At 68.3% G+C, this 57,671-nt stretch carries 38 protein-coding genes, 5 tRNA genes and 3 pseudogenes (1 of these 46 cut by a window edge); 29 read left to right on the top strand and 17 right to left on the bottom strand.

Annotated elements, in window-relative coordinates:
* Positions 1–851 carry the 3' portion of an SAM-dependent methyltransferase gene (locus tag ACRX5W_RS01610; protein ID WP_436786055.1) on the top strand. Its footprint begins 7 nt before the window's first position, so 851 of the gene's 858 nt are visible here — the last part of the coding sequence; the start codon falls outside the window, past its left edge; it ends in the stop codon at positions 849–851.
* Between the two features lie 144 nt (positions 852–995).
* Here the strand turns inward: ACRX5W_RS01610 and ACRX5W_RS01605 are convergent.
* Positions 996–1,063 (bottom strand) — tRNA-Ser (locus tag ACRX5W_RS01605).
* 315 nt (positions 1,064–1,378) lie between these two features.
* On the opposite strand from ACRX5W_RS01605, the gene ACRX5W_RS01600 reads away from it, so the two are divergent.
* From ACRX5W_RS01600 to ACRX5W_RS01585, 4 genes are all read left to right on the top strand, one after another.
* Entirely contained in the window at positions 1,379–1,993 is a 615-nt protein-coding gene (locus tag ACRX5W_RS01600; RefSeq protein ID WP_436786054.1) for a type IV toxin-antitoxin system AbiEi family antitoxin domain-containing protein, read from the top strand.
* The gene (locus ACRX5W_RS01595; RefSeq protein ID WP_436786053.1) at positions 1,993–2,892 is read left to right on the top strand and encodes a nucleotidyl transferase AbiEii/AbiGii toxin family protein; all 900 of its coding nucleotides are present in this window, start codon (positions 1,993–1,995) and stop codon (positions 2,890–2,892) included. The genes ACRX5W_RS01600 and ACRX5W_RS01595 overlap by 1 nt, the downstream gene beginning before the upstream one ends.
* Before the next feature lie 309 nt (positions 2,893–3,201).
* A complete protein-coding gene (locus ACRX5W_RS01590) occupies positions 3,202–6,000 on the top strand; it encodes an SNF2-related protein (protein ID WP_436786747.1) in 2,799 nt (932 codons plus the stop codon).
* 140 nt (positions 6,001–6,140) lie between these two features.
* A complete protein-coding gene (locus ACRX5W_RS01585) occupies positions 6,141–7,316 on the top strand; it encodes an SWIM zinc finger family protein (RefSeq protein ID WP_436786052.1) in 1,176 nt (391 codons plus the stop codon).
* Positions 7,317–7,581: 265 nt separating this feature from the next.
* On the opposite strand, the gene ACRX5W_RS01580 is transcribed toward ACRX5W_RS01585, so the two are convergent.
* From ACRX5W_RS01580 to ACRX5W_RS01570, 3 genes are all read right to left on the bottom strand, one after another.
* A tRNA-Phe gene (locus ACRX5W_RS01580) sits at positions 7,582–7,658 on the bottom strand.
* Between the two features lie 37 nt (positions 7,659–7,695).
* A tRNA-Asp gene (locus ACRX5W_RS01575) sits at positions 7,696–7,770 on the bottom strand.
* Between the two features lie 93 nt (positions 7,771–7,863).
* Positions 7,864–7,936 (bottom strand) — tRNA-Glu (locus ACRX5W_RS01570).
* Positions 7,937–8,072: 136 nt separating this feature from the next.
* Here ACRX5W_RS01570 and ACRX5W_RS01565 point away from each other — a divergent pair.
* From ACRX5W_RS01565 to ACRX5W_RS01545, 5 genes are all read left to right on the top strand, one after another.
* Positions 8,073–8,423, top strand: a complete 351-nt coding sequence (locus ACRX5W_RS01565) for a metallopeptidase family protein (protein WP_436786051.1) — start codon at positions 8,073–8,075, stop codon at positions 8,421–8,423.
* Between the two features lie 84 nt (positions 8,424–8,507).
* Positions 8,508–9,008: a fluoride efflux transporter FluC gene (locus ACRX5W_RS01560; RefSeq protein WP_436786050.1), complete on the top strand. Its 501-nt coding sequence runs from the start codon at positions 8,508–8,510 to the stop codon at positions 9,006–9,008.
* The gene (gene crcB / locus ACRX5W_RS01555) at positions 9,005–9,382 is read left to right on the top strand and encodes a fluoride efflux transporter CrcB (protein WP_436786049.1); all 378 of its coding nucleotides are present in this window, start codon (positions 9,005–9,007) and stop codon (positions 9,380–9,382) included. Before ACRX5W_RS01560 ends, crcB begins: the two co-directional genes overlap by 4 nt.
* Before the next feature lie 181 nt (positions 9,383–9,563).
* Complete coding sequence (locus tag ACRX5W_RS01550; RefSeq protein WP_436786048.1) at positions 9,564–11,186, top strand: hypothetical protein; 1,623 nt, start codon at positions 9,564–9,566, stop codon at positions 11,184–11,186.
* A gap of 294 nt (positions 11,187–11,480) precedes the next feature.
* A complete protein-coding gene (locus tag ACRX5W_RS01545; protein WP_436786047.1) occupies positions 11,481–13,595 on the top strand; it encodes a DEAD/DEAH box helicase in 2,115 nt (704 codons plus the stop codon).
* Positions 13,596–13,725: 130 nt separating this feature from the next.
* On the opposite strand, the gene ACRX5W_RS01540 is transcribed toward ACRX5W_RS01545, so the two are convergent.
* Positions 13,726–14,643, bottom strand: a complete 918-nt coding sequence (locus tag ACRX5W_RS01540; RefSeq protein WP_436786046.1) for a thioesterase family protein — start codon at positions 14,641–14,643, stop codon at positions 13,726–13,728.
* Positions 14,644–14,751: 108 nt separating this feature from the next.
* Between ACRX5W_RS01540 and ACRX5W_RS01535 the strand changes: the two genes are divergently transcribed.
* Entirely contained in the window at positions 14,752–15,402 is a 651-nt protein-coding gene (locus ACRX5W_RS01535) for a winged helix-turn-helix transcriptional regulator (protein WP_436786045.1), read from the top strand.
* Between the two features lie 35 nt (positions 15,403–15,437).
* Here ACRX5W_RS01535 and ACRX5W_RS01530 read toward each other — a convergent pair whose 3' ends face one another.
* Positions 15,438–17,018: a hypothetical protein gene (locus tag ACRX5W_RS01530; protein WP_436786044.1), complete on the bottom strand. Its 1,581-nt coding sequence runs from the start codon at positions 17,016–17,018 to the stop codon at positions 15,438–15,440.
* Positions 17,019–18,115: 1,097 nt separating this feature from the next.
* On the opposite strand from ACRX5W_RS01530, the gene ACRX5W_RS01525 reads away from it, so the two are divergent.
* The 3 genes and pseudogenes from ACRX5W_RS01525 to ACRX5W_RS01515 all read left to right on the top strand — a co-directional run.
* Positions 18,116–18,188, top strand: a tRNA-Lys gene (locus ACRX5W_RS01525).
* 631 nt (positions 18,189–18,819) lie between these two features.
* Entirely contained in the window at positions 18,820–19,482 is a 663-nt protein-coding gene (locus tag ACRX5W_RS01520) for a hypothetical protein (RefSeq protein ID WP_436786043.1), read from the top strand.
* 60 nt (positions 19,483–19,542) lie between these two features.
* Positions 19,543–20,222 (top strand): annotated as a pseudogene (locus ACRX5W_RS01515) (transposase); the annotation flags it as partial.
* A 245-nt stretch (positions 20,223–20,467) separates the two neighbouring features.
* Here the strand turns inward: ACRX5W_RS01515 and ACRX5W_RS01510 are convergent.
* Entirely contained in the window at positions 20,468–26,998 is a 6,531-nt protein-coding gene (locus ACRX5W_RS01510; protein WP_436786042.1) for an RHS repeat-associated core domain-containing protein, read from the bottom strand.
* Positions 26,999–27,565: 567 nt separating this feature from the next.
* On the opposite strand from ACRX5W_RS01510, the gene ACRX5W_RS01505 reads away from it, so the two are divergent.
* Complete coding sequence (locus tag ACRX5W_RS01505) at positions 27,566–31,789, top strand: hypothetical protein (protein ID WP_436786041.1); 4,224 nt, start codon at positions 27,566–27,568, stop codon at positions 31,787–31,789.
* Between the two features lie 448 nt (positions 31,790–32,237).
* On the opposite strand, the gene ACRX5W_RS01500 is transcribed toward ACRX5W_RS01505, so the two are convergent.
* Entirely contained in the window at positions 32,238–32,363 is a 126-nt protein-coding gene (locus ACRX5W_RS01500; protein WP_436786040.1) for a hypothetical protein, read from the bottom strand.
* Between the two features lie 369 nt (positions 32,364–32,732).
* Positions 32,733–33,758, bottom strand: coding sequence for an LAETG motif-containing sortase-dependent surface protein (locus tag ACRX5W_RS01495; RefSeq protein WP_436786039.1), 1,026 nt, complete (start codon positions 33,756–33,758; stop codon positions 32,733–32,735).
* Between the two features lie 1,269 nt (positions 33,759–35,027).
* On the opposite strand from ACRX5W_RS01495, the gene ACRX5W_RS01490 reads away from it, so the two are divergent.
* Entirely contained in the window at positions 35,028–35,309 is a 282-nt protein-coding gene (locus tag ACRX5W_RS01490; protein WP_436786038.1) for a hypothetical protein, read from the top strand.
* A 1,112-nt stretch (positions 35,310–36,421) separates the two neighbouring features.
* Here ACRX5W_RS01490 and ACRX5W_RS01485 read toward each other — a convergent pair.
* Complete coding sequence (locus tag ACRX5W_RS01485; protein WP_436786037.1) at positions 36,422–37,327, bottom strand: glycosyltransferase family 92 protein; 906 nt, start codon at positions 37,325–37,327, stop codon at positions 36,422–36,424.
* A gap of 46 nt (positions 37,328–37,373) precedes the next feature.
* Between ACRX5W_RS01485 and ACRX5W_RS01480 the strand changes: the two genes are divergently transcribed.
* From ACRX5W_RS01480 to ACRX5W_RS01455, 6 genes are all read left to right on the top strand, one after another.
* Positions 37,374–37,700 (top strand): hypothetical protein, encoded by a 327-nt coding sequence (locus tag ACRX5W_RS01480; protein ID WP_436786036.1) that lies wholly within the window; start codon positions 37,374–37,376, stop codon positions 37,698–37,700.
* A 25-nt stretch (positions 37,701–37,725) separates the two neighbouring features.
* Positions 37,726–39,504, top strand: coding sequence for a JmjC domain-containing protein (locus ACRX5W_RS01475; RefSeq protein WP_436786035.1), 1,779 nt, complete (start codon positions 37,726–37,728; stop codon positions 39,502–39,504).
* A gap of 34 nt (positions 39,505–39,538) precedes the next feature.
* Positions 39,539–41,092: a radical SAM protein gene (locus ACRX5W_RS01470; protein ID WP_436786034.1), complete on the top strand. Its 1,554-nt coding sequence runs from the start codon at positions 39,539–39,541 to the stop codon at positions 41,090–41,092.
* On the top strand, positions 41,089–42,276 hold the full coding sequence (locus ACRX5W_RS01465; protein WP_436786033.1) for a JmjC domain-containing protein: 1,188 nt from the start codon (positions 41,089–41,091) through the stop codon (positions 42,274–42,276). Before ACRX5W_RS01470 ends, ACRX5W_RS01465 begins: the two co-directional genes overlap by 4 nt.
* Positions 42,273–44,870, top strand: coding sequence for a YcaO-like family protein (locus tag ACRX5W_RS01460; RefSeq protein ID WP_436786032.1), 2,598 nt, complete (start codon positions 42,273–42,275; stop codon positions 44,868–44,870). Before ACRX5W_RS01465 ends, ACRX5W_RS01460 begins: the two co-directional genes overlap by 4 nt.
* Positions 44,871–44,931: 61 nt before the next feature.
* Positions 44,932–45,642: a phytanoyl-CoA dioxygenase family protein gene (locus ACRX5W_RS01455; protein WP_436786031.1), complete on the top strand. Its 711-nt coding sequence runs from the start codon at positions 44,932–44,934 to the stop codon at positions 45,640–45,642.
* A gap of 850 nt (positions 45,643–46,492) precedes the next feature.
* On the opposite strand, the gene ACRX5W_RS01450 is transcribed toward ACRX5W_RS01455, so the two are convergent.
* Positions 46,493–46,939, bottom strand: coding sequence for a PASTA domain-containing protein (locus tag ACRX5W_RS01450; protein ID WP_436786030.1), 447 nt, complete (start codon positions 46,937–46,939; stop codon positions 46,493–46,495).
* Between the two features lie 672 nt (positions 46,940–47,611).
* Here ACRX5W_RS01450 and ACRX5W_RS01445 point away from each other — a divergent pair.
* The gene (locus ACRX5W_RS01445; protein ID WP_436786029.1) at positions 47,612–48,046 is read left to right on the top strand and encodes a hypothetical protein; all 435 of its coding nucleotides are present in this window, start codon (positions 47,612–47,614) and stop codon (positions 48,044–48,046) included.
* Between the two features lie 209 nt (positions 48,047–48,255).
* Here the strand turns inward: ACRX5W_RS01445 and ACRX5W_RS01440 are convergent, their stop codons facing one another.
* Positions 48,256–48,762, bottom strand: coding sequence for a hypothetical protein (locus ACRX5W_RS01440; RefSeq protein ID WP_436786028.1), 507 nt, complete (start codon positions 48,760–48,762; stop codon positions 48,256–48,258).
* A 139-nt stretch (positions 48,763–48,901) separates the two neighbouring features.
* On the opposite strand from ACRX5W_RS01440, the pseudogene ACRX5W_RS01435 reads away from it, so the two are divergent.
* Positions 48,902–49,288: pseudogene (locus ACRX5W_RS01435) on the top strand (hypothetical protein); the annotation flags it as partial.
* A 340-nt stretch (positions 49,289–49,628) separates the two neighbouring features.
* Here ACRX5W_RS01435 and ACRX5W_RS01430 read toward each other — a convergent pair.
* Positions 49,629–50,786 (bottom strand): hypothetical protein, encoded by a 1,158-nt coding sequence (locus ACRX5W_RS01430; RefSeq protein ID WP_436786027.1) that lies wholly within the window; start codon positions 50,784–50,786, stop codon positions 49,629–49,631.
* A gap of 172 nt (positions 50,787–50,958) precedes the next feature.
* Here ACRX5W_RS01430 and ACRX5W_RS01425 point away from each other — a divergent pair.
* A pseudogene (locus tag ACRX5W_RS01425) lies at positions 50,959–51,216 on the top strand (FAD-dependent oxidoreductase); the annotation flags it as partial.
* Positions 51,213–52,133 (top strand): RNA polymerase sigma-70 factor, encoded by a 921-nt coding sequence (locus tag ACRX5W_RS01420; protein WP_436786026.1) that lies wholly within the window; start codon positions 51,213–51,215, stop codon positions 52,131–52,133. The pseudogene ACRX5W_RS01425 and the gene ACRX5W_RS01420, both read left to right, overlap by 4 nt.
* A gap of 91 nt (positions 52,134–52,224) precedes the next feature.
* Here ACRX5W_RS01420 and ACRX5W_RS01415 read toward each other — a convergent pair whose 3' ends face one another.
* From ACRX5W_RS01415 to ACRX5W_RS01405, 3 genes are read right to left on the bottom strand one after another with little or no spacing between them, the layout of a single operon-like run.
* The gene (locus ACRX5W_RS01415) at positions 52,225–53,016 is read right to left on the bottom strand and encodes an ABC transporter permease (protein WP_436786025.1); all 792 of its coding nucleotides are present in this window, start codon (positions 53,014–53,016) and stop codon (positions 52,225–52,227) included.
* Positions 53,013–54,020, bottom strand: coding sequence for an ATP-binding cassette domain-containing protein (locus ACRX5W_RS01410; protein ID WP_436786024.1), 1,008 nt, complete (start codon positions 54,018–54,020; stop codon positions 53,013–53,015). The genes ACRX5W_RS01415 and ACRX5W_RS01410 overlap by 4 nt, the downstream gene beginning before the upstream one ends.
* 44 nt (positions 54,021–54,064) lie before the next feature.
* Positions 54,065–54,736: a DUF4097 family beta strand repeat-containing protein gene (locus ACRX5W_RS01405; protein ID WP_436786023.1), complete on the bottom strand. Its 672-nt coding sequence runs from the start codon at positions 54,734–54,736 to the stop codon at positions 54,065–54,067.
* 221 nt (positions 54,737–54,957) lie between these two features.
* Here ACRX5W_RS01405 and ACRX5W_RS01400 point away from each other — a divergent pair, with 221 nt between their 5' ends.
* Positions 54,958–55,713 carry a helix-turn-helix domain-containing protein gene (locus ACRX5W_RS01400; RefSeq protein WP_436786022.1) on the top strand — a complete coding sequence of 252 codons (756 nt, stop codon included), beginning with the start codon at positions 54,958–54,960 and terminating at the stop codon, positions 55,711–55,713.
* A gap of 233 nt (positions 55,714–55,946) precedes the next feature.
* Here the strand turns inward: ACRX5W_RS01400 and ACRX5W_RS01395 are convergent, their stop codons facing one another.
* Positions 55,947–56,666, bottom strand: coding sequence for a hypothetical protein (locus ACRX5W_RS01395; RefSeq protein WP_436786021.1), 720 nt, complete (start codon positions 56,664–56,666; stop codon positions 55,947–55,949).
* 138 nt (positions 56,667–56,804) lie between these two features.
* On the opposite strand from ACRX5W_RS01395, the gene ACRX5W_RS01390 reads away from it, so the two are divergent.
* Entirely contained in the window at positions 56,805–57,071 is a 267-nt protein-coding gene (locus ACRX5W_RS01390; protein ID WP_436786020.1) for a DUF2795 domain-containing protein, read from the top strand.
* A 171-nt stretch (positions 57,072–57,242) separates the two neighbouring features.
* A partial coding sequence (locus tag ACRX5W_RS01385; RefSeq protein ID WP_436786019.1) for an STAS domain-containing protein occupies positions 57,243–57,671 on the top strand: 429 nt, incomplete at its 3' end.

Genomic DNA, 57,671 nt, shown 5'->3' with positions numbered 1-57,671 from the left:
GGTCCGCATTCGACCGCACGCCTGAGCAGGACGCCCTCATCGAGGGGTGGACACCGCCCGGGGTCGACGTTTCGCGGGCGCACAGTGCGCGCATGTACGACTACTACCTCGGCGGCAAGACCAATTTCCCCGCCGACCGCGCCGCCGCCGAGAAAGTACTCGCGGCGTTTCCGTCCCTGCGCACCGGCGCGCAGGAGAATCGAGCGTTCCTGCTGCGGCTCGTCCGGCACCTGGCCGGCCTGGGCATCACCCAGTTCCTCGACATCGGCACCGGCATCCCGATCGAAGGCCGCAACACCCACGACGCCGCCCAGGACGTCGCACCCCACTCGCGCGTCGTCTACGTCGACAACGACCCGATCGTGCTCGCCCACGCCCGCGCGCTGCTGACCGGCCATCCGTCGGGCGCCACCGCGTACATCGACGCGGACGTGCACAACCCGGAGTCCATCCTCGACCACCCGGCCCTGGAATCGACGCTCGACCTGAGCCGGCCGGTCGCGGTGCTGCTGCTCGCCGTCCTGCACTTCGTCCCGGACGAGCACAAGCCCACCGAGATCCTGACCCGTCTCACCGACCGCCTGCCGTCCGGCAGCTACCTCGGACTCTCCCACGTCACCGGCGACTTCGACCCGGTGAGCTGGGAGCGCATCGTCGACACCTACCGGCAGTCGGGCATACCCGGCCAGGCCCGGTCACGCGAGGAATTCGCCGCCCTCGTCCCGGCCGGCTGGGAGATCCTCGACCCCGGCGTCGAAATCATCTCCCAGTGGCAGCCCGACAACCCCGACGCGGAACTGCCCGACCCGGCCCTGGTATCCGCATACGGCCTGCTGGCCCGCAAACTCTGAAACACCGCCGCCGGGTCGGCAGTCGCCACGAGGCTCCCGACCCGCGCCGGCGGCGAGATCGCCTCGGAAAAACCCACTCCGCCAACAACAAAGCCCCGCAGTCGACTTCCGTCGACTTCGGGGCTGTCCATACTTCGATCCGAGTGGCCAGGGGCGGGGTCGAACCGCCGACCTTCCGATTTTCAGTCGACCATGATCGCTCCGCCCTGGTCATTTCCTATCTTCCACCGTCCCAGTTTATCCACGTCGCAACCCATTCTCAGACCGCTAGTGCTCCCCCATAAGCCCCTGTTGCATCCCATCCGGGCACACCACGGGCACACCAAGAACCCACTTGCGACTGGAAGCAGGGCGGCAGTATCAACGGCACGCCATGATGGGGACCCGTCCACGCGTTGAGGGGAAGCGGGTGAGGGCATCCCCGGTTCGGGGGCTGCGCTCGGCCAAAACAGCCCCCTGACCTGCGGCGTTCTATCCCGTGTATCAAATCCACCCCATCCAAGGCAGTCAAGGGTAGGATTTGATACATGCCTGCTTCGGAGACGCCGCGGACCGCGTCACTGCTCGGCGGCCTACCGCCCACGTTCACCAGTCGGCGGGGGCGGTCAGCGGGGCTTTCCCCCCGGGATCTCGCCGCCCTGGCCTCGGAAGGACGCATCGAGGAGATCTCGCGCGGTGTCTATCGGCGCGCCGATGCCGCCGAGACCGCCCACCTCGATCTGCTCGCCGTCAGCCTGCGCGCACCGCGCGCCGTCATCTACGGGGAATCCGCCTTGGCCTTGCACGAGCTGATCGACGACATTCCGACGAAGGTCCACATCGCCGTGCCAAGAGGAGCGCATCGCCCCGCCATCGCCTACCCGCCGACCGCTGTCTCGCAACTGGCTCCGGAAACGTTCGACTTGGGTATCGAGGCGTTCGCGGCGGCCCCCGGGGAAACGGTGCGTGTCTACAGCGCCGCCCGCAGTGTTGTGGACGCCATGCGGCACCGCGCGCGAACCGGCGAGACCTTGGCGTTGTCCGCGCTCGGTCGCTACCTGCGCAGCGGAAAGCCTGGGGGCCTGCGCGAACTCCAGGAAATCGCCCGCGCTTTGGGGGCGCTCTCGACCATCCGCCCGGCGGTCGAGGCGGTGCTCGCCTGATGCCTGGACCCACCCGAGACACCACCGCGGGCCGCGTCTACAACGACCTGCGCAACCTGGCCCGCCGTTCAGGCCGGTCCACCGACGAACTCATGGTCGAGTACGTACTCGAACGATTCCTCTTCCGGATGGCCCGGTCCCCGTTGGGCGGTCCGCACTTCGTCCTCAAGGGCGGGCTTCTGCTGGCGCAATTCGGAGCCCGCCGAATGACCAGGGACATCGACATCCTCGGACGCTCCTTCCCCGGTGACGAAGCCGAGATCATCCGCCGTGTCAAAGGCATCTCCGGCACCGAGGTGGACGACGGCGTCGCATTCGACCCCGCCACGCTCAAGAGCGTGCCCATTCGCGAAGACGACGAGTACCACGGGCTGCGGCTGTCGATGACCGCGACGATCGCCCGCGCCCGTCTCAAGCTCCAACTCGACGTCAGCTTCGGGGACCCGGTCACTCCGGAACCACGTGAGATCGTGTATCCCCAGCAGCTGGCCGAGGAAGGCTTCCAGCTCTACGGGTACCCGATCGCCACGGTCATCGCGGAAAAGCTCACGACCGCCGTATCCCTGGGGGACCTCAACACGCGCGACCGCGACTACGCGGACCTCCACCGTCTCATCACCCGGAACACCCTGGACGGCGCCGAATTGACCGACGCGGTCGCCGCCACCGCCGCACACCGGTCGATCCCGCTGAAGTCCTTGTCGGCATCCGTCACCGACCTCGGTCAGCGACGACAAGGCTCCTACACTGCTTGGCGCAGGCGCCAAGGCACCGCAGCGGCCGAGTATCCGGAGCTGTTCACCACAGTCGTGGCCGAAGTCATCGACTTCGCAGACCCACTCCTCACCGGTCATGCCGCGAATCACACGTGGACCCCCGACACCGGCCGGTGGCAGTGACGGCGGTGTCAACCGCTTTCTGGCCGGAGTCGACGTCGACCTCCTCTGCGTTCAAACGATGCGGCCAAAGGCTGCGCGGCCCTGAACTAGGCTGGACGGGCTTCCGCGCGTCTTCGCGGGGCGTGGTCGTCTGTCCTCGTGTATTGAGAGATGTCTGTGGCAACGGTCCACCGAGGTGTCGAAACGGACAATGAGGCGGACACCTCCGACAACGTCCGGCGACCGGAGGCCTTGAGCGCGACGCAGGTCGCCGGGCTCGTCGGCTGTCAGGCGGCGTTCTTGCCGGCCGATCCGCCTCGGGCCGGGCGAATGGCGTTCTGGCGCGCGGACGGTGGTCAGCCGCTGGGGTGCGCGGCGGAGTCGGAGGAGCTGACGGTCGTCCGACCGCATGGGGCCGGGGCGCGTCGCCGGACCGTCCCAGCGGTGGTCGTGCCTGTGGACCGTGCTCTGCCGGTGTTGACCCGCGCGCGCCATGGGGGCGGCAGCGCCGCGTACTGGGGTGCCGCGTCGCTGGTGGCGCTTCAACTCGTCGCACGGGGCCGTCTGCTGCCCGGAGTGTCACCGGACGGCTTCGACGCCTGGCGTGTAGCGCCGCTGGACGGCGAGGACATCCACCGGGTGCGGGAGTTGGCCGGCGCCATGCCGCCGGAAGCCCGTGCCGTTCCCTTGCCGGGCGCCGGTTCGCCGGCTCTCCCGACAGCCGAACCGCTGGTACGCGCATTCCTGGACGCGGTGGCCGACAGCTTGCCACGCACGCCTGCGGCCCCGTACGCGGCCGGTGGTTCCGCGTTCGCCGCCCGCACGCCCCTTCAAATCCCTGAGCAGCGGGGTTGGGCAGCGGGGATCGCCGCCGGCATGGACGCGGGCGTCCGCGTCTCCCTTCGTCTCGAACTGCCCGACGCCGATGGCTACGACGCCGACGACGCGGACTGGCCGGACGACTCCGGGCACACCTTCCGGGCGATCGTCCAGCTGCACAGCCTCGCCGACCCCACCCTCGTGGTGGACGCCGTCGACGTGTGGGCGGAGTCCTCGTCCGTGCCGGACCAGTTCGGGCCCCGCACCCGGATCGACACCTTGCTCGTCCTCCGCCGCGCTCGGCACGTTTGGGCTCCGTTGTCCCGGCTCCTCACCGCGGCGGTCCCGGACGCGGTCGAACTGTCCGACGCGGAAGTCGAGGAGCTGCTCGGCGAAGCCACCGAGCGACTGGCCGCGGCCGGCATTCACGTGCACTGGCCCAAGGAAGTGGTCCGCGAACTCACCGCGACCGGAATCCTGGAACCGCCCGCGCGCAAGAAGACGCAATCCGACGCGAAGTCGCTCCTCTCCTCGGACCAACTCCTCACTTTTCGTTGGCAACTGGCGGTCGGTGGCGAGCCGGTCAGCGAAGCGGAGATGGCCCGCCTTGTCGAGGCCCACCGCCCCCTGGTGCGCCTGCGCGACCAGTGGGTGGTCATCGACCCGCAGCTGATCCGCAAAGTCGAACAGCGCCGGACGCAGCATCTGACCGCCATCGACGCGCTCGGCGCCGCACTTACCGGCACATGGGAAGTGCACGGCGAGTTCGTCCCCGTCGCCGCGAGCGGAGCCCTTGAGGAACTGCGCGCCCGCATCTCGGATCCCGAGGCGGCTCCCGGCCACACGCCGAAAACCCAGCCCGCCGCGCTCGCCGGAGCCCTGCGCGACTACCAACTCCTCGGCGTGAACTGGCTGGACCGGATGACCTCACTCGGTCTCGGCTGCTGCCTGGCCGACGACATGGGCCTCGGCAAGACCATCACTCTGATCTCCCTGCACCTGCGTCGCCAAGAACAGAAGGCGACCACGGCCCCGACCCTCGTGGTCTGCCCCACCTCGCTGCTCGGCAACTGGGAGCGGGAAATCCGCCGCTTCGCCCCGGATACGCCGGTACGGCGCTTCCACGGCCCCGGCCGCACCCTGGACGGACTGGAATCCCACGGCTTCGTCCTCACGACCTACGGCACCCTGCGCCGCGACGCCGCCAATCTCGCCGACGTCGTGTGGGGGCTGCTGGTCGCCGACGAGGCCCAGCACGTCAAGAACCCGTACTCCGCTACGGCGCGTGCGCTGCGGGCCGTGCCGTCGGCCGGACGGGTCGCGCTCACCGGCACCCCGGTCGAGAACAACCTGTCCGAACTGTGGGCGCTGCTCGACTGGACCACGCCCGGCCTCCTCGGCAACCTCACCGCGTTCCGCAACAACTACGCCAAAGCCGTCGAAAGCGCCCAGGACCAGCCCACCGCGGACCGCCTCGCCCGCCTCGTCCGGCCGTTCCTGCTGCGCCGCCGCAAATCCGACCCCGGCATCGCCCCCGAACTCCCGCCCAAGACCGAGACCGACCAACCCGTCGCGCTCACACGTGAACAGGCGTCGCTCTACGAAGCACTGGTACGCGAGTCGCTGGCGAAAATCGCCAGGGCAGACGGCATCACCCGCCGCGGCCTGGTGATGAAGCTGCTCACCGGCCTCAAACAGATCTGCAACCACCCCGCCCAGTACCTCAAGGAATGGGACGACCCCAAGCTCAACGGACGCTCCGGCAAACTCGAACTCCTCACCGAACTCCTGGACACCGTCATCGCCGAGGACGGGTCCGCCCTGGTCTTCACCCAATACGTGGAGATGGCCCGGCTGATCGAACGCCACCTCGCGGACCGCGGCGTGCCCACCCAGTTCCTGCACGGCGGCACCTCGGTCAAGCGGCGCGAGGAAATGGTCGAGCGCTTCCAGAACGGCGAAGCCCCGGTGTTTCTCCTCTCCCTCAAAGCCGCGGGCACCGGACTCAACCTCACCCGGGCCGGACATGTCGTCCACTACGACCGCTGGTGGAACCCCGCCGTGGAAGACCAAGCCACCGACCGGGCCTACCGAATCGGCCAGACCCAGCCGGTACAGGTGCACCGCATGATCGCCGAAGGCACCGTCGAGGACCGGATCGCCCAACTGCTGGGGCAGAAGAAGGACCTCGCCGAAGCCGTACTCGGCTCCGGCGAGGCCGCCTTCACCGAACTGACCGACGCGGACCTGGCCGACCTGGTCACCCTCCGCCGAGACGGCGCGACCACTGGACGCAAGGCGAAACGATGAGCACCACACGCAGAGGCAGCCGCGCTGCCGACGGCCGGCTCCGAACCTTCCCACCGTTCCCACCGAACCAAGGCAGCAGGGGGCCGTTCGCATCATCGTGGTGGGGCAGGGCCTGGGTCTCCGCGCTGGAGCACACCTCCATGGACAACGGACGACTCCAACGCGGGCGCACGTACGCCAGGCGCGGAGACGTCGACGCGATCACCGTCACACCAGGACGTGTCGAAGCCCGCGTGCACGGGAGCCGCCGCACCCCGTACCGCACCCATGTGGCGCTCCCTCAGCTCACCGACACCGAGTGGAACCGGTTCCTGGACACCGTCGCCGCGCAGGCCGGGCACATCGCCGCGCTGTTGGACCGCGACATGCCCACCGAACTGGTCGAGGACGCCGAAGCGGCGAGGGTGCGGCTGCTGCCCGGACCGAGCGATCTGGAGCCATCCTGCTCCTGCCCCGACTGGGGTTACCCCTGCAAGCACGGCGCGGCGCTCTGCTACCAGGTGGCCCGGCTCCTCGACGAGGACCCGTTCGTCCTGCTGCTGATCCGCGGCCGCGGCGAAAGCGAACTACTCGACGAACTCCAACGCCGCAACGCCGCCCACGCGGCTGTGGAACACTCCCCGACGAGCCCGGCCACCTCTCACATCGCGCCGACCGGGCGCACCGCCCGTTCGGTGTTCGAGGCCTACCGCCTCGGCTTGCCGCCGGTCCCCGAGCTGCCGCCCATGCCGGAACGCGCGGGACGCCCTCCCACCCTCGTCGGCATCGAGGCCCCTGGTCCCGCGATCATCCCCGCGGGACTGGAGATATTGGCGTCGGACGCCGCGATGCGCGCCAGGCAACTGCTCGCCCACGCCATCGATGACGCACACCCGGACAGCGCACCCACCCCCGAACTGACGGAATGGCAAGACGCCGTCCGCATGTGCGCCGTCCACCCGGACGTCGAATTGTTCGCACGCGTCGCCGCCGGAACAGGCCGCAGCGCCGAAACCCTCGCGCAGGCGGTCCGCGCTTGGCGCCACGGCGGAGCGACCGGCCTCACGGTCCTCGAAGAACCGTGGGACCCACCACAAAGCGAGATGGAGCGTGCCCGCGCCCAACTCAAGGACGACTGGCCCGCCGAGGCACCTCTCCCCCGACTCCGCACCTGGAGGAACCGCTGGACCGTCGAACGCCACAACGCCCAACTACGCCTCGGCCGCGACCACCTCTGGTACCCCTACCGCAAAACGAACGGCGCCTGGTGGCCCTACAGTGCACCCGAACCCCAAGCTGCCGTGGCCTTGGGTCTGGTGCTCGACATCGATGCCTGACGCACAGTCAGAACCACCGGGCACACCTCGGGCACACCGTACGAACAGTTGTGACCGGACAGCAGGGCAGACCCGCGTATCGCCTGCCGCGCAACGCGAACCCCCAGGCCAATGGGGTCACTTGAGAACGTCGCGAACCCATCAGAAGCAAGCGCAAGCAAGAAGAACCTCGAACCATCCGATTGGAATCGGAAGTTTCGAGGTCAATGACGATCATCCCAAGACTCAGGAAACCGCAGGTCAGAGGCCACTTTCGCGTCTCATATGGTGGCCAGGGGCGGGGTCGAACCGCCGACCTTCCGATTTTCAGTCGGACGCTCGTACCAACTGAGCTACCTGGCCTGGGAGTGGATAAATCCGCCTTGCGGCGGATCTCCAGCGGTCCTGACGGGATTTGAACCCGCGGCCTTCACCTTGACAGGGTGACGAGCACTCCAAACTGCTCCACAGGACCTTGATTGAGTTGTTCGAGCCGGGTTGTTCCTGCCCTGCTCGGTGTTGCTTCACTCTACCGTACTTCACCGTACTGGCCGTACGGCTTGGTGCGTGCCCCCAACGGGATTCGAACCCGTGCTACCGCCTTGAAAGGGCGGCGTCCTAGGCCACTAGACGATGAGGGCTTGGTGGCCGTTCCGGCGTCTGGTTGCCGTCGGGGACGGTCAGAACTATACGGGGTCGTCGGCCCGAACGGCAAAACGGTTTACGGAGGGGCCGTCGGCGGCCCCGGCGGCGGGAGGCGGCCAGCACAATGAGGGGGTGCTGGAGATGTCGCGTGAGGAGTTCGAGGAGCTGGTCGCCGAGGCGCTCGACCGGATCCCGCCGGAGTTGACCGCGCTCATGGACAACGTGGCGATCTTCGTCGAGGACGACCCCGATCCGGCCGGGCCGGAACTGCTCGGGCTGTACGAGGGGATCCCGCTGACCGAGCGCGGCGACTGGTACGCGGGCGTCCTCCCGGACCGCATCACGATCTACCGGAACCCGACACTCCGGATCTGCGAGACGTACGAACATGTCGTCGAAGAGGTCGAGATCACCGTCGTGCACGAGGTGGCCCACCACTTCGGGATCGACGACGAGAGGCTGCACGAGCTCGGCTACGGGTGACCGGGCGAGCATGCCCGCGGTCGGTAGCCTGGGCGCGCCGGCGGGTGCCGTGCCGGCGCTTGTCGGGTCGTCTGGGAGACGCGGATGTCGGAGCGGTCGGATGGCCCCGGCCTCTCGGAAGACGGCCTGGTCGATCCCGATGTCGACTTCCGGCCGGATCCGATGCCCCCGCTGTGGCAGGGGTCCGTCCTCGCGGTCATCTCCGTCGGCGGCGCCCTGGGCGCCTGCGCGCGTCGCGCGGCCGACGTCCTGTGGCCCACGGCGGCCGACGGGTTTCCGTGGGCGACGTTCGGCGTCAACGCCGTGGGCTGTGCGCTGATGGGCGCGTTCATGGTGCTCGCCACCGAGGTTCGCCGGCCACACCGCCTTGTGCGGCCGTTCGTCGGCACCGGAGTCCTCGGCGGCTTCACCACCTTCTCGACCTACGCGGTCGGCGTCCAGCGCCTCACGGAACGAGATCACGTCGGGCTCGCGACGGCCTACCTCGCCGCGACGCCGGTCACGGCCGTCGCGTGCGTATGGGGAGCGACGGTGCTGACGCGGTGGGCGGCCTCGCGCGCGGGCGGGCAAGGGCCGTCGGCATGACGTGGCTCCTGGTCGTCGCGGGCGCGGCCGTGGGTGCGCCGCTTCGGTACGTCACCGACCGGCTGGTGCGAACGGCCCGTCCCGGCATGCTTCTTCCGTGGGGGACGGTGGTCGTCAACGTCATCGGCAGCCTCGTTCTGGGCGTCCTGACGGGGGCCGTTGTCGCGGGCGCGGCGTCGTCCGACGTTCAGTTGCTGCTTGGCACCGGCTTGTGCGGCGCTTTGACGACATATTCCACGTTTTCCTACGAAACGCTCACTCTTGCCGAACAGGGCCACCGTGCACACGCCTTGGCGAACGTCGCGGTGAGCCTCGTGGCCGGCGTCGGCGCGGCCTTCGCCGGGGCGGAAATCGCCCGGGTGTGGTGGGGCTGAACCGCGGCCGGTGGATTTCGGCGCGATTTGCTCGCTCGTATGAGTGACGCGGGGGCCGGACGGGGCTTTCGGCCCGTTTCGGCACCGAAAATGGCTGACAGGGAATCAGGCGCGGGGCAGGGGTGCGAGAACGCGCCTGCACCGCGTGCGGGCAGGGCGCGGCGCTTGGAGGGCGACCACGATGGGCGAAGGCGCTGAGCCGCCGGGCGACTTCGAGGCACCGGCAGGTGCCCGGCCCGGGCGGGCCGAGCCGCCACTGCGCGTCGGCACGTGGACCACTTTCGGCGGGGACGAGCACGAGGATGTCGGGGGTGACTCGGACGCGGTCGAGGCCGGGCCAAAGGACGTGGACGAGGAGGCGTCAGGCGACTCGGAAGTCGAGGCCATCGGCGATGAGTTATCGGATGCGCTGCGAGACGACGAGGAGAACGACGAGGAGGATGTCCCGGAGTTCGCTCCGCAGTACGACCCGGACGATGTCGACCTCGACGACTTTCTCGACGACGCCTCGGGCTTCGGGGCCGCGTACGTCACGGGAGCGGCAGTGCCGCGCGCCCGGAGCGCGGACGTGCTGTCCGACGACGATGACGGCGTCGCGGACGAGGATGACGGCTGCCCCGCGGGGGTCTTCGGCGATGTCGAGGCAGTGGCGCAGAACGCCGACCAACCTGTCTTTCCCCCGGTCGGCGAGCCGTTCGAGTCTGTCGGCCAATCCTTGTGGGCACAGCCGCAATTGCTCCCGGGCACGTCGGCGTTTCCGTCCCCCTACCCGGGCTTCGAGGCGTACGCGAACGTCTCCCCCGGCGCCATCGCCGCCATGCCGGTCGCTGCTCCGGAGGCCGCGCAACTCCCCTCGGAATCCACGGAGTCCCGACGAGGACGCCGTGCGGCGGACGACCGGGAGACCGGGGACGCGGGTCGCCTCGATCCGTCGGACGCCCCCGAACCCCGGCGCGCCCGCGGGCCGTTCGAGACGGCCTTCCTCCTCGGCGCCCCGGCTCTCGTGCTCGTCGCGCTGGTGCTCTATTTCGGTTGGGCGCGCAGCGCGGCGATCGCCGATTACCTGGGGTTCGACGAAGAAGTGCTCGGCTTCAGTGCGCAGGAGTATCTGGTCCGCGGCATCGACACCCTCGACCGTCCGATGCTGGCGGTCTTCGCGGCGCTGCTCGCGGTACGCATGGCCCACCCCCGCCTGGTCGTCCGCCTGCGTCGTCGGCGGCGTGCGGCCGTCCGCCTGTCGTGGGTCTTGCGGTGCGCCTGGTTCGCGGTGCCCGCGGCGGCTTGGGCGATGGCCTTCGGGTGGCCGGGCGGGGCCGACCGGTGGCCTGTGCTGCTGCCGGGGGCGCTGACTGTCGGCGTGCTGGTGTCGGCGTACGGCGTGCTGATCTCGCGTCAGTTGGGCGCGCATCGGCGCGAGACGGGAATGGGCGTGCGGCCGTGGTCGTTGTCGGTCGTGTTGACCGCGTCGACGGTCGTGCTCTCCCTGTTCTGGACGCTCGGTTCCTACGCCGAGGCGGAGGGACGCGCGACCGCACGGCGCATGGTGGAGGAGCTTCCGACGCGAACCGCCGTCGTCGTCCACTCGGCGCGGGATCTTCGTATCGCCGCCGGGCAGGGCGTGACGGTCGAGTCTCCCGACGGTCCGGACTCGGCGTACAAGTACCGGTACGCGGGACTGCGGCTGCTGCGGCGTGACGACGGGCAGTTGTATTTGCTTCCGGACCGGTGGTCGTGGAATCGTCCGCGACTTGTCGTGATCCGCGAGGACGCGGGCGTGCGGGTGGACTACACGCGCATGCGCTGAACCTCACGTCGGTCGGTCCACGGGCCGTTTCGGGTTGCGAAACACCAGGTCACAGGGGGTTCGGTAGCGTCCCGGCGGTGCCGTAAGCCATTCGGGGCAGCAATGTCCTGTAGGCTGATAGATCGACTCGTGTTCATCTCAGGGCGTCGGCTTGAAAGCGCGGCGCCTCACAGGCTCGTTCAGGTGCTCAGCAGAAGGTCGCAAATTGTGGCCGGTTCCGGGCTGCGGACCTCCGACGTGCCGTCTTTCGGAAGGTTCTGCATGCCCCCGTTGTTCCAAGACTCTGTCACGCCCATGCCCATGGACGCCGACAACGACACCGACGTCACGGTCGCCGCAGCGGCCGACGTCGAAGACACCGAAAACGCCGAGGACACCGTCGAGACCGCGGTCGCGCAGGCCGCCGACGACACCGCGGACACCGTGTCGGCCGACGACGCCGAAACCACCGCGGAAGACGCGGCAGACGTCGACGACGCGGACGACACGGAGGTCACCGCGGCCTCCGAAGACGACGCCGACGTTGCCGAATCCGAGGACGCCACGCCCGCCGGGCCGACGTTCGGGGAGCTCGGCGTTCCGGAGGCGCTGGTCGAGGCGCTGGAGCGCCGCGGCGTGCGCCACGCCTTCCCGATCCAGGCGGCGACCCTCCCCGACGCCCTGAGCGGCCGCGACATCCTGGGCCGGGGGCGTACCGGCTCCGGCAAGACCCTCGGCTTCGGCCTCCCGACGATCACCCGGCTGCGTGGCCAGAAGGCGCGTGCGAAGCGCCCGCTGGCGCTCGTGCTCGTGCCGACCCGCGAGCTGGCGATGCAGGTGCACGACGCGCTTGAACCGTACGGCCGGGTCCTCGACCTGCGCATGAAGGTGGTCTGCGGCGGCATGTCGATGCCCCGTCAGATCATGGCGCTGGAACGCGGTGTCGAACTGCTCGTGGCCACGCCCGGTCGCCTCCAGGACCTCGTCGACCGCGGCGCGTGCTCGCTCGACTCGGTGAAGATCGCGGTGCTCGACGAGGCCGACCAGATGGCCGACATGGGCTTTCTGCCGGAGGTCTCCGCACTGCTCGACCTGGTGCCGAGCGGCGGCCAGCGCATGCTGTTCTCCGCGACGCTGGACAACGGCGTCGACGCGATCGTCAAGCGCTACCTGACCGACCCCGTCACGCACTCGGTCGACCCGCACGCGTCGTCGATCACGACGATGGAGCACCACGTCTTCACGGTGCAGCCGAAGGACAAGGTCTATGTCACGGCGGCGATCGCGGCCCGCCGCGGGCGCACGATGGTGTTCGTGCGGACCAAGTTCGGCGCCGACCGCGTGGCCGCCCAGCTCCGCGAGGCGGGGGTGCGTGCCGAGGCGCTGCACGGCGGTATGACGCAGGGCGCGCGGACGCGCACGCTGGCCGAGTTCAAGGAAGGCCAGACGCCCGTCCTGGTCGCCACCGACGTCGCCGCGCGCGGCATCCACGTCGACGGCATCGACCTCGTGCTGCATGTCGACCCGGCCGCCGACCCGAAGGACTACCTGCACCGCGCGGGTCGCACCGCGCGGGCCGGCGAGGCGGGCACGGTTGTCACGCTCGCGCTGCCGCACCAGCGGCGCACCGTCGACCGGCTCATGGAAGCCGCCGGGGTCGCGCCCGAGCGGCTGCGGGTGACGGGCAGCAGCGACCCGGAGATGCGCCGCATCACGGGCGCGCGCACGTTGTCCGAGGTCAAGGCCCAGTCCGTCGCGGACGCGGCGGTCGCGGCCGAGGAGGAAGCAGAGCGCCTCGCCGCCCGCATCGTCGAACTCAAGGCCAAGGCCGCCGAGTTGCGGCGCAAGGCGGCGGAGCTTGCCGAGGCGGCGCAGCGGCAGGAGGCAGCGGACGGGGCACGGCCGGCGCGGACGGAGCGTTCGTCCGAGCGCGGGGAGCGGGCTTCGGGGGAGCGGGCTCGCGACGATCGGCCGCGCGGGGATCGGCCGGCGCGGGGAGACCGGCCGTACGGCGACCGAGGGTACGGGGAGCGCTCCTACGACCGGGGCGACCGCGGTGACCGGGGCGACCGGGGGCGGCGGCGCGACGACCGGCCGTCGTACGGGGAGCGGCCCGCGTACGGCGAGCGTTCGTACAACGACCGCCCGCGTCGTGAGAGCGGCTTCCGCGACAGCGGACGGCCTGCCGGCCTCGCGCGCGGCGAACGCCACGACAGCGGCCACCGCGCGCCGCGCACCGACCGTACCGACCGGCCCGCGTATGGCGACCGGCCCTCGTACGGCGACCGTCCGCGCAGCGAACGGCCTTACAGTGACCGGCCGTTCAACGACCGTCCGCGTGGGGAGCGTTCGTACGACCGCGCGCCGCGCCACGACCGGCACGACGGGCCGCGGCGCGAGGGCGACCGCAAGCCGCGCTGGAAGAGCTGACCCGTCGGCCTGAGCTGATGAGGGGCTGTCTCCGGAATGATCCGGAGACAGCCCCTCATGTGCGTATCCGACCGTTTCGCGACCGCAGGACCGCGGAACATCGCGCGTCGGGCGGGGAGAAGCGCGCGGGTCACCGCCCCGCCGTCTCCTCCGCGACCTGACCGTCGGTGCGGCCGGCCGGACCCGACTCCGGCAGCCGTGCGGACGCGAGTTGTGTCGACTGCGCGACCAACCGCCCCCGCGAATCCCAGATTTCGCAGACCTCGTCCATCAGGCCGCCCTCGATGAGGCGGGCGTGGTGACGCACCGTCAGGGGACCGGGCGCCGGCACCGCCCTGACGTAGACGGTCAGTTGCAACGTCGGCATCCAGCCTGACGCGCCCAAGTCCATCGTGACCGGCGGCAGCACGTCCGTGATGAACAACAGCGCCACGGGGTCGGCCGGGTGGTCGTCGGCGAAGCGGACGCGCCCCGCGAACTCGCCGGTGCCGCCGGGGGCGCCGACCGCGAACCCCAGGCCTGCCGGGTCCAGTTCGAGGACGACTTCGTCCATGATCGGCAGCGTCATGCCGCTGACCGGTTCGATGGGCGGGATGCGCATCAGGTGTTCAGGGGCGGGCAGCGGCGCCGGCGGGTTCACCCCCCACCACGGCTCGCTGCCCTCGGCGAGCATGCCGAGCGTGAAACTCGCCTCGATGCATATGCGGCCGTCCTGACGCAGCCGCGCGCGGGCCTGGCTGACCGTGCGCCCGGTGCGCAACAACTCCACCTGCACTTCGGCCGCTCCGGAGTTCGGAGCACCGACATATGTCGCGCTCGCGGTGACCGGGTGCACGTGCGCCGAGCCCGCGGCGGCGGCCTCGGCGAGCGCTGCGCGGGCCATCGCGGCCAGCAGGTAGCCGCCGTTGGGTTTGCCGCCGATGGTCCATACGGGATCGAGGTCGACCGCGTACACGCCGCTTGCGTCGGTGGCGTCCGCCTCCGCTGTCTCGGCCGCAGCGGACTTTGCCGCCGGGGTCACCGCAGTCGCCGCCGCGAAGCCTGCCACAACGATCGCCTCCTTGGCGTTCCACCTGCTCAGTTCGTTAGAGGAACCGACGGTAGCAGGTCTTTGGTTACCAACGAGTAGCCAGTGGTGGCGCACTACTGTTCGGGCATGAAGAGGACTCCGTTCGGCACCTGGCCATGCTCGATCGCCCGCGCGGTCGACCTGCTGGGCGACTGGTGGACACCCCTCGTCCTGCGCGAGGCGGTCTTCGGCAGCCGCCGCTTCGAGGAATTCCAGCGCAACCTGGGGATCGGACGCAATGTGCTCGCCCAACGTCTGAACCGGCTCGTCGACGAAGGGCTGATGGACCGCGTGCCGTATCAGGGACGGCCACTGCGGCACGAGTACATCCTGACCCCCAAGGGCCGCGACTTCTTCCCCGTGCTCACCGCGATCCTCGCGTGGGGCGACACCTGGCTCGCGGACGAAGAAGGAGTCCCGGTCGTCCTCCGCCACCGCACATGCGGACGCGAGACACGCGCAGAGGTGGTGTGCGCCGAATGCGGCGACCCGCTGCGCATGGAGGACGTCGAGACACTCGCCGGCCCGGGGCTGCCGGCACCCTTGGCACGAGCGGCGGTCGCGGCGGGGCGGTTCGGCGTACGCGACCTGCGGGAGCCGCCGTTGTCGGACCTGCCCGAGGAGCCGGACGGCGCGGCCTCGGAAGGGGCAACGTTCCAGTCCGCGGCCTCAAAACGGACTTTCTCGGACCGGACAGCCCCTGAAGATACGGCGGCCCCGGAATTTGACGACCGGTGAGTGCCTGACCGGCCCCTGTGTCGCCGCGTCCCGCATCATCCCGCCGTCCGCACATGCACCAGGATCTGCGCGACCGCCTTGATCAGGTCCGCCGGATCACTCGACGGCACCGCCAGACCGCCCGTCGTCTTCGCGATCTCGGTGAGTGTCGCCATGTCGGCGTTGCCGCCGTACCCGACGGCGAAGATCGGAAGTGGTTTCTGCGGATTCTGCAATTTTTGAAGCTCGGCGAGAAACTGCGCCCTCGGCATGCTGAACGGAGTGTCCTCGTCTTTTCCGTCGGTCAACAGGAAAATTTGGTTGAACGTCCCCGGAGCGTACGACTTCTGCGCGTCCACCACCGCGTCGAGGACAGTCCGATAAAGCGGCGTGCCGGCCCCTTTCTCCGCCTTGAATCCGGTGAGCGTCCGGACGACGACGTCCCGTCTGGCGCTGTCGCCGATCTTCCCGTCGAGGGCCCCTGCGGGCACCTGCTCCACCCAGGGGCCTTTCTGCGTCGGCGACACCGAGAAATGCCGAATTCCGACCTCGGTCGTCCTGCCGAGCAACAACGTGGTGTCGACGGCTGCTTCGCGCATGATGTCGGCTTTGGTCTTGCCGGCGCGCCCGGCGACAGGTTCGTTCATCGACCCCGAGCCGTCGATCAGGAGCAGTACCCGGAACGGCATCGGCTGGTACTCCGCCCACGCCGTCACCATCCTGACGACCTGCGACGGATCGGATCCGCCGCCTGAGGGTCCGGCCACATGCGTCGGGGGCGCGTACCTCACACCGGGCCGCGTGCTCGCCGGCGGCTGCCGGTCCGGTCCGCGGAACCCGGCAGCAGTCACCGTCTTCACCCCATCGGGTGAACGCAGGGCTTCGAGCACCTCATTGGCCCGCGCCGCGGTCGCCTTGTCAGCGGCTGCGGCCCGCGAGAGGACGGCGGGGTAATCGGCCTCGACGAGCGTGCCGGACGGGTACAGCGGCACGTACGGCACAGCCTCCGGCCGAGCCCGGCCATGGGACCACAGCGCCTGCTCGGTCGCCACGAACGCGCCTATCTCGTCGAGCGCCTGGCGCTGATCGGCCACCTCCGTCGACCGCGTCAGCAGAGCCGCCGCGGGGGTCTCGGCATCCGTGACGTTCGAGCGGAACGCGAACGTCTTCATCGCCGCGACCGTCGGATCCGCGTTGGCCTGGGCCATCGCCGCACTCACCGCGACCACACCGAGCAGCCCCTCGGTCGTCCGGGGCGAGCTCACGGTGAAGCGCGGGAGCGTACGGTCGTCGATCCGGCTCAGCAACGTCAGCCAGTCGGGCGGGCGTTCGAACCATTTCTGCGCGACGGCGACCTGCTCGGGAGCGGCCACCACAAGCGGCGTGTAGGCCACGGACGCGCCGGTCAGCGGGTAGGGAGCACGGTCGCCGAGCACCGCGGCAGCCTCCTGGAGGCGCATGGACGAATCGGCTATCCACACGTCGGGCGCGTCCGCGGAGCCGGCCCCCAGCGCCCCCACCAGATCCGCGGCCGACCACGCACGAACCTCGACCGCAGCACACCCGCGCGCCTCGTTGATCCGCCGCGCGGCGTCCGTCGCCACCGGCGCGAACTCCGGTACGGCGGCGACCCGCACGGGCGCCTCCCCGGCACACGCGCCGGCCGCGACCGGACCGCCGGACGCGGTTCGTTGGCCTTCGTCGGCCCGATGGTGAACCAGGACGTACGCCGCCCCGACCGCGCATGCCACCAACAACGCCGCCGCGGCGAACAGTCGCCCCCGCCCCCGCCCCCGTCCTCGCCGGACACCGCGCCGTGAACGCATCGGCAGCGGACGCCCCGAACGCCTACGCCTCCGGTCGACCCGCCCGTCCCGCCTGCGCGAACCACTCGGGCCGCCCGAACCGCCCCGACCACCCGGGCCTCCCAGGCCAGAGGCCCGGTGCTTCTGCGGTACCGCTCCCTGCCGCACCGTCGGCCGATAGTCCGCCTGTGCGTACGCGTCGTACCCCCGCTCCCCAGCTCCCGCGCGTACCCCCGCCCCAGGCGGATTCGCCGACCACGGAACACCTTCAGGCGGCCGATGCGGCAGATCCCGAGAATTCCCCGGACCGACCCTCCGGTGTCCCCTTGAGCCCCCTTGCACGTGACGCCGTTGCCTGCCCGCCATCGACCCTGGTCCCCCGACGTATCCGAAGTCTGAAAGAAGGAATACGACGTGCCAAAGAACATCACCGGAACAATACCGCGATTAAAACAAGATCATTCAAAAAAGTCGCATACTACTGAATGTGACACACCCCCTCTCGCCATACCGACAAATTCCCAGACCATGGCACCACGCCACACCTTTTACCAACTCCTGACAGACCGTCACCTCCACACCCCAAGCCAAATCAAAAATTCCGACATCTCCCCCCATTCACCCGAACATTTCCCCTCCCCCAGCCACCCCCAGCGCACAGAGTCACAACCCCCGCCACCCCCGCCCCGATCCACCCCTCCCCCGCCACCGCTCAACCCCCTCCCCACCCACCGTGTCCGGCGGGGGCGTCGGCGCCGTTCGCGATCAGGGCATCGACCGCATCCCCCAAACGCAGCGGCACCCCCGCCGTCCCGCACCCCGAACGCAACTCCCCCACCCACCGGACCGAATACCCCGAAGCATCCCGCCGACGTTCCGGGTACGCTTCCTCCTGGACACGGTGGCCCCACCACCCACCGCGCCCACCGGGGCCGCTAGCTCAATCGGCAGAGCAGCGGACTTTTAATCCGCGGGTTCAGGGTTCGATCCCCTGGCGGCCCACCCGAGTCAGAGGCGCGAAAGTGCCTCTGACCTGCATTAACGTGCCGTTCGCGGCCGAGTGGCGTCACCTCGTCGCGAGGGCGTGAGGCCGCGCGTGAGGCCATTACTGCACGCGCCACCGCAGCCACGGCCTTTAGCCGGCTCATGGCAGCCCCTGCCACGGCCCCTCGCGGGCAAGCGGGCAGCCAAAATGCCCCATTTGACCCTGATGGTCGCACGCCCTGGAGCAAGAGCGACTCGCGTGCTCTCAGAAATCGATGGAGCAGCGGTTTTCCCGTGCCGGGCTCTGGCGCACGACCACGCGGTCACGGTGTCGGTCGCTAGTCGTACGGCGACAGCTCCCCCGTCACCCGGCGTGTCGAGAGCACGTTGACCGCCCGGTTCGGTGTCAGGCGATCTCGTCGGCGACGAACGAGGGTGTGTGGACAGCGTCTTGTCGAATATCAGCAGGAAAGACCGCATACGGCGCTCTGTATCTGCGGGTCGACCCGCAGCACGCGGTGGCGATCGCCCCGATACCCTTGGCCTGTACGCAATAGATGGGCCTGGCTTCTCGGTTGCAGGCAGGTCCGCGATCAACGTGAACACGAGAGGCTGTCTTCACCGGTACCGCGCGTTTCTGTATCCCTCTGTGTATTTCGCGCAAGAAGAGAAGGCTGGGTTAATGAGGTTTGCGGCGGCGTTGGACGACGCGCAGGATAAGTTTCTTGGTGATATCTGCAGCGCAATGACGGAACTTCTGGGGATCCCGGAAGAAGAAGCCTTTCTGCGAGTTGACAGGTACTTTCGGCCCTACCTCTGGGATTTCAGCAGGCCGATGATGCAATATAACCTCTTCGATACTCATGAGGAGGATTGGGCCAGACGAATCTGTTTCGGTTCAACGGACGGGAATATCCTTCTCCCGCTCCCGGAAGAAGGCGATCCACGCTTTGGCGGTCGGGCCATGGGAGAGGGCTCGCTGGGGATTTGGCTTGCGTTCGACTGGCCCGGAGAAACGGAGTCCGTGTGGGACATTGTGGGTGACGCGCTGGGCGAAGAGGCCCTAGGCAGCGAGAATTACAACTACGCGATCACAAAAGCCGTGCTCGTCGAAGGACGTCAGGTCACGCCCGATACTCTCCGGATGGAGATTCACTGCGAATTGAATAGCCAGACCAGCTGGCAGAATATTTCCGTGGCATTGCGCAAGATTGTATTCCGTCTTGCGGAGGCCGGCGTCGAGAGGGTAGACACCAGTCTCCAGGATTCTTATTCGAGCCCCACGCCGCAACTGCGAGCTTCGTGGACCTGAGTTCTTCTCTTCGCACTGGTCGATCTCTTCGCGGCCAGTAAGCAGTCCTGTCTGCTGATGCGAGTGACCGTGGACGTCGACGCGGTCTTGGTCCTGGCGCACGCCGACAAGCAGGACGCCGCCTCTACCTGGAAGACGATGTTCGGCCACCACGCGCTGGCGCGTTCGTCGACCACAGACCTGGCGGGGCCGGGGAGCCGACCGCGATATGGCTGCGGCCAGGTAACGCGCCGTCGAGCACATAACCGTCGCTCGCCTCGCCCTCGCCCAACTTCCCGCCCGCTACCGCCGCAGCCGTAGCACCCTCGCCCGCACCGATTCCAGCCGTGACACCCACGCGTTCGTCGTCTGGCTCTCCCGACGTGAGCGGTGGCTGTCCTAGTCGGTCGGCATGACCATCACCGACAAGATCTATTCGAGCATGATGGACCCGTCAGCGACGGCGCGTGGGTCGCGGAACGATGCGGGGACGTCCTCGACGGATTGCCTGTCGGGACGCAGCTGATCGTGCGCAATGAACGCCCGTGCCCCGAAGTCCGGTTGCGGATCACCGACGCCGACGGCACGCCTGACCTGCTTCGCCACCAACATTCCCAACACCGCGATCGCCGCCTTGGAGTTGCGACTCCGGGCCTGTGCTGAGGACCGCATCCGTCAAGCGCGCCACTGGCCTGCGCAACCTTCCGTTGCACACCACAGCCCCGAACCAGGTCTGGCTGGCGACCGTCCAACTTGTCGTGCCGGGTGGACGCCGGGTTCCATGATTCTCCGGGCGAGCATCGGCATTCAGGCGAGTAGGCCGAGGGCGAAGCCTGCCACAGCCGTTCAGAGTCGAAACACAATGCCCACAACAACACCGATGGGCCGTCAGCTCACTGACGGCCCATCGCGAAAGATTCAGGCTAACTCGAAGTCTGTTCGGTCCTCGTCTGGGCGCGGGGTCGCGCCCAGACGAGGACCGCAGGCAGGTCTACCACACGGTTTTCTAGTACACCCGGTAGTAGCCCACGAACCACTTCATCAACGCGCTTGCCAATCTGCTGGTCAGGACGGCGATTTGGTGACCCCACCAATTTGCCCTGGCACCCGCAGCATATTCTCTCGGGTTTCCGAGCATTGGGCCTTCTATGTAGTCGTTCCCTCCGCCCACCGGTTTATTGGCTCGCCCGCGGTCGACGATTTCGGTCAGCCGAGGATCAGACTCCTTTAGGCTCTCGTGCTTGTACATCTCAAGCTGAGCCTTTGGCACACGGAATGCGAGGACAACGGGCTCTCCACCAGAACGTGCCGCCGCACGTGCTCTGTCTTCGGCCTGCGTTCGGTTTTCGGTGACGTAGAACCCGGGACCGAAGTCCAAGCCACCCTTGGGTGGGTTGCGTTCCTGGTATGTCGGGTCGATGCCGTTCTCGAGGATGCTGTCGAGCCCTGCCGTCGTTGTGCCGTGGTAGAGCCAGACATACCGATCTTTCGGATCTTCGTTCTCCGTGCGCTCTGCCGGCTCAGGACGCTTGACAGGAGCGGGGCGAACATACTTCTTCTTCGGCATCATGGCCGGCGACGGTGCTTTGGCGGCAACGGTTCGCGAGGCATCGACGGCATTATCGGCAAGGCGATACGTCGTTGCGACGTTGCCAGCTATCGGTATTGCGCCCGCTGCGGAGATTGCGGCGTTCTGCCAGTCCCCCTCCGCGGCGTACAGTGCGGCATTGGCGAGGTCAGCTGCCTCACCGACAACCGGCACCATTCCTGCTACGTCGAGGACGACGTGTGCGACAGGCGCTACCTTTTGCACCGCCTTGACAGCCTTCTTCGCCCATTTGGGCATTCCCCAGAGCCCATTGGCATCCGAGAAGTACAGCGGGTTGTTGTAGCCGTATATATACGGGTGGAGCTGGAGCGGATCCCCCGAGTCAATGACCGGGTCGACGGATATGAAGCGTCCGAGTTGGGGGTCGTACTCACGAGCCCCCAGGTGTGTGAGCCCCGTCGTCTGGTCGGTTTCACCACCGACGAAACCCTTGTTGTCCGGCCAGTTGACGGGCGCCGCGCCGCGGGTCTCACCGAACGCTGTCATCTTGCGTCGGTCGACCGGCATGCCCGCGCTGAGCCCGACGGCGACTAGCGAGGTCTCGTCTTGGTCGGTGACCATGACGGTGAGGGTGTTCGTGCCGCCGACCGACCTGACGACGGTGTGGGCACCGTGCTGTGCGTAGTAACGACGAGCGGAAAGCGACCCGTTGCCAGCGCGGGTGACCTCGGTCTCGCCGAGAAAGAGGGTGGTGCCCTGCGGTGTGCGTCGGAGCAGACGGTTGCCGTCCGCGTCGTATACGAAATCGCTGGTCCCGGCCTGCGGGTCTACGACCTGGCGGAGCCGGCCGTTCTCGTCCCAGTCGAGGTTCTGGGTGCCGCCCTGGACCGAGCGGGTCTTCGTATTGCCCGCAGAATCATACGTGAACGCCGCAGTACGCGTCCCAAGCTCGTCCGACGTCGTCACAGACGACAACTGGTGGGTGCTCCCTTGGCCCGGCTGGGCATAGTTGAATGTCCGCAGCGTGTCCTTGGAGGAATTGCCTGCCGGGTCGTGGCGCTTTTCGGTGAGTCGGTTCCCTGTGTCGTCGTAGGTGTACGAGACGTAGTACGGGTCCGGCCCGCCGACAGTTCCACCGGCTCCGGGCACCGGTCCGGTGGCGCACTGGTTGGTCGATGTCCAGTTCTGCGTGAGCATTCGCCGTGCGTCGTAGTTGAAGCACTGGACGTCTTCGATCACCTGGCCTGCGGAAGCTCCCGGGGAACGGTCCTTCAGGTAGGTGATGTTGCCGGATTTGTCATACCCGTAGTGCGTGTCGCCGATCCAGTAGGGCGACGCCTCGACGTGGTTCGACGTCTTCGTGAGCTCACCTGTGGACTCGTCGTAGAAGTTCGTCGTCCACAGACGGTTGGGCGCGCTGCCTGACATGCTGCGCAGGACATTGCCGTATGGGTCGTACGTGATGTCGGACGTGTACCAGTCACGCCCCGATGTGCTGATCGGCAGACCGGCGGAGTTGTACCTGAAGACCACCGTCTCCTGTGGCAGTCCGCCGGCAGCGGGAAGCTTGACCTCCTTGGGAGCCCCCGCAGCCGTGTAGGTGTAGCCGTAGTTGTAGTCACCGGCCAAGCTGCCTTCGGCAGCGGGAATCCTGATCGTGCGCCCGGTGACCCGGTAGGCGAGGTCATAGCCGGTGATTTCTTCGACGTAAGGCGAGCCGTTGGTGTACTGCGTCGCCGCTTTCAGCAAACCCTTCGACGCTTCCGCGTCATACGTCCACTCGCTGAGGAGGGGACCAGCCGCGCTGCCCGTCCGAAGGCTCGTTTGCCGCCCGAGCGCGTCGTACGTCCGCGCCAGCGTCACGCCGCGCGAGTCGGTGGATGTGAGGGTGCGTCCAGCGCTGTCGTAGGTGTAGGTCGAGCGACCCTTGTCGGGATCGGTGGTTGCGATCCGGCGCGCACGGGCGTCGTACTCGTACGTCCAGACGTTGCCGTCGGCGTCGATCATCCGTGATGGGTTGCCCCGGCGGTCGTACTCGTACTTCGTCTCTGTGAACGTCGTGCGACCCGCGTCGGTGTACTGGTCCCGCTTGACGTCCCGACCCAGTGCGTCGGTCCACACCCGCGTCGAGATCGACCCGCCTGGCGGTATATCGATGACGTAGTCGCCGCCGTATCGGCGTTCCGCAGTGGTCCAGAGCTGACCGGCGTGCCAGGTCTGAACCTGCGTGGCCCGGTTGAGGCCGTCGTACCGCGTCTCCGTCCACATCGGAATTTGCGTCAACGACGTGGGCTGGTACGGGATGTCACTCGGTTGCCCGGGAGCGAAGTATTTCGCGTCCTCCCTACGGGGCAGGTTGTTCCCGTTGTACTCGGTGCTCGTGATCACTCGTCCGGGGCCGACGGCCTCGTTCTGAGTCTGGCGTGTGCGCAGAAGCCCGTCGTAAAAGGTCTTGCCGACGCTGTAGGTGCCATCGTCCTTGAGTGCCAGGGAGGTGACGACAGTCATCCTGTCGGCTGTGACGGAATAGCTGTACTCAAGGCTTGGCGATTGGTCGCCCATCGACCGCTCGGGCATCCAGACCTTGACAAGGCGCCCGAGTGGGTCATAGGCCGACGTGGTGTACCGCGCATTCGGGTCGGACTTGGCCAGCGGCAGCCCGCGCCCAACATCGAAGGTGGTGGTCGTCGCATGCCCGAGGGCATTGGACACGACGATCTGGGTCGGCGGGTCGTTTGTCGCTGGGGTGTATGCCGTGGTCGTCGGGTTGCCGTCCGCGTCCACGGACTTCACGACGCGACCGAACGCGTCGTACTCCGTGGTCCCGTCCGGGACTCGTCCGGTCCCGTCCGCGCTGATCGCCTCGGTGCTGGTGGCATCCCCCCGCAGAGGGGCAACGCCGAATGCCTGACCGTCGTAGGCCGTGCGATTGTCCGAGAGCACCAGGTCGGGCGTCGCGGAATCAGCGCTTGCGCAGTCCGTCGCGGTCGACCGAATACGGTCGACCACTCCGACGATGTTGGACGCAGAATTCGTCAGATACGAGGTTACCGTGCAGGTCTCGTCGTTCGGCTTCTGGGCGTCGCCGAGGGCCTCGACGCGTGTCGGTAGTCCAAGCGTCTCGTCGAACTCGATCGTCCGTGATTCGACGGTCCTTGTGCCAGTGCTGACCGTTTCGACCTTACGGGTTCCCGACGTGGCGCTCTTGTACGCCCTGAGATCCGGCGCGTCGACACGGTGCTGCGTCGCGGAAAGACGTGACCAAGGAGTAGTCACCTCACGCGAGACAATCCCCAGCCCGTCTCCGGCGTACACGATCGTTTCGGCGGCTGTGCCCTGGTAGGGCGGCAGGTCGTCCGCGACCACAACGCCTGCCGAATCCTTGACCTGAACGCTACGGGTACCGCTGGGCAGCGGATCACCGTGCATGCCGCGGAAGTAGCGGTTCTCGGTCAGTCCGGCAGTGGTCCCTTCGTTCGCGTTGGTCTTGCCCGTGACGGTTTGGACGCGTGCGTAGCCGCGCCATTCGCTCCAGGTGCGTTCTGTCGGTTTGGCGAACTCATTGTCGTCCTTGGCCCAGGCGGCGCCGTCGAGGTAGCGGTACTCAGTCGTGACGGGCGGTGCCTTGGCAACGAAGTCTTCTTCGGTGATTTTCTCGACGACGTACTTGTTGAACCACTCGATCTTTGGGTCGTCTTCGCTGTCAGGCGCCCAGTAGGCCGGGAAACAACGCGAAGTATTTGCCTCCGGCAGGGGTTTGGTGGCCCCGGGGCTGCACACCGGATCGGGCGTCGAGTAGGTGACGGTGATGCCGCCGCCCGTCTCGGTGAAGATCTTTTCGACACGCAGCCGCACAAACGGCGGGCGGGGGTCACCTAGGCCGGTCTGCCGGTTTGGCATGTTCACGGCGTTGGCGTGGAAGGTGACCGGCGGCAGCGAGGCGATGGCGCCGTCGTCCGCGTGGCCGGTGCGGCGGATCGAGTCCAGCCACGCGGGCGGGTTGGTGTCCACGCGCGAGTCGAGGAAGTTGTGCTTAAGCTCGAACGAGTCGATGGGGCGGTATGTGTTCCCGCCAGAGGCGGTGGCGACCTCGGTCCTGATGGTGGCCAGCCACTTGCGGGTCCAGAACGTCGGCCCGGCCATGTAGCACTTGCCGGTGTCCTTGCACAGCGAGTCGACGGGGACGTCGGGCCAGTGCAGGCCGTCGGTGCTGTGCTTGGTGAACTTCGCGTCCGAGCAATCAAACTCCGGGGTGCGCAGGCAGCGTTCGTCGACGACGAAGGTGACCTTGGCCGGGGCTGGGCGGCTGTAGACAGAGTCGGAACGCAGGCCGTACTCAATGCGGTCCAGCCATCCGCCGCGCACGTACGCCTTCGGCTGGTCGGTCTTGCCGGCCTGGGCGTAGTGGTTCTTCTCCTGCTTCCAGTACAGGGCCATGGCGTTGGCATGGGTGTCCTCGACGTAGTCGAGGTTCCACCGCCAGGCCTGGGTGCAGGCGGAGTTCTCGTAGGCGGCCTGGTGGCAGGGTTCAGTCGCCTGGTTGCCGAACACCGGGACGGTGAACACCGAGTCGGTGGTCGGGTTCCCCGACGCCCAGCCCGGTAGGCGGTTCAGGCCGAAGTGGTACTTGCTGCCGTCCGGGGTGGTGACCAGCCAGTACTCGCCGTTGTCGTCGCCGTTGTCCGCGCCGAACTTCTGCTCGACCCGGGTGCCGTTGTCACTGACGGGTTTCCACACCCCGGTGGTGTTGTCCTTGACTAGCGGCACGGTGGTGCCGTTCAGGGACATGACGGCGTTCTCGCTGCCCCAGCACAGGTCGCCGGTGTCCTTGGTGGTGTTGCTTCCGGTCTTGTCGTCGGCGCAGCTTCGGTAGGTGCGTTCGATGAAGCCGGGGTGGTAGTCCCAGCCGTCGCCGACCCACGAGGCCTGGTTGTTGGTGGTCGAGGTGCGGCCGTCCACCGACTGCGATGAGTAGTCCAGCGAGACGGCTGGTTTCGGACCGGCTGCGACCGGCGGGACGTCGATCGGGTAGGACCAGGAGAAGTTTCCGGATGAACCGCCTGCGGTCCATTTGCCGGTCGGTTGAAGCGAGGTCGCCTTGTAGTCGCCGACGTCGCCGGACTCACCGCCGGTCGCGGCAAGCACGACGGCGCCGGTTGAAGACGCCGCGGCAGTGGCTACCGTCAGGGGCAGCGCAGCCGGCGCCGAGGGAGCGGCGACCGTGGCCGTGATCTCGTTGCCGGTGGCGTTGTTGGCGAAGTCGACTTCGGTGGCGTCCGAACACCCGGCAACGTCAGGGGTGGTCAGGAAGCACTCCGGGAACTGCACGAGCCGCAGGCGTGACCCCCAGCCGGCGCCGTAAAGCTGTTCGAACTGCTCGTACTTAAGGGTCAGATCGACGGGGGTGGCGTCCGGGGACGGTTCCAGCTTCATCAGCACGCCATCGATGCCGACGGCTTCGGTCTCCGCCCGGGTGGGGACGGTAACGGTCCAGGTACCCGAAGCCCCGGTCGTCGTCTGCGTAGCAGTGAACCCCTCTGCTGCGGTGGGGGTTTCGCTCCGCGCGGGCCCGATCCAAAGCGGCAGAGATGCGACCTGTTGCCTGCCGGTGGCAGGCTCGTCGGCTGCGGCGGCTGTGCGCGCCTGGGCAGTGCCGCTGTCGCCGAGGATGATCTGGTCGGTGGCGCCGTCGATCGGGGTGATCCGATCCGGGGCGTACTCGATCTGTGTGCCCGGGGCGACCGGCATCTGGAAGGACTCGGTGCTGTCAGCGCCGGGAACCGGTGTCTCCTGCTGCAGCTCGGGCAGGTCGACGTCGCTGCGCGCCGGATCACCCCGCCCCGCCATCGCCTGTGCCGGCGCGAGTGTCACCACCAGCAGCGCCGCTGTGGACACCGCGAGCATGCGCATCGGTCGGTTGACCTCGCGCGTGCCTCCGTCGACGAAACGCCGCAGGCCGCGCCGACGTACCCCACCCAGATTGAACACGTGGATAAGCCCCCAAAAAACGCGGACACAACGAATGTCCCCGCACCCACCGAGTGGCGCTGATCCTTGCCGGTAAGTCGATTAGAAAGCAATAGCTGGGGCCGGGAAAGGCGCGGATGTGATCTGCGCCATGGAGGGTTACTCGCATGCCCAGCTTGTGGAGGCATCAAATCAGCTTCTTACGTTTTCAAAGATCACCAGGCATCTTCAAAGCAATCAAAAAAGGTCAAGTTGATCACCATCTTTTCCTTTATTTGGGACATATTGACGCCATCGTCTCCTGCTACGCGCGGTAAACACGCAGATCGGCCGCATGGCCACCCGGTGCCGTCGCCCCCCGTCGCGAGCATCATCGCCAATCAAATGTCGACACAGGGATATGCCGGTGCGGTTGTCGTGGGCCATGCTGTCTGCCGCACATCCGCGCCCGGATGCGTCTTGCCGTGTGCAGTTCCGGGCGCTGGTCGGCTGTGCCGTTTTCCGGTTGCCCGGGGCGGCGGGTGGTGGGGTTTTTGGTCGGCGGCGGCTGGTTTTCGGCTGACCGTTCGCGGTTGAAGGGGGCAAAAGGTGTCGGAGTCGGCCGAGCGTTTTCGATGGCTTGGGAAATGGCCGCGCAAGCGGGCCGGGTCCCTGGTCGCGGCGGCGGTCGCCGCCGCGTTGGGAGCCGGGACACTGGTCGTGCTGGTCGACGACGGCGGCCACAAGCGGCCGGCTTCGGCGGGTCCGGTGCCGGTGAACGAGGATGAGGCCCAGCGGCAGGCCCGGGAGAGCGGTCATCCGGTGCGGGTCGAGACGTCGTTGACGCCGACGAGCACGACCACGGCGAATCCGGACGGCAGTTTCACCTGGACCCAGCACGTGTCGCCGATCCGGACCAAGGTGGACGGCATCTGGCGGGACATCGACACCACGCTGGCGCCTGTCGCCGGCGGGTTCGCTCCGAAGGCGACCACGACGAAGCTGGTTTTCAGCGCGGGCGGGACGTCCGTACAGTCCGCCGCCCCGTCCGCGCACCAGGCACCGCGACGGCTCCCGGCCGCGGCCGAGCCCCCGGCACCGGAACCGTCGGTTCCCGCCGCTGCGGCGAGCCCGACGATCCCCGTGGAGACTCCGGCCCCGACCGCGTCGACACCGCAGGCCGCGACGCCGTCCCCCTCCTCCACCGCGTCGTCCGCATCTGAACTCGCGGACGGGCAGGCGGAGTTGCCACCGGGCGCGTTGCTTCGCATGACCGGGTCGGAAGGTAAGTCGTTCACGCTGTTGTGGCCGAACGGGCCGCTGCCGCAGGCGCAGGTGTTCGGGGATCAGGCGCTGTATCCGGAGGTGTTTCCGGGTGTCGACCTGGTGTTGACCGCGCGGGACGGCGGTTTCTCCCAGGTCCTTGTCGTCAAGACGCGCGACGCGGCGGCGAACCCGCAGGTCGCCGAGCTCGCGTACCAACTCAGTTCAGCGGAGCTGTCGTTCGCCCACGACGCGGAGTCCGGTGTCACCCGCGCGGTCGACGCGGCGGGCACCATGGTCGCCGCGTCTCCGACGCCGTTCATGTGGGATTCCTCCGGCCACGCGCCGGGAAGCCACTGGGCCGAGCACCAAGCAGTGCTCGCTGCTGACGCCGCGTCAGCGGCTGCGGCGGCATCAGCATCGGCATCGGCATCGGGCTCCCCCTCGGCGGCTCCCGCGTCCCCGGCACCTACGGCACCGCCGACGTCCGGCACGTTGGCGCTGCCGGGTCTGGGAGGTCCTGAGCCGGGCACCCGGGACGCGGTGGTCGCCGCGCGTCTCGACGGTGACAAGCTGCGGCTGACTCCGGATCAGAGCCTGTTGACCGGCCCGGAGACCGTGTTCCCGGTGTTCGTGGACCCGTCGTTCTTCTCGCACCAGGCCGGGTGGACGCTGGCGTACAAGACGTACCCGACCAAGTCGTTCTGGATGGGTGCGAACTTCAACGGCGGAACGACCACCGCGCGTGTCGGCCACGAGAACGACACCAACGGCACCTCGCAGTCGTTCTTCCGCATGAGCTTCGACCCGAACCTGCTGGCCGGAGCCACGATCTTCTCGTCCACGTTCCGGATCCTGGAGACCCATGCCTGGTCGTGCCAGGCGAAGCCGGTGGACCTGCACCTGACCGGCCCGATCAGTGAAGGCACCACGTGGGCGAACAAGCCCGCCCCCGGTGTCCTGCAGCAGAGCATCAACGCCGCGAAGGGCTACAACGCGTCCTGCCCCGGGGACTACCTCGCGTTCAACACCCTCGACGCGGCCAGCCGCGCGCGTGACGGGCGCTGGGGCGACATCACGTTCGTGCTCAAGGCCGCGAACGAGGCGGACACCTACGCCTGGAAGAAGTTCGCGGTCAACCCCAGCATCGAGATCGTCTACAACCGGCCCCCCTGGCCGTCCGGCGCCATCCGGACCACCCCGGGCGGGGCGTGCCGCACCGATGCGAGTGTGAGCATCGCGAACAACGACGTCGTCATCAGCGCCCACAACGCCGACCCCGACGGCGACCTGCGGGACGTGTTCCTGCGGGTGTGGAACGAGACGACCGGCGCGCGTGTCTACGACGGCTGGGCGCCGCTGATGGGCAACGGATGGTTCGACTTCCGGATCTACCACCACCAGCTGACCAACGGCGTCTACGCGTACAGCATGCGCCCGCACGACTGGTCCGGAGCCTGGGCTCCCGACGTCTGGGCGCCGGGCGGCGAGGAGAACCCGTGCCGGTTCACCATCGACAAGTCCGCCCCGAGCGCCCCCTCGGTGAGCTCCGCCCAGTACCCGGCCGGCAACGACGCCGCATGGCCGGAAGGCGCCGAATACGGCACCCTCGGCACCTTCACCTTCGGCGCCAACGGCACCAGCGACACCATCGAGTACGCCTACAGCTTCGACGTCAACAACTACCAGGGCCGCGTCCGGGCCACGACCCCCGGCGGCACCGCCACGATCAAGCACATCCCCGCGCACGCAGGGCCGGTCAACCTGTACGTCAAGGCCATCGACGACGTCGGCAACACGTCCCGCGAGACGGTCTACAGCTTCTTCGTCGAACCCCGCGACCAGGTCGACGGGCCGATGGACTTCACCGGCGACCAGAAACCCGACCTCGCCCACGTCGACGCGAACGGCAAACTCCGGATCTTCCCGTCCTCCTCGGGCGGACGCCTGAACCAGCCCATCGACGCGACGCGCACCGACGACGGCAGCGGCAACGCGGGTGTGCCCCAGGTCCCCGACGACTACTTCAAGAACGCTTTGACCACCTACCACGGCGACATCTGGGGCGCCGACGGATTCCAGGACATCGTCGCCCGCATGCCCGACGGAAAACTGTGGGTCTACCCCGGCAACGGCCGCGGCGCCATCGACACCGCCGCCCGCATCGAACTCCTCCTGCCCGCAGGCGCACCCGCGCCCAACGCCCTCACCCAGCTCCTCGCGATCGGAGACGCGACCGGAGACGGCAAAGCCGACTTCCTCGCCGTCGCCGGAACCGACCTGTGGGCGTTCGACGGCTACACCGGCGCGACCGTCCTGACCGCACGCAAAATCGCCACCGGCACCATCACGAACCGGACCATCCACGGCGCCGCCGACATCACCGGCGACGGCGGGTTCGACCTGCTCATCCGCGACACAGCCACCGGCAAACTCACCCTGCGCCCCGGCGTCAAAGCCGGCGCCGGAATCGACCTCGCGTCCCTCGGCACCCCCGTACGCGACGTCGAATACGCCGCAAGCGGCTTCCCCACCACCGCCATGCCCCAGCTCACCGCCATCCCCGACGTCACCGCCGACGGCATCCCCGACCTGTGGGCCACCGACAACGCCGGCGTCCGCTGGCTCTACGCCGGCAACCCCACCAACCGAAACAAGATCGGCGCCCGCTCCAACCTCGGCGGCGACTCCATGGACTTCTGCCAGACCTACCCCGGCGCCACCGGCGGCACAAGGCAACTGTGCGGACCCATCCTGACCAAATACCTCGACCTCGGCGGCCCCGCCGTCATCGGCCTCCCCGCCACCGACACCACCGGAACCCCCGACGGAATCGGCAAGTTCGCCCACTTCCGCAACCCCGGCCAGGCCGTCGACAACGCCTCCATCTACTGGACCCCCACCACCGGCGCCCACTACATCAAGGGCGGCATCCGCGACCGGTGGTCCTCCCTCGGCTGGGAAACCAGCCCCCTCGGCTACCCCACCGGCGACGAGATCACCGAAAACGGCGGCTGGTCCACCACCTTCCAATGGGGCGGCCTCTACGCCCGCCAAGGATCAACGCCGTACTACGTCTTCGGCGACATCTACCTCAAGTTCGCCGAACGCGGCGGCCTCTCCTTCTTCGGCTGGCCCACCACCGACGAAACCGCCACCCCCGACGGCGTCGGACGCTACAACCACTTCACCACCGCCATGTCCATCTACTGGTCACCCGCCAGCGGAGCCCACCAGATCGGCGGCTCCATCAAGGACCGCTGGGCACTCCTCGGCTGGGAAGCCTTCCTCGGCTACCCCACCACCGACGAGACCGCCACCCCCGACGGCATAGGCCGCTTCAACCACTTCACCAACAACGCCTCCGTCTACTGGACCCCGACCACCGGCGCGTGGGCCGTCTACGGCTCCATCCGCACCCACTGGGCCCACCTCGGCTGGGAAACCAGCTGGCTCGGCTACCCCACCACCAACGAATTCGACATCCCTGGCGGCAAACGCACCAACTTCCAAGGCGGCTACATCACCTGGACCGCCGCCACCGGAGCCGTCGCGGCCTACCCCTACTAATCCACCACGCCCGCTCGCGGCCGAGACCCCACCCAGCACTACGGGGCCTCGGCTGCGGCGCTTCGCCTCCGACAGATCCCCGGGGCGAGCCGTCGAAGACACGGATGAATACGAGTATGCCGGAGCCGAGTACAGCCTGCGGTCGACCAGCAGGGCTCGAGGCGGTCGCCAAGGTCAGCCGCACACCGAGGCTTTCGTTCCGCACCGAACGCACCCGATCCGAAACAAAGGGTTGTCCGCCAGGGCCGCCCGAACCGAGACCTCGGGATGCCCCACGGAGCGTCAACGGCCTCCGCCGGCAGATGAGTCCGGCGCGCCCACTGCGATGGCGAACGTGTTGGGGCCTGTCAGCATCTGCAGCAGCACATCCTTGGCGCGGACAGATTTCCGGTGGCGCCGCGCAGCTGCGCATGGAACAGATCGAACATTTTCCTTCGTGATCGAGGGTTCATCTTTCGGTGGTGAAGTGGTTGTAGCACCTGGCGCCGTCGGGTGCGGGCGTGAAGTCGGCGGCGGGCATGCCGACGACGGCGGGGCCGCCGAGGTCGAGGTATTGGTCGGGATCGGTCCGCACAGCCGCTTGGTGCCCGCCGGTCGCACCGGGGAGGTGCGGAAGAAGTCCATCCAGTCGCCGCCGAGGTCCGAGCGGGATCCGTGGTGGTCGCGGCTGCCGGATAAAGGTGCGCCCCCGGAGTTGCCCGTGGCCCACAGGTCGGGATGCCGTCGCCGGTGAAGCAGCTCAGGCTCCGGGGAAGAGCTGCGCTATGTCGGACCGGCTACTAACCGCCGCACGTGACCGATATGTGATGTACATGTGGAGAGTCCTTATGGGCGCGGGGCGCATTCTTTCGGTCAGCAGCCCAGACTTTGGGGACGCTTTCCGTCCCACGCGCAGCGGCCCGCGACATCGGACGTCGCGGGCCGCCTTGGAACCTTGCTGATGTCAGTTGGTAGAGCGGGAACGTCGCCGCGCGAACATGACGGCGGCGCCGCCGACGAGCAGGAGGCCTGCGGCGCTCCCGGCTATCGCGGCCGTCTGATCGCCGCCGCCCCCGCCCGTCTCAGCGAGTTCGGGAGCCTCGCTCGCTGCAACATCGCCCGGCTTGGGGGTGTCGGTGGCCTGGGCGGTGGGAGCGGGCTTGACGATGCTCGGTGACGCGCTCGGGGTCGCGGGCGCCGGTTCGACGGCGTTCTTGTAGACGGATCTGACGGTGTTGTCGCCGGGGGTGTTCTCCGGCAGCGTGCCGACAATCTTTGTCTCGACGGTTTGCTCGTTGCCGGAGATCACGCCTTCCAACGGCAGGTATTGGGGGCCGAAGCCGCCCTTGTAAGCCTTGATCTGGCACGTCACAAGAGTGCCGGAGGCGTTGAGGGAGCAGAAGTCGGGCGCCTTGGTGAACTTGACGCCTTGGACACCGTTCACGGTCAACGTGGCGGAATCCGTGGTGGTGTGGCGCTGGAAGTAGCTGACGACGAAGGGCTCGGCGAGCTTGCCCCCGGGGTTGAGGAAGGAGATGCCCTGAGGGTTCTCCACAACCCAGTCCGCTGCGGTGACCGGGTCGCCGAACGTGACCGTCACCGTGCTCGCCGTCTTGGTGGCCACGTCCTTGACCTCGAAGACGACCTGCTGACCCTTCTTGCCGCCCTGGTCGCCTCCGATGACGCTGATCGGGATCACGACCTTGCCGGTCGCGCCGGGCGTGCACACCGCCGGGTACGGCAAGCTTTTGCACTCCTGGGGCAACTGCCACCCCAGGGCCTGGTTACCGCTCCCGGTGAACCCGATCTCGAACGGCGCGGACGCGTCAACGGTCAGCGTGATGCCCGGCCCTCCCGGCTGCGCTGTGGCGGCGGAAGCGGTGATCGTCGGGTCGTCGCCAACTGCGCCGGCGACACCTGCGAAACCCAGTTGAGCGGCGACCGAAACACCGCACAGACCGACAAGACCGAATACACGTGAGTGGAACACGCGAGACGTCAAAGAAAACCCCTGTCGGAGCGATACGAATAGAGAAAGTGCCCCTTTCTAGCACGCGCGGTTTGTCAGCCGCCTTGGGGGTTGGGCACGCGCTTTGCAGTCGGCGATTTTTGTCCCGATTGGTGATGGTCGGCGGGGCGGCGCACGGGAGAGAAAAGGGATTTTGCGCGAAAAAGGAGCTGAGCACGCTGCTCAGCAACGGGCAGCAGACGCACTGGAACGCCCTCGACACCGCGCGGCCGAAGCGGAACCCGCCGTCACCGCAGGCACGAACACAGTCCGGGTCAACGGCTCCCCGGGCCCGCGAGGAGTCCGTGCGGGCGGCCTCGGGAGTGATCACCGCGCTGCGCGCCAAGGTCCGGGCGGCACGCAACTCCGCGACCGTGGCCGCAGCCGTGCACGAACTGCGCCAAGACCTTCGCGAGCTACGACACTCATTCGACAGATCCCTGACTACCGCTCACTCCAGACCACCGTCGCCATCGCCCGAACCCCCCGGACCCTCACCGCAGCTCGCTCGTAACCCGGACGGCGCTCCACCCGGCCGTCCGCCGACGGCTCACCCCCGACGACATCGCCTCCCCACCCGTGTCCGGCCCGTCAGCCACCGCCCCTGCCGGTTGCGTCGGTTGCGTCGGCCGTGCACGCGCTGCGTATCGCCCGGGTTTGGGCTTTCGTTGGGATGATCGATCGAGACTGCACGAGACTCACACCGACAAGGGTGTACGCGGTCGCCGCGGCAGCGGCAAACCCCGTCACCCCTTTGGAACCGGTGGTGTGACCTCATGAAACCGATGCGGGATGTGAGGCCGAGTGTGAGGCCGGACGCCCTCGGACGACACCGGACGCGTCCGGATTGGCACGGATCACGTCCCTCCTGGAATCGTCCAGCACCACCTGATCGAAAAGTGCCCCGAGCTGCACAGAATCGCAAATTAGCAGGTCAAGCGCTATGTCACGGACATGGCGACTGGTTCGGTGCCAATCGCGAAGGCAAAGGTTTCAGCGCGGTGTACGCACTTTTAATCCGCGGGTTCAGGGTTCGATCCCCTGGCGGCCCACCCGTACCAGAGGCACGAAAGTGCCTCTGGCCTGCGGAGATAGGATCGACGGGCGCGTCGCTCGACCGATTCGGTCGGCGTTCTCCGAGCGGATTCTGAGCGGACGAGTGCACCGCGAATCCCGCGCAGCGTTCCGTCCGCTCAGCAGATCCCCTCCACCGGTAACAACGCGTATCAGAACTGGATCGACTCGACCTAAATGTCGGATTGGCCTTGCTCTGACGAACGCGACGGAGGCTTCGACCAAGCCGTCTTCGCCCACATGCTCGACGGCATCCATCGCTACAAGGACGCCGACTTCCTGCGCTACGGCATCACCCCCGCCACGCTCCGGCAAACTCACGACCAGATCAACAACTGGCACGCACAACTGGCCGGGAGCACACGCCCCACGCCGAGCTCTCCCGACTCCAGCCGTCGCGTCTCGAGCACGCCACCGCAGCGCCCAACAGCCGACGGACCTTCGCGCCCTGCGCGGTGATACCACCAGCCGTCACCACAAGCGGCCCCCGAAATCCCTGCAACGTCGACAGATGGCGCATGCTGCGGGCGCGTTACACCGCAATGCTGACGCCCGGGAGTAGTTCGACTTAAGGGTCTGTTTCAGAAGTGGATCTTGGTTCACCGATTGCGGCGATGGTGGCGGTTGCCTGGTAGCGGACGGCGAGTTTGTCGTATCGGGTTGCCACGGCACGTTGGCGTTTGAGGCGGTTGATACCGCACTCGACGGCGTGGCGGGCCTTGTAGTCATCGCGGTCGAATGCCGGCGGCCGTCCGCCCGCTGGCCCGCGTCGCTTGCGGCGGACCTGGTCGGCGGCTTCGGGGATGGTGCAGGCGCTGCCGCGCCTGCGCAGCGGCGCGCGGTTCGCGCACGAGGAATATACGCCTTGTCGCCGCGCACCTGCGGACGGGTGCGCGGCCTGCCGGGTCCGACCCGGGCCCCCGGATCGCCGACAGCACATTGAAGAACTGCGGTGACCCTCCCCGCAGTTCGGCCGGATCAGCAGAGCCAGCGGTCGCTGGCCCTGCTCGCAGACCAGGTGGATCTTCGGCGACACCGGCGGGCGGTTCGCGCTGCCCTTTCCGAGCCCGGCAGCGTGCTGTGCGCGCGGCCAACTGCGGGGGTCAACGTTCAACTCCCAGGTGATCAGGCCTTTGACGTCGGCCTCGGCCTGAAGCTGCTCCAGGATCCGCGCCCACGTGCCGTCGCGCTGCCACCGCCGGAACAGCCTGTAAATCGTCTCCCCCGGCCCGTGCCGCCCCGGCACGTCACGTCACGCCACGGAACACCCGCCCGGGTCCGCCGTCGTATGCCGTCGAAGACGAAGACGAAGAGACAAAGACGATCGCCCGTATCTGCGGTCCCTAATTGGCGACGATGTCGGAAAAGATGACCGCGAAGACTGCTTGCATGCCCGCCCAGCAGGCGCCTGTGGCGACGACCCAGGGAAAAAGCCTGCGCCAGGTGAGCCTTCCGGCCAACAACAGCCATATCCCGAACCACCAATAGGCGATGATCGCGACGAGGCTGACGCCCCAGAGGGACGCGCGGCCGGAATCCCTACGACTTTCCGGCCGCAGCGGCCGAGCGAATCATCGACGCCCCGGCTCCTCGCCTGACGCGGCCAGCCCCATTCGCTCCCGCAGGCCCGGCAGGAACCGCCAGATGGTCCGGTCCGCTACGTCGTTGTACGCCGTACGGTGGAATTCGATATCCTCTGGTTTGATTTTCCAGCCTTTTGTGACGGCGGCACGGGGAAGCTTCGCACCGAGAAGGAATTCCTCGTCCCGAGTCCAGTAGTGCTGAACCCGCAAGCCGCTGCACCCGGGCGCGGGGTCGGCGGGCGCTGCGACGTACTCGCGGTCGGACACAAGCTCACAGCGGTGAATTCCTGCCTCACGGACACGGTGCGGCTTGACGATGGACTTCCCTGGATTCGGGCGCGCCACCATTCGTCGACACATTCGTTCGGTGAGCAATTCTCGCTCCGCCAGCCGCCGGACTCCCGACGTGCCGAACATTCGCCATTCCGCATGGACTGCCCCGGCGTCCTCGTGGTTCCGGAGAAACTCGACGACGGTCCGATCGCCTGTCGGTACGAGGAATTCATCGACATCGATGAGGGCCAGCCAGCGTGTGACGCCTCGGAGTTCCCGGCAGATTCCCCGCAGAACAAGGTGCTGGTACTGGATCCACAGACGGCCAGAGTATTCCTGCGGAGAGGGTTTTTCGATGACTTGTACGACTCCTTCGTCGCGATACGGCTTCAGGACATCACGGTAGTCGTCGTCGCTGCGATCGTCGACCAGGAAGAATCGTTGCACGCCCATGAGCCGGTGGAACTCGATCCATTCCCGCAGGAACCTGGCCTCGTTTCGGAAGACGCATCCGATGGCGAGTTCGAGCGGGCAGTTCCGGTCTGTTACACCATCCGTGTGCTCTTCGGTCTTGTGAAGTTGACTGTGAACTCCGCCACTGTTACGAATGTTTTCCTGCAACGCTTTTTCCTTTCGTCTCGACCTGGCTGCCCAACAGGAGTGCACCATGTGCGATAAAGAGCTGACCGACCCCAAGCTGCCGAAGAAAGAGATCATCGTGGAGGTGCATGAAGGCGCCGGTGCCACGCACGTGGAGCTGAACGACCACGACCGGGTCTCATTCAAGCTAGTCCCCCACGAGGCGCACACAGGTGCGGCGGCCGGCGCGGGAGGCCAAACCGACCGGGGCGGCTACGACGATGGGGCGATGCCGGTGGAGGACAATATGTCCATCTCCCTCTCGACCGTTGACATCGAGATGGACAATCAGAGCTTCGGTATGATTACTGCGTGCACTGGGTGTGCATCAAACATCGGTGGGCCGAGTTGCTGACCAGAGCCATTCCAAATTAATCCTTATGGACTCTGACAAGCACGGGCTGGCGGTCATCCTCGGCAGCCGGGACGTCACAGCTTTCCTCCGCACGAGTTGGGAGCGGGAAGCGCTGCTGCTCGGCGGAGCCGCCACACCTCTGGTCGAGCGGCTGTTCACGCTCGAGGACTTCGAACAGTTGGCCTGCGGCGGTGGCGCCGATCTGAGTGTCGTGCAGGAGGGCCGGGCCCGGCCGGTTGTCGCGCAGCGCGCCGACCGGGTTCCCGGACGGCACGTCCTGACCGCCTACCGGTCCGGTGCGACGCTTCTGCTCTCCTCCCTGGCGACACGCTGGCCCGCAGTGGGCGAACTGTGCCGCGGCATCGAGTTGGACCTGCTCGAACGCGGTGTGCTCCCAGCCGACCCGGTAAGCGCCAACGCGTACCTCACTCCCCCACGGGCGCAAGGCTTCGACCGTCACCAAGACGATCATTCGGTGCTCGTCGTCCAGCTGCATGGCAGCAAGCGGTGGGAGGTGTTCGCGCCCGGTGCGCAAAAGCCGGAAGCACTCGTCTCCGCGACATTGGAGCCCGGTGATGTGCTGTCGATCCCGCGCGGCTTCCCCCACGTCGCGCACACGACCAACAAGGCATCGCTCCACCTGACGTTCGGCCTGCACACTTTGTCCTGGGCGGACGCCATGGCGGAGATGCTCCGAACGCACGAGCCGTTCCGGCGCTCGGTCACCGGGCACGGTGACGCCGGGCCCACCCTGCCCGATCTCCCGGCGCTGGACGTCCCTGGCTACGTGCGGAACCGCCGTATTCGATGCATCGCCGAACTCGATCCGCTGCCCGGGGGGCAGCTGGCCGCGGACGCCGCTGCCACGGCGGTCGAGCCGGACACCCTCGTCCGCAGAGTGCCGCTGATGCCGAGCGAATCCGGCAGCGAGTACGGACTCGCGAGCCTGACCTTCCCCGGCGGCACACTGCGCCTCGACGGCCGGCTCCAACCCGTCATCGACCACGTGGCCAAAGTGGAGCTCTTCGCGCCTCGGGAGTTGCCGGCGGTCGGAAAGCACTACGACGCCGTCGAACTGACACGGCTCCTGGTACGGCACAACATCTTCCGCCCGGTGGAAAAGGCAGCGAGAGCGGCACCGCCGGCCCCGGTGCCGGCCGCGCTTCCGGCCCCGGCCCCGGCCGGGCAAGCGACGGCTCAAGCGGACCGTGCGCGCGACCTGACCCTGGTGCGCGACAGCGGTCCGGCAGCCGGCCACCACCTCGGTTGGATGCGACTGCGCGAACGCCTCTCGGCCGCCGAATGCGACGACTTCATCGCCGCCTGTCGGGATCTCCCGCTCACGACACCAACCACCGTGGACGAGACCAGCCACCCCGGCCATCGGCGTGCGGAAACCCGGCACGTGCCCAACGAGCCGCGCACCGCGTGGGTCTATCGGCTGGTTGAGGCCGTGGCACAGGAGGCGGCGCAGACCGCGTACGGGTTTGACCTGACAGGCATCACACGCTCTCCGCAGTACGTCGAATACCTGCCTGGCAACGGGCACTTCCACCGGCACAACGACTACAGCCACGACCAGCTCGACTCCCCCCGGAAGATCACCGTCATCATCCAGCTCTCCGATCCCACCTCGTACGAAGGCGGGGTGCTGCAGATGTTCGGCGTCGATATCGAGGAACTGCCGCGAGAGCGGGGCTCGGTGCTGGTGTTCCCCTCCCTGATCGACCACTGCGTCACGCCCGTCACCCGGGGCCTGCGCCGCGCTCTGGTGGCATGGGTCGCCGGTCCGAGGCTGCGATGACCCCGATCACCGGTCCGGCCCGAGAGGAACCACGATGAGCGGCAAACAGACCCTGCTGACCCTTCGCGCCTGGAAAGGAGGCCCGACACTCTCCGGGGCCGACGAAACCCAGCCGTTCCCGCAGTTCGGTGCGCCGGACCGGGCTCCATATGGCGCTGTCGGTCTGGCAGACGATGCGCCCCCTGCACCTCCCAACGAGGAACGTCCCACGCGCCGGTCTGCGGACGGCACCCGCGACGTCTACGACCTGTCCACGACCAAGCCGCTGCCCTTCGTCTCCTCACTCGTCCACCACCAGGTCGACGACGACCATCTCTGGATCGCCGTCGAGGACGGAAAACTGCTCGTCGCCGACGACGTCGACCACGCGCTGCTCACCCTCCTCGCCGCAGGCACGACGCCCGCCGACGCCGCCCGCGAGTTGCACCGGTCCCACGGCCTCGACCCGGGTGCGGCGGCGGAGGCGATGGCCAAGCTCGTCGCGCGGGCCGCACACGCCGGGATGATTCGCGGCATCCGCGGCCACCATTCCATCAAGCAGGTCCGACCGCACTTGTTCGCGCGCTTCCATCTGACCAATCGCTGCCAGCTCGAATGCGTGCACTGCTACACCAGCTCCGGCCCTTTGCTGCCCAAGGACGGTGAACTGACCACTGAGCGCTGGATCCAGCTGGTGGAGGACTTCGCCGCGAACGGCGGGCAGAAACTGCTGCTCACCGGCGGCGAGGCGCTGCTGCACGAGGGCTGCATCCCGGTGATGCGACGCAGTCACGAACTCGGACTGGAGGTCACGCTGTTCTCCAACGGCATGGCCGTGCCCAAACACCTCGACGACATCGTTCGCTACGCCGACATCGTCCAGATCAGCGTGGACGGGCCCACCGCGGAGATGCACGACGCGATCCGCGGCCCCCACTCCTTCCGCCGGGCGACGCGCGCCATCCGGCTGCTGCTCGACGCCGGGGTGCAGACCCGGGTCAGCACCACCGTCATGGTCAACAACTGGGCGGCGATCAAAGCCGAATTGCCCGCCTTCATCGACCAGTGGCGCGACACCGACCTGAGGTTCCGGATCAGCTACGGCGCCATGGCGCACGGGCGGGGCACCGATCTTGACCACAACTTGGACACCAACGAGGTGCGCGCATGGGTCGACGAGCTGCTCGGGGGGCTGCGCGCGGAGGACGACCGGGTGCACGGGCCCAACAAGGTGCAGAAGATCAGCGGCTGTGGATACGCCGAGCAGCTCGTCGTCGCGTCGGACGGGCTCGTGTACCCCTGCCACCTGATGTCCGGTGCGCTCGGGCACATCGACCAGCTACCGCTGAGTGAGATCACGAAGTACCTCGGACGCACGGCTGCGGCCTTTGGGGTCGACAACCGGGAGGGCTGCCGGTCCTGCGACCTGCGCAACCTCTGCGGCGGGACCTGCCGCGTGGAGGACGAGAAACACACCGGCAGCAGATTGATCACCACATGTACGCCGGAGGAGAAACTGCGCAGGCGACGCTTCCTTGTCCGTCGCTACCAGCCGGTCCCTCACCCCACGCAGCCGGTCCGGTCCGAACCCGGGCTGGAGGAATCGTGACGCTCGCGGACCTGCTCAGCCCGGCGACCGTGGTCGACTTTGTCGACACGACGTGGTGTCGTGAGCCGCGCCTGTTCCCCGGCGGTGCCGCGGGCGTCTCGCTGCTCGACATCGACGGCTTCGAGGCGCTGCTCGGTGCGTTGCATCATGCGCATAAGGGTGTGCTGCACCTCGCCTGCGGCGGTGACCGGCGCAGCCTGCCGCCCACGCTCATCGACGCGGACGGAATGCTCGACCTACGGCAGGTCCGGCAGATGTTCGAGGGCGGCGAGACCCTCTATCTGACCAAGGCACATCGGCTTTCACCGTCCCTGGCCGACCTGTGCCGAGGCGTCGAAATTGATCTGGCCGAGCACGGCGTCGCCCTCCGGGAATCGGCCGGTGCACACGTCTTCCTCACGCCGCCCGCGGCACAGGGTTTCGCGCCGCATCGCGACGAGCACGGAAGCCTGGTCGTGCAGCTGGACGGACGTAAGACATGGAGGGTGGAGGAGTCGGCCGGCACGTCGCAGCCGTGCGCGGTCCCTTTGCAGGAGTGGGCGCAAATCAGGCATCGGGAGTTCACACTCGAGCCGGGAGATGTGCTGTACGTACCCGAGTACCGCGGACACGCGGCCCGGACCGAAACCGTGCGCTCCCTCCATGTGACAATCCGGCTGTTCCCGCTGCGTTGGCGAGATGTCCTCGGCGAGATCCTCACGGCTCTGCCCAGCATGAACGCGCCGGTGCCCGGCGCCCGCGCGGTCGATTCCGACGCTCTCGCCGTGGAGTTGGCGGACTTGCTCAGTTCGCCGGAGGTACGCACGGCACTGCCCGGCCTGCTCGGCAGGCTGGCTGCGCGGCGCACCGTCCGTCAGGCTGTCCTGGCGGACGGCGGGCTCGGCGAACACGGTGGGCCAAAGGAAATCGACAAGGACACGTGGCTGGTGCGCGCGCGGGGCGCGGACTGCCATGTGACCACGGACGGCGGTTTTGCGACGATCCGCTTTCCGGGGGGCGCGGTCCGGGGCCCGATTGGCGTCCTGCCCGCGTTCGAGCATGTCGCGAAGACACGCGTGCTGCGCGCCGTCGACCTGCCTGGCGCGCTCGGCCCTGGCGCCACGGTGGACGTCGTCCGCAAGCTTGTGACCGACGGGCTGCTGCGCCGCGCGCGGCCGGCTGAGATCATCGAGCTCGCACGGTGAGCCGACAGCCGATCGTGTTCCTCGGGCCGTCGATGCCCCTCGCCGAGGCACGCCCGGTTCTCGACGCCGACTACCGTCGTCCGGTCCGGCGTGGCGACCTCGACGCAATCCCCGGCGGCCGGGTCGTCGGGATCATCGATGGCATCTTCGAGCAGACCCTCGCCGTCAGCCCGACCGAGGTGCGCGCGGCCGTGGAACGAGGAGTCGTCGTATACGGCGGTGGCAGCATGGGCGCGTTGCGCGCGGCCGAGGTGCCCGGTGTCATCGGCGTCGGGCTGGTGCATGCCTGGTACCGCGATGGCGCCGTCTCTCGGGACGACGAGGTCGCGCTGCTGTTCGACGAGGAGACGAACGCCCCGCTGACCGTGCCCACGGTGAACGTCCGCTACGCGGTCGACCGCCTTCATCGAACGGGCACGATCGATACGCCCACCGCCGATCGCCTGCTCGCGGCGGCACTCAAGCTGCCGTTCAAGGCCCGCACCTACCGCCGCATTGCCCGCTCTGCCGGTCTCCTGGAGCGCGCCGACGGCGAGAGTCTCGTCGCCATGTTGGCGGTTCACGACCTCAAACACCGGGACGCCCGGTCAGTCCTGGAGGCGGTGGGCGCGGCCCGGGAGGCGCAACCGCGAGGCGCGGGACCTCGGGGGACAGCGGCGCAACCAGTCGTCGGTCCCGCCGCCGCCGATACTGCGCTGATCTGGGAGAGCGGCGACCGGATCCACGACGATGAGCTGTTTCGATTCCTCACGTTCACCGGAAAGCTCGACCGGGTGGCACGTGCGGCCCACCCCATCCCACCCGAGCTCGTGCCTCCGGTTGACGCCCCGGCGGCGCAGGCGCTGTTCCGGACCGCCGCGCGCCGCTGGGGGTGGCTGAGCTCGGAAGAGGCACGCGTCACGCTCGCGGACCTCGGCATCGACTTGCCGACTCTGAACCGCCGGACCGAGATGGAGGCTACCGCGGAAGCCGGGCTGATGGCTTGGGCGAATGCCGACCCTGACGCATTCCGGCGGTCGCTCCGAGCGGCGCTGTTCCTGCACGATGCATCGCTCAAACGGGAGGTGATGCGGCTCGGTGCCCTGTGCCTCTTCGCCGAACAGGAGCCCCGGCCGGCATCTGTCGAGGAATCCTCCGAAGCGTGGCAGGTGCTGTGCAAGGCGAACCTGGCCGTCGATCGGGAGGCCTTGCGGCAGCGGTGGGCGCAGTGGGGATACGGCGATCGCGCCGCGCAGGACGCCTTCGTCCACAAACTTGCGCGGGCGCGGCGTAGAGGCCGGGCGCTCGCCGCGACGATGACGGGGAGAGCCGTTCACGCCGCCCGGCCGCTGCCGAACCCAAACCTTCCCCTGCAACGCCGACCGAAGCCCCCGGACGAACGGCGCTTCTGCCTGCCCCTGGGCGAGGCACGCGATCACGCGACCAGGCTGGCGAAAACGATCGGAATCACCCGGATCGGGATGGTCGGCGAGCTCGGCGACATCGGCGGCGTCCACATTGCCCAGGCCGCCCGCCCCGACGGTGCCTGGTCCAGCACGTATGGAAGCGGCAAGGGGCTCACCGAAGATGGAGCGCACGTCGGCAGTGTCATGGAGGAGCTGGAGAAATGGGCGCAGGAGCGGTGGGTGCCGCGCGCCGACGACCTCGTCGAAGGCAGCTACCGCGAGCTGGCCGGCGACGCCGTCGACCCCGTCGACCTCGCCCTGCCCTACGACAGCGTCTACACCCCCGACCTTCCGATGACGTGGGTGCGCTGCCCGGACATCCTCACGGGCCGGGCAGTGCTCGTCCCGCTCGACTTGTTGCGGCTCGAATGCGGCCCGCGCGATGTCTGCTTCAGCCGACGCGGAGCGCGGAAGGTCATCGCGACCAACGGTCTGGGGTCCGGTTTCTCCCGCGAGGAGGCAGTGCTGCACGGGCTGTGCGAATACGTGGAGCGGCATGCCCAGCGTCTTGCGGAAATCGCTCTGGTCAACCCTGGCGGGACCGGGGCACCGCCGTTTCGGTTCGTGGACCTGGACACCGCTCCGGACGCTGCGCGTGAGGTGGCGGAGCGGCTGCGTCGGGGGGGCCATGTTGTCCGTGTCCTGGACATCACCTCGGATGTCAAGGTCCCGACGTTCATGGCGGCCGTAGCGCGCGACCTGAACCGCGCCGAGGGCTTCGGCACCCATCCGGATCCAGGAACGGCAGTCGAGATGGCGTTGCTGGAGGCCGCGCAGTCGATCGCCTGCTCGGTGGCGGGAGGCCGCGAGGATCTCACCATCAGGGCCCGCAGCCTCGGCCGACACGAGAGACCACGTCCCATCGCGCACGAGGACGCCTGGTTCTGGCTCGATCCGGATATCGTGCCGGCCCCCCTGGCGCAGGGATTGACCAGTGACGACGTCCTCGACGACCTCTGGTGGACGCTGCAGCGAGTGGGTGACGCCGGCGTCGCGCACGTCCCGGTGCTCGATCTGACCCATCCGGAGACCGAACCCGCGCACGTCGTACGGGTGATCGTGCCTGGTCTGGAGAGCAACAACCCCTTCGCGACCGGTGAACGCGCCCGACTCGTACTGCTTCGCGACCTGCTCCCCCGCTGGTCCTGAATTCTGTCCGGAGACCGCCATGACGACAACGGAACTCATCCCGCAGCAGACCGACTCGATCGTGCGCACCATCGGCGAACGCGGCTTCACGGTCGTGGAGAGCCTGCTGCCCGCCCCGACGACCGACCTCATGCGGGAGGCCCTCGAACGGCTGCTGCACGCGGAAAAAGCGCGCAATCTGCACCCCAGCGGGCACCAGCGGGTCCTGCACCTATTGGCCAAGGATCCCGTATTCATCGATGCCCTGGTGCACCCACTCGTTCTCGCGGTGTGGCGGCGCTATCTCAGCGAAGATCTGATCTGCTCGACGTTCAGCGCGAACGCCCTTTGGCCTGGCGCGGTCGAACAGTACTGGCACGCCGACCATCCGTACTGGACCTTGACGCCACCGTGGCCGGGCATCCCGCTCGCCGGACAGTGCATCTGGTTTCTCGACGACTTCACCGTGGAGAACGGCGCCACGGCCGGCATCCGCGGTTCGCACCGGGCGAACCGCTTGCCGGACATGGGCGAGTCGTGGTGCGACGACGGCGAGATCCTCACCGGACCGCGAGGAAGCGTGATCTTGGCTGACGGGGCCTGGTGGCACACGTCACGGCCGAACCGCTCCGCGGCCTTGAGGTCCGCCCTGCTCGTCACTTACACCCCCACCTTCTGCGTGCCGCAAGAGGACATGCGCGCGCAGCTGTCTGCGCTCAGCAACCCGTCAGACCTCGTGGTGCAACTGCTCGGCGGAAAGCAGTACCAGTCGCACCGTGACTTCCCGTACTGAGCCGGGGCCGGACCTGATCCGGCGCCGACGGGCCTCAATGGTTCGGCAGCTCGACACACGCACGCTCGTGCAGCCCGGGAACGGCTGGATGACAGACGGGCCGACCGTACGCGTTCGCCGATCCGCCGGGCCTGCTCTTCGTCCGTCACGCCGCAGATCAATCGCACGTACGGCAAGGCGGCGTGGCCGAAGCCGGGGCATGCGCTGCCGGTGGCCCTGGTTGTCGTGCGTACCGCCGGCCACCCCGAAGGCCGGCCGCGCTGTCTCAAGGCTCAGGACACGATCCACTGCCAGATCTGCGACCCCAGGCCCATGCTCGGGTCGAACTGGATCTATCTTCGATGCGGACGGCACCTCGTACATCACGAACCCAAGCCTCGAACTCCCAGTCGGGATCGTCGCCGTCGACGGATACAACGGGCCCGCAGTTGTGTGCTGGTAGATCGGACTGAACTGCTGTCCGTCCGCATCGATGATCGCGGAACCCGACGTCGGGCCGAGGTCCATCGACCCGACACCGGTGTTCGTGATTCGCCACTGCACCGCGACGAAGCGATTTCCTTCGTTGGCGCCGTCGATCGTGATCGTGTCGCCGACCTTCGCAACGGCCGGCCGCGGTGGGGCCGGGCTGCCGGCCGGCGTGGTCGGGTCGGCGGGCACCGGTTCGGGGCTGCCTGGCTCTGCGGAGGCGGTGACGATGCCGGGGGCTTTCGGCTGCGCCGCATGTTTCTCGTCGTCGCTATCGCATGCCGTCGCAGCAAGAGCGGGCGAAGGATTCCGACGTCCACGGGATCTCGCCGGCAAATCCAGGTTCGCGGCGGAGCGTTGCCTTCTCGGCTGCGCGGTCGCGTCAGGGGCAGGACTCGTCGAACTTCACCGCGTCGAGAGTGACCGGCTGGCCGGTGTACGGCGTGCCGGCACTCGGAGTCTGGTTGCACACTTGCCAGTTGCTCGTGACGAGAACCGCTCGATCGGAACCAGAGACGTCCCGAACCGTCACACTGGCGTTGCTCGGGAACGCATCGCGGGCGACGTTGGCGCTCTTGCCGACCACGTTCGGCGTGACGTCTCCGACGCTCGCGGTTGCCGCCGGGGCGGGCACCGGCACGGCGGGGCATGTCTCGTCGATCTTGACGACACCGAAGGTGACTTTGGTGTCGGTCGCGACCGGGCCCGGGGCGGGGTCCTGAGAGCAGACCTGCCAGTTGCGGTCGAGTACTTGGCTGCGGTCCCGGCCAAGGGCATCGGTGGAGGTGAGGTTGAAGTACCCGGCAGCCTGGGCGTTGTCCTGAGCCATCTGCAGCCCCTGCCCCACGAGTAGCGGCAGGGTGTTCGTGGGCGCTGCGGCGGAGGGCGGAGAGGCCGGGGCCGGCGCGGCAGGGGCAGGGGCAGCCGGGGTCGCTGCTGCGGCCTGCTCAGAGGCGGGGGCGGCGGGCGCGGGTACGGTCACGGTGACGGTGACGACCGGCTGCGGCGCTGCGACGGACGTGGTCGTTTCCGCGTCTCTCTTGCCGGACCCTCCGGCGCCGGCAGCGGCGCCGACGACGAAGCAGACGACCCCGACGAGGGTGTATCGGACCCACGGCTTCCCGAAGATCTGCCTTGCGCGGCCCTGTTGCCGCGCTGAGGGGCCCGAGGGCGCCGGAGGGGGCGTGGTGGGCGGGTGAGGCTGGGCTGGGTGCACGGGTAGCTCCGGGAAGATCAGGAGATTTCGGGCATGGATGGAGAGGCGCCTAGCGCCTGGTGTGTTGCGGAAGGTCCCCACCTTTCGGCCGCCCAGCTTTCCAGTTCAGTTGCTGCTGTGTCCAAGTTTTGGCCGAATCGGGGCACCCGTAGGGGTACGGGCGTTCGGCGCGACGTGCAAGTGGATGCCTTCGCATGACAGGCGAATCGCCGTCCGCGCGAGGGCATTTCGCAGCCCTGTTCGATATGGGCCTGCGGTGCCGGCTCGAAGAGCATCGAGAAGGCAGTGCCCGTTCGTACTCTGCGCAAAGATGGCGGCAACATGTGGCACTGGCGCCTGCTTTCGGTCACGCCCGAGCTGCTGCGGCCGGCTGAGTCCGCCGCAGCGCAAGCCGCAGGCGACATACGGCAGGTCAGCTGGGAAATGAGCAGCACCCGCCTGGCGTCCGCTCCTGGTTTCCAGACCGCGTTCCAGGTCACCCAGCTCAATCAGGAGTGGGCCGCGAAGAGTGACGTTCGACGAGTTGCGGAACGCGGACTTCAACGGACTCGAAGAGAGCACGGCGGTGAGGAGCCGCGTCGTGAACACCCCGCCCGGTCGCCGGTGCCGGATCCTTTGATGTTGCTGCGCTTCGGTAACGAGTCGCTCGACTGCCGGGTCATCATCGCGATCGGCACCCCCGACACCGGAAGCACACCGCCGCTTACGTACCCGGCGTGAACACGACCGTCGTGGCGGGGGGAACCGAGCTCGACCGCGCGTTGCGACGGGTCAAAATCGCTGCAAAGGGCGTCCGACAGCCTCACTCCTGAGGCTAACGGTGACGTCGCGAGCGTTTCGTTCATAGGGGTACAGCGTCACCTGCGAACGACGCCGGTCTCGCGCGCCCGCCGCACGCCGGCGGGCCCGCATGGTCGCTTCGGCTCAGCTCAGGATGCGAGCAACACTGCGGTGCTGCTCCTCGGTGAGCAGGCCGCTGTGGCGGTTGCGTCGGCTGCCCCGCCCAGGGAACGAGCGGATGCCTTCGGACTCTTCCCAGGCCGGATAGGCGGCCGCGCCACCCGGCTGAGTTCGGTCCACATCAAGCCCGTGGCAGGGCTCGCAGTGTCGCAGCTGCCGATCAAGAGGGCCTCGGCGTCCGGGGTTTCCCGAACCAGGTAGTCGATGCCGGCGTCGTATTCACCATCACGGAAGACCACGAGGACCGCTGCATCTTTGCCCGCGGGGAGCGTGATCACGGGCCATGGGGCGCCCGCGTGGAAACCCTCGGGAAGAGCCTCGGCCACTGGGACGTAGAAACCGAACACGTCGTGGATCGTGTCCTCGCTGACTTGCTGAATCTCCGCCATACCCGACCAGAACTTCAGATCGAGGCGCTCGATCGGATACTTCCGGAGGTCCGGCGCGTCGTCGTAGCCACGCAGTGTCAAGGTCATCCGTGCCTCCTGTCAGCTCGCGATCCATCCTCCCGCTGTGCCCTATTGGGTGGGGCAGAGGACGGGCTTCCGCGGCCTTGGTGATGGCGTCGCCGACGGCGCTTGGTCTGGGACGCGACGGTAGCGGGAACTCGCGGGAATGCGCCCGCCCTTGCCGTCGAGCAGACGCGAACCCGCCGTGCCGTTGTCCCACCGCTTGCCGTCGACGTCACCTCGCCGATGGCCACGACCACGCCGTCCGCCTTCGCCACCTCCGCGATCGCCTGCTGAACGTCTCCGAGCAGGGGCCGGTCGGCTGTGGCGTGCGCCGGTGCCGGAACGTTCAGCACCAGCAACGCACTTGGCACTCCCAGGGCCACGTCCATCGTCTTGCCGCGCCTCATGGGACGGCCAACCGCTGTTCATCGCCAACGCCGCCCACGAACTGCGCACGCCGCCGGCCACCGCCCGCACCGCGATCGACGTCACCTTGGACGGGCACCCGGACCGTGACGAACTCCTCGCGATGGCAGGCGACGTACGCGATGCCGTCGAGCACATGCAGCGCGTCTTGGACGGACTGCTGCTGGCCCGCAGCCAGGCCGGACTCACCGCACGCGAACCGGCCGACCTGGCCGCCATCACAGCCACCCCGCCCTCGACACCGCCCGGGCCCGCCGAACTCACCGTACGCACCGAGCTGCGGCCCACACCGGTCACCGGTGAACCTGTTGGAGCCGTTCGTACGAGGGCAGGGCACCCGCATCCGCACCGACGGACTGGGGCTCGGACTGTCCAGCATGCCCGCCCTCGGTATACCGCGCCTCGGCGTTCCTGCCGGAAAGCGTTTCCGAAAGCCCGGGCGTCTGACGGTAGTTCACACAGCTTCAGGTGGCCGGCGGCAGGAGCGTCCAGGAGCCGAAGGGCTGAACGGCCATGTCCTCGCGCTGTTCGGCGCCGACCAGCCACAGGCCGAGGCCGGCCGGGCCCACGGCCGCGCCGTGGAGGTTCTTCGCCGCACCCGGCACCGACACTTCCTGGGCCGGGCGGCCTGCGGACGGGAGCCGTACCGCGTAGCCGCGCTCCCCTGTCGGTGTCGCCGCCCCGTCGGCCGCGCCGACCGCGACGGGGCCGTCCGCGGTGAACGCAATATCATCGAATTGGCCCTTCACAAGCGGGAGTTCAGATTGTCGCCAGGCCTGCCCGTCCCAGCGCAGAGCGGTAGGCGTACGTCCCTCCTCCCCGACCCGGTAACCGACTGCCCACGTGCCCTGCAGCGCAGACGTGCGCACGTTCTCCAGCCACACAGCCTGGCCGCCGACAGCCGGCACCGGCACCTTTGTCCAGCCGTGTCCGTTCCAGTGCGCCGACATGTTCTCCGGCCCTACGACCCACAGGTCGTTGGCTCCGCGTGCCGAAACGCCCGTGAACCAGTTCACCTGGAGGTCAGGGGGCAAGGTGACCTGCTGCCAGGTTCCGTTCACAAGGCGCAGCACGCTCGCGCCGGCGTCGCTCTCGCCGACAGCCCACACACCGCCCGAGTCGCCGGAGATTCCGTACAGCGCGCCGTCCGCCGCCTGCGAGGTGTCCGCCGTGGTCCACGCCGTACCGTCCCAGTGCACGATCCACGGCCGCATCGCGCCGTCGACCACCGCGTAGCCCGCGGCCCACGCGTCGGTGCGGGACAGTGTGAGGACAGCGTGCAGGCGGGCCATCGATGTGCCCTCCGGTACAGGGACCGCGCGGTTGACCCAAGCGCCTTGCTCGCGGTGCAACGCGAGCGGCTGCCACTGCTTCACACCGTCGGGGCGCGCGTAGCCGACCGCGATGGTGGTTGTCCCCGCCGTGCTGACGTCCACCGGCACGGCTGTCCCGAGTCCGACCTCCGGCGAGTCCACGAGCCACCCCTGGGCCGCCTGCTCCGACGCCGCGGAAGGCGCTGTCTCTGCACTCGTCGCCGCCCCGGCCGCGCCCACCCCCGACAGCCCGCCGGCCAATGCCACGGCCACGACTCCGGCAAGCCAGTTTCCTCGTACAACGCGCATGCGCCACTCCCTTGTCGGGTTCCTGCCCGGTACGACTCGGCAGCGCCGCGCGGCGTCACATATCTGTACGGGGCAAAGCCGCTTCCGCTCGCGGTGCAAGCCGGCTCCGGCCGGTGAAAGCAGACCGCCGGGATCCACGGTTCGAGGTGCGCCCGGTCGCCGCCCCTACCTGGGCCGTCGGCCCAAGCCGTTTCGCTTCGGCTACTACCACACGCCGGTGAGCCTGGGACGCGGTGACGCCGTGGTGCAGTTCACCCGGCCCGACGGAAGCCCGCGCCGGGTCTGCCTCACCGGCCGCGCGGCCGTCCGGTACAAGGAGACGGTGACCGCCTCGCCGTGGCCGACGTACGGCCGTATGAAGAAGATGCCCTCCTCGGGCGCGTTCTGGCCCCGCGGGGGCCGCTTCACCCGCGGCCGGGTGGCCGAGTGACCGACCATTCCGCCCACCCCGACGAGCAGGTCTTCCACGAGCACCGGCGGCTGTTGTTCTCCGTGGCCTACCGCCTCCTCGGCAGTGCCGCCGATGCCGAGGACGCGGTCCAGGACGCCTGGATCAAGTGGTCGGCCGGGGACCGCTCGCAGGTGGCCGACCCCAAGTCCTATCTGACGCGGATCGTCTCGAATCTGGCGCTGGAAAAGCTGCGCTCCACCCGGCACAAGCGGGAGACGTACGTGGGGCCGTGGCTGCCGGAGCCCATTCTCACCGGCGGGGATGCCTCCGAGATCGTCACGGACGCCGAGTCGGTGTCGATGGCCATGCTGGTGGTGCTGGAGACGCTCAGCCCGCTGGAGCGCGCGGTGTTCGTGCTGAGGGAGGTCTTCGACTTCAGCCACGTCGAGATCGCCGAGGCGGTGGAGCGTTCCGAAGCCGCAGTGCGGCAGGCCGCGCACCGAGCCCGGGAGCACGTACGGGCCCGGCGGCCACGCTTCACCGCCGACCGGTCGCGGCAGCGTGAAGCGACCGAGCGGTTTTTCGCCGCGGCCACCGGCGGCGACGTCAACGCCCTGATGGAACTGCTCTCCCCGGACGTCACCTTGTGGACCGACGGCGGCGGCAAAGTGCGCCAGGCGTTGCGGCCGGTGGTGGGTGCGGCCACGGTCGCCGCCTGGTTCGCGGCCATCGGCACAGCCACCTACGAGGGCGTCGAACCCGCCGACATGAAAGCCGAACTCGCCGTGGTCAACGGTGGGCCGGGCATCGTGTTCAGCGGGCCCGGACGCGTGATCGCCGCCGTCACCTTCGACTTCGACGCCGACGGCCGTATCACCGCCATCCACAACGTGGCCAACCCGGACAAGCTCCGTGCCGTCGCCGACGGCACCGCATACGACATCGCGGCGCGGTGAGCGGCGCGACCACGCGGGCGGGCGGCGCACGCCGACGTGTTGTCGGAAGTACGCCGCCCTGGGTGGAACGAACACCCGCGTGTCATCGCGGCTATGCCGGGTCGCGGTCGAACAGCGACTTGGACCAGAGGTGGCCGAGCACGGCAAGCCCCAGGCACCAGGCGACCGCCAGCCAGCCGTTGTGGCCGATTTCGGTGCCGAGCAGCAGCCCGCGCAGGGTCTCGATGGCCGGGGTGAACGGCTGGTACTCGGCGATCGGTTGAAACCACCCGGGCATCGTCTCGGCCGGGATGAAGGCGCTGGAGACGAGCGGCAGGAGGATCAGCGGCATCGCACTGTTGCTTGCCGCCTCGGGGTTCGGACTCGACAGGCCCATCCCGACGGCGATCCAGGTGAGTGCCAGGGCGAACAGCGCGACCAGCCCGAACGCCGCCAGCCACTCCAGCGCCGTGGCGTCGGCGGACCGGAAGCCGATGGCCACGGCGACGGCACTGACCAGGACGATGCTCGCGAGCACCTGCAGCACGCTGCCCACGACGTGTCCGATGAGCACGGATCCGCGGTGGATCGCCATGGTGCGGAAGCGGGCGATGATGCCCTCGGTCATGTCCGTCGCGACGGACACCGCGGTGCCGATGGTGGTGCTGCCGATGGTCATCAGCAGGATGCCCGGCACGAGGTACGCGATGTACTCGGAGCGGTCGGCGCCGCCGCCGCCGATGCCCGCGCTCATCACGTCGCCGAATATGTACACGAACAACAGCAGCAGCATGATCGGCGTGAGCAGCAGGTTCAGCGTCAGGGACGGATAGCGCCGCGCGTGCAGCAGGTTGCGGCGCAGCATCGTGGACGAATCGCGCACGGCGAGGGACAGGGAGCTCATCGCACGGCCTCCTTGGGCTGGTTCGGCCGGCCGGGGGCGTCGTCGGAGCCGGTCAGGGCGAAGAACACGTCGTCGAGGTCGGGGGTGTGCACGGTCAGTTCGTCCGCCTCGACGCCCGCCGCGTCCAACCGGTCGAGGAGGGCGCGCAGTTCGCGTTGGCTGCTTCCGCTGAGGATCTGCAGCGTCAGCGACTCCTCACCGCTCTCGGCGTCGCCCGCGCGGGAGGCACCGCCCTCGCGGGCGATGTCGTGCAGAGCCGCCGCGGCGCGTTCGTACGCGCGCGGGTCGGTGAACCGCAGCCGGACGTGTCCGCCGGGGACGAGCCGTTTCAGCTCGTCCGCGCTGCCCTCGGCGACGATCTTGCCGTCGTTGAGCAGGGCGATGCGGTCCGCGAGTTCGTCGGCTTCCTCCAGGTACTGGGTCGTGAGGAAGACGGTGACGCCACCGGTGACGAGTTCGCGGATGATCTGCCACATGTTGTGGCGGGCGCGCGGGTCCAGGCCGGTGGTCGGCTCGTCGAGGAAGATGATGCGCGGGTCGCCGACGAGGGTCATGGCGATGTCCAGGCGGCGCTTCATGCCGCCCGAGTACGTGGACGCGGGCTTCCTCGCGGCGTCGGTGAGGTCGAAGCGCTCCAGCAACTCGGCTGCCACCCGGCGGCCTTCACCACGCGAGAGGTGGTGCAGGTCCGCCATGAGGAGCATGTTCTCCTCGCCGGTGATCAGCCCGTCGACGGCGGAGAACTGCCCGGTCACGCCGATCGCGGCACGTACCGCCTGGGGATCGGCGGCCAGGCTGTGGCCGCCGACGTGTATCTCGCCGGAGGCGGGGTCGGCGGAGACGAGGGTGGAGAGGATCTTGACGGCGGTGGTCTTGCCGGCCCCGTTCGGGCCGAGCAGGGAGAAGATCGTGCCTTCGGGGACGACCAGGTCGACGCCGTCGAGCACGGTCTTGTCGCCGTAGGACTTGCGCAGCCCGTACGCCGCGATGGCCAGGTTCGTCACGGGAGGCCGGCTCCTTTTCGAGACTGAAGGTCGGAAGGTGCGGGTCAGAGGCTGCGGGCGGTGATGTCGCCGTGGTCCGTGGTCGCGTGGATGGTGAGGCCGGCCGCGGCGCCGTCGGTGTTCCTCAGCGCGTTGTCGATCCGGCCGTGGCCGGTTCCGGCGTCCAGGGAGGCGGAGACTCCGGCCGCGGCCCGGACCGAAACGTCGCCCATCCGGGTGCGCAGGACCACGGTGCCGGAGGTGGCCTCGGCGATGGTGATGTCGCCCTTTTGGGTGCTGATCTCCGCGGGGCCGGTGAGTCGGCCGACCGTCACGTCGCCGGCGGAGGCGGCGAGGCGGACGCTCGCGGCCTCGTCGATCTTGACCACGCCGTGTACGCCCTCGCAGACGATGTCGCCGAGGCGTCCGACGACCCGGAATTCGGTGCCGGACGCCTTGCCTTCGACGCTCGACCCGGCAGGCAGCCGGACGGTCACCTCGACGGTCCCGGAGGGGCCGAAGTACTGGTTCTTCGCCGCCGGGGCCCCGATCCGCAGCACACCGTCGGCGTACGCGACCTCGGTTCGCTCCGCGGCCTTCACGTCGCGGCTCTTCGAGGGTGCGGCGGGCAGGACCTCCACGGTCGTGTCGGCGCGGTCGGCGGCGATGAACCGGACGAGCCCCGCGGGGATGTCGAGGACGGCGGTGATCGGGGCGGGGGTGTCGAACGTCTGCATCTCGGCCTCCGTTGATTTCGTTTCTGACATTGGAAACGCTACGTTGCGTTCAAGAATCCTTCAAGTTGTTCGTTGCAAAGAATCACCATCAGAGCAGCTCAAAGCCGCAAAATCGTTGCAATGGGTTGACAATCAATGCAACAAGGCAGCTCGCGATGCGTTGCAATGAGTGGGGGTGAACGCTATGCTGGGGCGCCAAGGAACCGCGAAGGGAGACCGTCGTGCCGGGAGGCAGGCTCACCCAGCAGGAACGCCGGCAGATCGCACAGGGTTTGGCCGACGGCCTGGCCTACGCGGAGATCGCCCGCAGTCTGGAGCGCCCCACGTCGACGATCACGCGCGAGGTCATGCGCAACGGCGGCCCCGCCGCCTACCGCGCCGACCTCGCCCACCGCGCGACCGAACGCCGCGCCCACCGACGCAAGCACACGCCGGCCCGAGCACAGGAATCGCCGGCACAAGGCCACGGGCACGACGCCGAGGCCATGCGCGAGTACGAGGAATCGTTCACGACCCTGCTCATGCAACAGGGCCTGCCGAAAATGATGGCCAGGGTGCTGACCTGCATTTTCACCGCGGACACCGGAAGCCTCACCGCATCGGAACTGGTGCAGCGCCTCCAGGTGAGCCCGGCGTCCGTCTCCAAGGCGGTCGCGTTCCTCGAAAGCCAGGGCCTCGTCCGCAGGGAGCGCGACGAACGACGGCGCGAGCGCTACCTCGTCGACGACGACGTCTGGTACCAGGCGACGATCGCCAGCGCCCACGGGGCCGCACAGGTGGCCGAGATCGCCCGGCAGGGCGTCGGGATCCTCGGCCGCGACAGTCCGGCCGCCGCCCACCTGGAAAACATCGCCCGCTTCAGCGATTTCGTCAGCGAGAGCATCCTTCGCGCGGCGGCGCAGGCGCGCGAAGTGCTTTTCACAAAGCCCGAGACACCCGCGGGCGACACCGTCGCGCCGAGTTCAGAACGCGGATAGCCTTCCGCGAATACGACTCGGTGCGCACCCCCGTTGGCCTGGTGCCCCGCGCAGGCGTCGTCGCCCAGGGGGTGTCACTCGCAGAACACCTGCACCTTGGCCCCGGGGTCGTCGACGTCGACCGCGAGATCGTCGAGTTGCTCGATCAGGTCTTCAAGGTGCTGCGGCTTGAGCTCGCCGAGGTCGATCGGGAGCCCCGCCTCGTTCAGCTCGGCGTTGACCCTGCAATCTTTTCAACTGTCCACCCGGTCGTCCGACGGCGGCCGTTCGGTTCGCCCTGGGAAGTCGCGGCGGCGGCGCGTGGTGTCGTGGCGCAGGCGCGCGGTGTGTGTGGTGACCGCGTCAATCTCGGCCGCGAGGTCGGGGTGGCTGCGGTCGACATGTGGGCGGGTGTCGGCGAGTGGCCCGAGCAGTTGGGCCGGGTCGCTGTGGCCGAGGGCCTGGTTGAGGAGAGCGACCCGGTCACGGCCCGGTGCGTCGAGCCCCTGTACGGCCGCGACCTGTCCGGCGAGCGTGCGCAGACGGGCGGCGTTGTCGCGCGCCCAGGAATCGACCGCGCGGTCGGCCGCGCGCCGGTCGCGTTCGGCTTGCACGCGCTTCTCGCCGGTGTGCGGGTCCGCGGCCGTGGGGGCGAGTCCGCGCAAGTAACGGCGTTCGGCGGCCTGGCGGCTGGCCACACCAAGGGCGGGGGCCAAGTCCGCCCAACTCGCGCCGCCGCGTCGGGCCATGGCGATCAACTCCGTTTCCCACGTCGCGAGTTCGGCACGCACCACGCGGAGTTTCGTCAGCGCTTCGAGGACCTCGTGGGTTGCGGGCGGACCGCTTGAACCCGTTGCCCGCCGCACCACTTCGGCGACGGCGTCGACGGCTTGCGCGGCTTCCGGGAGCCCGAAGGGGCCCGCGCTTCCCGAGTCGCCTTCGCCCGGCTCGCCGCTTTCTGTACGGTCCCGCATCTCCTTCACCCCTCTCGTCATCACTGTGATGACAGGGTAGTTGTCATCGTACTGATGACATCCTAGGATGACCGGCATAGGCAAGGCTCAGGAAAACCCATGCCGCGTCACCAAAGCCGTCGCACTTTGGAGGACACGATGACCGTCACAGCATCCCGTCCGCGTCAGCGGATACCGGCCGAGCACGGGGCCGGGCCGCTCACCCGTGAAATCGTCAGCCGCGCCCTCGCGGACGTCGACTGGCCGGCCCGCGCCGGCGACCTGGTCCGCCAGTTGCGCCAGTGCCGGACCCGTCCGGGAGTCATCACGGCCCTGTCCGCACTGCCGGACGGCGTCTACGCGGGGCCGAATCAGGTCTGCCGCGTGCTGTTCGGCCCGTACGGGCACACCCAGCCGAACCCCTGACCCGGCCGCGCAGCCCGCCGCGGAAAACCCGTCGGCTCCCCTCTCGCACCGGCACCGGGAGCGGCAGGCGGGACGGCGACAGGGCAAGCGCAGCCACACCACCATCGGACCGAAAACTTCCCAACGGCGTTGCCGTCGTCACGTCGTGAGCGTTTCAACGGGGTGAGCACGATGAACCCGCTGAGGATCTCCACGTACCGGTTCGGCACCTGGGACATCGTCGAGGTGGCCGGCGAGCTCGACATCGACAGCCGCGACGAACTGCGCGAGGCTCTGGACGACGTGATCCGGAACGGAGCGCCGGCGCGCGTCGTGGTGGTCGACTTCTCCCGACTGGAGTTCTGCGACGCCACCGGGCTGGGGGTGTTGGTCGCCGCGCGCAAGGCAGCCGAACGGCGCCTTGCGGAGCTGCGCCTGGTGTGCCGAGGGACGATCCGGCGCCTGGTCCGGATCACCGAACTGGACCGGAGTATCCCTGTCTTCCACACCGTCGCCGACGCTGTCGGCATCTCGGCCGAGCCGCCCGGCGCGGGACCCTCAGTCCACGGTGACGGGATGTCGCAGACACCCGACGAGGAAACCGAGGCCCCCGCGCCGCTG

This window comes from Yinghuangia sp. YIM S10712 (genome assembly GCF_051388935.1).
Taxonomy (GTDB): domain Bacteria; phylum Actinomycetota; class Actinomycetes; order Streptomycetales; family Streptomycetaceae; genus Yinghuangia.
This window is presented reverse-complemented; position numbering and strand designations above follow the sequence as displayed.

Excerpts from the sequence above, each read along its gene's own strand:
- ACRX5W_RS01600 (WP_436786054.1), top strand. The coding sequence starts at position 1,379 with ATGCCTGCTTCGGAGACGCCGCGGACCGCGTCACTGCTCGGCGGCCTA.
- ACRX5W_RS01595 (WP_436786053.1), top strand. The coding sequence starts at position 1,993 with ATGCCTGGACCCACCCGAGACACCACCGCGGGCCGCGTCTACAACGAC.
- ACRX5W_RS01590 (WP_436786747.1), top strand. The coding sequence starts at position 3,202 with ATGGCGTTCTGGCGCGCGGACGGTGGTCAGCCGCTGGGGTGCGCGGCG.
- ACRX5W_RS01585 (WP_436786052.1), top strand. The coding sequence starts at position 6,141 with ATGGACAACGGACGACTCCAACGCGGGCGCACGTACGCCAGGCGCGGA.
- ACRX5W_RS01560 (WP_436786050.1), top strand. The coding sequence starts at position 8,508 with ATGTCGGAGCGGTCGGATGGCCCCGGCCTCTCGGAAGACGGCCTGGTC.
- crcB (WP_436786049.1), top strand. The coding sequence starts at position 9,005 with ATGACGTGGCTCCTGGTCGTCGCGGGCGCGGCCGTGGGTGCGCCGCTT.
- ACRX5W_RS01550 (WP_436786048.1), top strand. The coding sequence starts at position 9,564 with ATGGGCGAAGGCGCTGAGCCGCCGGGCGACTTCGAGGCACCGGCAGGT.
- ACRX5W_RS01545 (WP_436786047.1), top strand. The coding sequence starts at position 11,481 with ATGCCCATGGACGCCGACAACGACACCGACGTCACGGTCGCCGCAGCG.
- ACRX5W_RS01535 (WP_436786045.1), top strand. The coding sequence starts at position 14,752 with ATGAAGAGGACTCCGTTCGGCACCTGGCCATGCTCGATCGCCCGCGCG.
- ACRX5W_RS01490 (WP_436786038.1), top strand. The coding sequence starts at position 35,028 with ATGTCGGATTGGCCTTGCTCTGACGAACGCGACGGAGGCTTCGACCAA.
- ACRX5W_RS01480 (WP_436786036.1), top strand. The coding sequence starts at position 37,374 with ATGTGCGATAAAGAGCTGACCGACCCCAAGCTGCCGAAGAAAGAGATC.
- ACRX5W_RS01475 (WP_436786035.1), top strand. The coding sequence starts at position 37,726 with ATGGACTCTGACAAGCACGGGCTGGCGGTCATCCTCGGCAGCCGGGAC.
- ACRX5W_RS01470 (WP_436786034.1), top strand. The coding sequence starts at position 39,539 with ATGAGCGGCAAACAGACCCTGCTGACCCTTCGCGCCTGGAAAGGAGGC.
- ACRX5W_RS01450 (WP_436786030.1), bottom strand. The coding sequence starts at position 46,939 with ATGGCTCAGGACAACGCCCAGGCTGCCGGGTACTTCAACCTCACCTCC.
- ACRX5W_RS01440 (WP_436786028.1), bottom strand. The coding sequence starts at position 48,762 with ATGACCTTGACACTGCGTGGCTACGACGACGCGCCGGACCTCCGGAAG.
- ACRX5W_RS01430 (WP_436786027.1), bottom strand. The coding sequence starts at position 50,786 with ATGCGCGTTGTACGAGGAAACTGGCTTGCCGGAGTCGTGGCCGTGGCA.
- ACRX5W_RS01415 (WP_436786025.1), bottom strand. The coding sequence starts at position 53,016 with ATGAGCTCCCTGTCCCTCGCCGTGCGCGATTCGTCCACGATGCTGCGC.
- ACRX5W_RS01405 (WP_436786023.1), bottom strand. The coding sequence starts at position 54,736 with ATGCAGACGTTCGACACCCCCGCCCCGATCACCGCCGTCCTCGACATC.
- ACRX5W_RS01395 (WP_436786021.1), bottom strand. The coding sequence starts at position 56,666 with ATGCGGGACCGTACAGAAAGCGGCGAGCCGGGCGAAGGCGACTCGGGA.
- ACRX5W_RS01390 (WP_436786020.1), top strand. The coding sequence starts at position 56,805 with ATGACCGTCACAGCATCCCGTCCGCGTCAGCGGATACCGGCCGAGCAC.